Origin of the sequence: Micromonospora sp. NPDC005367, assembly GCF_040606825.1 — a bacterium.
Lineage (GTDB): Bacteria > Actinomycetota > Actinomycetes > Mycobacteriales > Micromonosporaceae > Micromonospora.
Window position 1 is genome coordinate 1 of record NZ_JBEXFP010000037.1, and the last position, 55,884, is coordinate 55,884.

The window sequence follows — 55,884 nt, forward strand, 5'->3', positions numbered from 1 at the left end:
GTCGTCGGCGAGGGCGATCTCCTCCAGCTGCATCGCGATGTCCAGCAGCGGGTCCGGCTTGGCCATCCGGCCGAGCACGTCCTGGGCGGCCTTCTATGCAGGGGCGGGCCGTAGCCGGGTTTGCTGCGCGTCGGGTAGACGGGCGAGATGGTCACGTAGTCCTCGGTGGTGAGCCGGAGCAGCTCCGCCTCGTCGTGACAGGAGCGGCCGGCCAGCCCGACGCGCGGCGGTGGGTACGGGCCTGCGGCGGGCAGATGCACGGCGTCCCCGTCGAGCGGGTCGGGGCCGGCCACGACGAGCCTGCCGTGGACGTCGGCCAGGATGGCCCGCAGCTCGCAGGCGAGGGCGGCGCGTTCGACGCGGGGCAGGTCCTTCTCCCGCAGCACCACCCAGCGCACTCCCCCGGCGACCGCCGCCGCGACCACCTCGGCGAGCGGTCGGCGCGCCACCATCCGATCGGTGAGCACCACGACTCCGGAGGGCAGGCCCGACCCACCGTCGGCCGGGACGCCCGGCGACGAGCCGGTCACAGGTCCGGCCGTCCCTCGTCCGGGGTGGAGGCGAGGGCGTGGTGGCGGCGCGGGATCCGGCCGGCACCGGCGGCGAGCCGGCCGGCCTGCACCGCGTACCGCATCGCGGTGGCCATCGCCACCGGGTCGGCGGCCCGGGTCACCGCGCTGGCCAGCAACACGGCATCGCAGCCGAGCTCCATCGCCAGCGCCGCCTCGGAGGCGGTGCCGATGCCGGCGTCCAGGATCACCGGCACGTCCACGGCCTGCCGGATCAGCCGGATGTGGTGCGGGTTGCTGATGCCCAGCCCGGACCCGATCGGCGCGCCCGCCGGCATCACCGCGGCGCAGCCCACGTCCGCGAGCCGCCGGGCGAGCACCGGGTCGTCACTCGTGTAGGGCAGCACGGTGAACCCGTCGGCGACCAGTTCCTCGGCGGCGCGCAGCAGCTCCACCCCGTCCGGGAGCAGCGTGCGCTCGTCGCCGATCACCTCCAGCTTGATCCAGTCGGTGTCGAACGCGTCCCGGGCCAGCCGGGCCACCTTCACCGCCTCAACCGCCGTGTAGCAGCCCGCGGTGTTCGGCAGCAGCCGCACGCCGCACCGGTCCAGCAGCTCCAGCAGCCCCCCACCCATGCCGGGGGCGGTGTCCACCCGACGCAGGGCGAGCGTGACCAGCTCGGTCCCGGACGCGCGGATGGCCTCCTCCAGCACGTGCAGGTTCGCCGCGCCGCCGGTGCCGAGGATGAGCCGCGAGGTGAACTCCACCCCGTCGAGTCGGAACGTCACCGCACTCACCCGCCCTGGGCGGCGCTGAGCACCTCGACCCGGTCACCGTCGCGCAGCGGGGTCTCCGGCCAGCCCGTCCGGGGCACCACCTCGCCGTTGACCGCGACCGCCACTCCGCGCTGTTGCGGTGCGACCTCGCGTACCAGGTCTGCCACCGTCACACCGCGGGGCACCGTCCGCCCGGCGCCGTTCACCGTCAGTTCCACGGGTCCTCCTCACTCGTCCGGGCAGGTTCGCCCCGGTCTGCGGCCACCGAGCCGGACGGGCCGGTGAACCGGTCCGGCCGGAAGGGGGCGAGCAACGGATCGGGCACCCCGGTGGTCACGAGGTCGGCGATCAGGTCGGCGGTCACCGGGGTGAGCACGATGCCGTGCCGGTGGTGCCCGGTGGCCGCCAGCACGTCCGGTCGACCCGGCAACGGGCCGAGGATCGGCGCGTTGTCCGGGGTGCCGGGGCGCAGTCCGGCAGCCGTCTCGATCAGGTCGTACTCGGCCAGCTCCGGCACCAGGTCCACGGCGGCGCGGAGCAGGCGGAGCACCGCTCCGGCGGACACGTCGGTGTCGCGGCGCTCCTCGACGGTGGCGCCCACCACCACCTCGCCGCCGGTCCGCGGCACCAGGTAGACGTGCTCACCGTCGGCGTACCCGCGGATGACGTGCCGGAAGCCCGGCGGGGCGCCACCGGGCGCGCGGAGCCGGAGCACCTGCCCCTTGACCGGGCGGACCGGCAGCCCGGTGAGCGCGGCGGCACCGCAACCGGCCGCCACCACGGTGACGGCGGCGTCCAGCTCGGACAGCGCACGCACCGGTCCGGGCACGAGCACGGCTCCGGCCCGCTCGGCGGCGGTGCGCAGCGCGGGCACCAGCAGCCGTGGGTCCACCTGGTGGTCGGTCGCCGCGAGCGCGCCGCCGCGCACCCGGGGGGCGAGCGCCGGCTCGCGGTCGCGCAGTTCCGAGGGGCGCAGCGGGGTCACCGGCAGGTCGAGTTCCCGCTGGTACGCCCAGAGCCGCCGCGCCTCGGCCAGGTCGTCGGCGGTCAACCCGACCAGCAGGGTGCCGTCGGTGCGGTAGCCGAGGTCGACACCGGTCGCCTCGGTCAGCTCGGCCGCGAACGCCGGCCAGCGGGCGGCCGACTCCACCAGCAGCCCGGTGAGGTCCCGTTCGCCGAAGTACGCCTCGGCGATCGGGGCGAGCATGCCGGCGGCGACCGCCGAGGCCCCCGAGCCGGGGGCGGGATCGTGCACGGTCACGCGTAGCCCACGTGCGGCGCAGCGCCAGGCGACGGCGAGACCGATCGGTCCCGCACCCACCACCGCCACGTCCGCCCGGGCCACGTCGCCGGCAGGGGTCGACGTGGACCGGGCGCTCAGCATGTCAGCGCCTCGATCAGCTCGGTCGTGGCGCGGGCCGGGTCGGCCGCCCCGGAGAGCGCGCCGACGACCGCCACTCCGTACGCCCCGACTGCCCGTAGTGCCGGCACGGCGGACGCGGTCACACCGCCGATCGCGATCACTGGGACGTCGACCGCCCCGGCCACCGCCCGTACGCCTGCCACGCCGATCGGTGGAGGCAGCCCCTCCTTGGTGCGGGTGGGCCGGCAGGGGCCGACCCCGAGGTAGCCGGCGCCGGCGGTGACCGCCTCGGCGGCGGTGCCCGGTTCCCGCGCGGTGGCGCCGAGCACGGCGGCCGGGCCGAGCACGTGTCGGGCCGCCGCGACGGGCAGGTCGTCCGCGCCGACGTGCCCGCCGGCCGCGCCGACCGCCAGCGCCACGTGGAGCCGGTCGTTGACCAGGCAGGTCGCCCCGTACGGCGCGCAGAGCGCGACGACCCGGCGGGCCAGGTCGTACGTCTCGCGGTCGGTTGCAGAGTCCTCGACCCGGACCTGCACCACCAGGTCGGCGCGGGCCACGGTCAGGGCGGCCCGGACCACGGTGAGCGGATCACGCCCGGGTCGGGTGTCGGTGATGAGATGCAGTCGTCCCAGGGACGGCACGGCAACACTCCTCCCTGCGCCGGCATTACCCGGATCAGGTTCGACGGTCGGGGGCTGACAGCCCCCCTCTCAGCCCGGTCCACCGGGCTCCCGTGGGTCACTTGCTCCGCCACCGTACGACAGACCCGGCGGCGCTGCCAAGGGTGAGGCCGGCTACAGCGGTGGCGGGTCTTCCCAGGGGTGCTTCATGCGGTCCTGTTCGGAATGTCGCCTGCTGTTGCAAAACCGTTACCGTCCGGCATCTTGCCCGACACGCATCAACGGGAATTAATTTGTTCAGCGATTCGACAAAATGTGGTGCGGACGCCATGGCCCGGTGCCCGCACCACCCCACCCCCCGGGACGGTCTTCGGCGAGCCGGCCCCCGCGATCCCCTGTCCACCGCGACATAGGAGGCGGCGTGTCCCGCACTCGTCGTGCCCGCTCACCCATCACAGCCATCCTGCTCTCCCTCGCTCTCACCTCGACAGCCCTGTTCGGCACGTCGGCCGCGCAGGCCGCACCGACCGCCGGCGCGACCACCACACGAGCCGCTCAGACCGCCACGGCCGCGCCGGTGACCCAGGCGCTGCCCAAGGCCGCCGCCGACGAGCCCTTCTCCGTGCTGGTCTTCTCGAAGACGGCCGCGTTCCGGCACGATTCGATCCCCACCGGGATCGCCGCCATCCAGCAGCTCGGCGCGGAGCACGGCTTCGCCGTCGACACCACAGAGGACGGCGGCGCGTTCACCGACGCGAACCTCGCGAAGTACCAGGCCGTCATCTGGCTCTCCACGACCGGCGACGTCCTCAACGCCGACCAGCAGGCGGCCTTCGAGCGCTACATCCAGGCCGGCGGCGGATACGTCGGCATCCACGCCGCATCGGACACCGAGTACAGCTGGGGCTGGTACGGCGACCTGGTCGGCGCGTACTTCGCCAACCACCCGTCGAACCAGCAGGCCACGGTCAAGGTGGAGGATCCCGCCCACCCGTCCACCAGTGAACTGCCGGATCGCTGGTCCCGGTTCGACGAGTGGTACAACTTCCAGACCAACCCCCGGCCGGACGTGCACGTGCTGGCCAGCCTGGACGAGAAGAGCTACACCCCGGGCGCCGGCGCGATGGGTGCCGACCACCCGACGGCATGGTGCCAGGACTTCGACGGTGGCCGCTCCTGGTACACCGGCGGCGGGCACACCCGTGAGTCGTACGCCGAGCCCGAGTTCCTCAAGCACCTGCTCGGCGGTATCCAGACGGCGGCCGGCGTGGTCGACGCCGACTGCGGCGCCTCGAAGACCGCCAGCTTCGAGAAGGTCACGCTGGACAGCAACACCAGCAACCCGATGGAGCTGGACGTCGCCCCCGACGGGCGGGTCTTCTACGTCGAGCGCGACGGCCGGGTGCAGATCGTCAAGCCGGACACCGGCAACACGGTCACCGCCGTCGAGCTGGACGTCTTCACCGGCAACGAGGACGGCTTGATCGGCATCCGCCTCGACCCGGACTTCGCCACCAACAACTGGGTCTACCTCTACTACGCGCCGAACGACGGGATCACGCGCAACCTGCTGTCCCGGTTCACGGTCACCGGCGACACCATCGACCCGGCGAGTGAGAAGCAGGTGCTGCGGGTCGACACCCAGCGCAACACCTGCTGCCACGCCGGCGGGAGCATGACCTTCGACAGTGCCGGCAACCTCTACCTGGCCACCGGCGACAACACGAACCCGTTCGAGTCGAGCGCGTACACGCCCATCGACGAGCGGCCGGGCCGCCAGGACTACGACGCGCAGCGCACCGCGGGCAACACCAACGACCTGCGCGGCAAGGTGATCCGCATCCACCCGGAGGACGACGGGACGTACACCATCCCGGACGGCAACCTCTTCGCTCCGGGCACCGAGAAGACCCGTCCCGAGATCTACGCGATGGGCTTCCGCAACCCGTTCCGGATCGGCACAGACCCGAAGACCGGCACGCTGTACGTCGCCGACTACGGGCCGGACGCCAACGCCGACAACCCGAACCGGGGCCCCCGGGGCCTGGTCGAGTGGAACATCGTCACCCCCGGCAACTACGGCTGGCCGTACTGCACGGGCACGAACGAGGCGTACAACGACTACACCTTCCCGTCCGGCCCGAGCGGGGCGAAGTTCGACTGCTCCGCGCCGGTGAACGACTCGCCGAACAACACCGGCCTGACCAACCTTCCGCCGGTCGTGCCGGCCACCGTCGACTACGGGTACGCCGGTGACGCGCGCTACCCGGAGATCGGCGGCGGTGGCGCCCCGATGGGTGGCCCGGTCTACCGGTACGACGCGGACCTCGACTCGGACCGCAAGTGGCCGGCCTACTACGACGGCAAGGCGCTGCTCGGCGAGTGGAACCAGTCGAAGATGTACACGATGCAGCTGACCGCCGACGGCAAGTCGCTGGTGGACATCAACCAGCTGCTCACCGGCATGAGCCTGATCCGGCCGATGGACTTCGAGTTCGGCCCCGACGGCGCGCTCTACCTGATCGAGTGGGGCAGCGGCTTCGGCGGCAACAACGACAACTCCGGCGTCTACCGGATCGACTACATCGCCGGTGACCGCGCACCGATCGCGGTGGCGAACGCCACCCCGACCTCCGGTGCGGCGCCGCTGACGGTGAACTTCTCCAGCGAGGGCTCGCGGGACCCGGACGGCGGCGCGCTCACCTACGCCTGGACGTTCGGCGACGGGCAGACCTCCACCGAGGCCAACCCGACGCACACCTACGCCACGGCCGGCAACTTCACCGCCCAGCTCACCGTCACCAACCCGAAGGGCCGTACGGCGGTGGCGAACGTCCCGGTCACCGTGGGCAACACCGCCCCGACGGTGACCATCGAGTTCCCGCCGGACGGCGGCTTCTTCGACTGGGGTGACCAGGTCCGCTACACGATCAAGGTGACCGACCCGGAGGACGGGGAGATCGACTGCGACCGGGTCCAGCTCCAGGTACTGCTCGGCCACGACGAACACGCCCACCCGCTGGAGCAGCACACCGGCTGCACCGGGATGGTTCAGACGCAGCTGGCCTCCGGGCACGGCGCCGAGGCGAACGTCTTCAGCGTCTTCGAGGCGACGTACACCGACCTCGGTGGCGCCGAGGGCGCCGGACCGCTCACCGGCCGGGCCATAGAGCAGCTGCAGCCGAAGCGGAAGCAGGCCGAGTACTTCACCGCCACCGGCCGTGCGCCGGGCAGCACCGGCGGCGGAGACCCGGGTGTGCAGCTCGAGACCACCGGCGACACCGCCGGCGGCGGCCAGAACATCGGGTTCATCGAGGACGGCGACTGGTGGTCGGTCTCCCCGGCGGACCTGACGAACATCACCGACATCCGGTTCCGGGCGGCCTCCGCCACCACCGGCGGCCGGATCGAGGTCCGGGCCGGAGCGGTCGACGGGCCACTGGTCGCCACGGCGACCGTGCCGGGCACGGGCGACTGGCAGACGTACGCGGACGTGACGGCACCGGTCACCGGCGCCGCCAGCGGCTCGCTCTACTTCGTCGCCAAGGACCCGAACGGCGGCGCCGGCTCGCTGCTCAACGTCAACTGGATGGACTTCCTCGGCCGGGGCGTCACCGAGAACGCGCCGCCCGTGGTCACCGCCACCGCGACCCCGACCACCGGCACCGCGCCGCTCGCCGTCGCCTTCGACGGCACGGCCACCGACGCCGAGGGGGACACCCCGCTGACGTACGCCTGGGACTTCGGTGACGGGGGCACGGCGGACACGTTGGATGCCACCCACACGTACACCAGCCCGGGCACCTTCACCGCCACCCTGACGGTGACGGACAGCAAGGGCGCCAAGTCGTACGCCGCGGTTCCGGTGCGGGTGGACGCGCCGAACACGTCCTGCTTCGGGACGCGCTCGGACGACTTCACCGGCACCAGCCTCGACAAGGCACGCTGGAACGTGGTCCGGGAGAACCAGCTCTACTCGGTCTCCGACGGGGCCCTGCGGCTGCCGACCTCGGTGGGTGACCTCTACGGTGCCCGCAACGACGCCACCAACCTGGTGCTCCAGCCGGCGCCGGCCGGGGCCTGGCAGGCGACCACCCGGGTCACCCTGCCGGTGACGGCCAACTACCAGCAGGCCGGTCTGCTGATCTACGGCGACGACGAGAACTACGCCAAGCTGGACCTGCTGTACAACGGCAGCCGCCGGGTGGAGTTCATCCGGGAGACGGCCGGCACGCCACGCAACGAGGGTGCCGACAGCGCCGCCGCACCGGCGGGTGACACCGTGCACCTGCGGCTGATCAGTGACGGGACGAACCTGACCGCGGCCGTGTCGGCCGACGGGCAGACCTTCACCCCGGTCGGCCGGTCGGCCGCGCTCGCCGGCATCACCAACCCGCGGATCGGGGTCTTCGCCCTCAACGGCGGCACGGACGCGCCGGTCGTCGACGCGACCTTCGACTGGTTCCAGGTCTCCCCGGACGAGCCGGCGGGCCCGGTCGACCCGTCGGACGAGTTCACCGGCGACACGCTGGACAAGTGCCGGTGGGACGCGATCCTGCGGGAGAACGCGGCCGGTTACCGGGTCAGCGACGGCGCGTTGCGGATCGACGTGCCGAACGGTGACATCTATGGCACCGACAACACCGGGCCGGCGAACTTCATCCTCCAATCCGCGCCGTCGGGCGACTGGACCCTGGAGACGAAGGTCGACGGCAGCCTGCTGAACGAGCAGTACCAGCAGGCCGGTCTGATCGTGCACGCTGACGACGACAACTACCTGAAGTTCGACTACATCGTGGACAACCAGCCCGGCCAGGCGGTGACGCGGCGGATCGAGTTCCGCAGCGAGATCGGCGGGACGGTGCAGGACCCGCAGCCGGAGGCGGCGAACCTGACCGGTTCGGTGTGGTACCTGCGGCTGGCCCGCAGCGGTGACACCTTCACCGCGTCGTACTCGGCGGACGGGACGACCTGGACGGCGCTCACAGCGCTGACCAGCAGCGCGGTCGGCGCCACCCCGAAGGTGGGTCTGTTCACCCTCGGGGCCAACCAGACCGCGTCGAAGACCGCCGTGTTCGACTACTTCCGCCTCACCCCCGGGGTCGCCGACGAGACGGCTCCGGTGACCGAGGCCACCGTCACGGGTACCCCCGTCGAGGGTTGGCACACCGGGCCGGTGACGGTCACCCTGGCCGCCACCGACGAGGACGGCGGCAGCGGCCTGGCCGGCACCGAGTACCAGCTGGACGGGGCGCAGACCTGGACGGCGTACACCGGGCCGGTCCCGGTGAGCGGCGACGGCGAGCACGAACTGCGATTCCGCTCGACCGACCAGGCGGGCAACGCGGAGTCGACGAAGACCGTCACCGTGAAGATCGACGCCACGGCGCCGGTGACCTCGGCGACGTTCGCCCCGGCCAACGACGAGGGTTGGCACGACGGGACCGTCCCGGTCGTGCTGACCTCGACCGACGCCGGATCCGGTGTGAAGACTGTCGAGTGGTCGCTCGACGGTGGCGCGTGGACGCCGTACTCGGAGCCGGTCCAGGTGACCGGTGACGGCCAGCACGAGCTGCTGTTCCGGTCGACCGACCAGGCGGGCAACGCCGAGACGCTCAAGTCGGCGGTGCTGCGCATCGACGGCACCAAGCCGACGCTGCTGGTCTCCGGGCTCGCCGACGGCCAGCTCTACGGCGACAGCCAGGACGTCCGGGTGTCCTGGCAGGCGGTCGACCCGACCTCGGGCGTCGCGAGCCTGACCGGCGAGCTGGACGGCCGGCCGTACGCGAGCGGCACGCTGCAGGCGATGTACGAGCTGCCGCTCGGCCTGCACGAGCTGACCGTCACCGCGACCGACAAGGCGGGGAACGAGACCACCTCCGCGGTCCGGTTCTTCGTCACCACCTCGTTCCGGGACATGCAGAACCTGCTGGACCGGTTCAAGGCGACCGGTCGGCTCTCGGCCAAGGCGCACAAGCAGCTGACGGCGAAGCTCGACGCCGCCCGCAAGGCCGAGGCGGCCGGCAACGACAACAAGGCGATCAAGCAGCTGACCGCCTTCCGCGAGCTCGCCGCCGACGCCACGCTGGTGGCCGAGGCCGAGATCCGGGACGTGCTGGTCCGGGACGCCGACGCCATGGTCGTCCGGCTCGGTGGTACGGCCAGCAAGGCCGGGGTGAAGGCCAACGACGGTGAATCCGTCGCCGGCGCCGGCCGGTTGGGCGGCGACGTCACCCGGCTCGCTCCGGGCCGCCGGCTCTGATCCGATGGCGGCCCCTCTCCGGCGCACCCGCGTCGGGGAGGGGTCGCCCCCGTATCCGCAGTGAGGAGACGTCCGTGACGCGTACCTGGAAGGCGTTCGCCGCCCTGTTCGCCGGACTGGCCCTGATCCTCCTGACCGCGGCACCGGCCGCGGCCCACACCGGGAAGCTCAAACTGACCGTGGCCGGCGACGGGGCCGACGGGGTCACCGTGCAGGCCCTGTACGCCGACGGCCACCGGCTGGACCAGTTGGTGCGACTGACGCTGACCGCCGTCGGGCCGGACGGGCAGCGCGTCGGGCCGCTGCAACTGGAACCGGAGCCCGAGGGCCAGGGTTTCTACGCCAGCGGCCCGCTGCTCTCCCCCGGCCGCTGGCGGGTGACGGTCGCCGCCCCGGCTCCGAACGGGAGCGAGGCCAGCGCCCAGGTGCAGGCCCGCCCCGCCCAGTCGCCGGCGCCGGCGGCGCCGGTTGCGGCCACCGCACCGGCGGCCGGCGCCCGGACCGACCCGGGTGCGGCGAGTGCCTGGTGGTGGCCGATCGGGCTGGCCGTCGTGGTGATCGCCGCCCTGGCGGTAGCCGTGCCGATGCTGCTCACCCGCCGCCGCACGGACGGATGAGCAGCTCGGACAAGTGAGCCGCACGGCGCGAGGTCGCCAAGGGCTGCTCCGGCGACCCGTGCAAACGCCGGTGAGCCTGATACCCCAGCGGCATCAATATGCCTCTGAGGTATCAGGCCTCTCCGGAACACAGTCGAGCAGCACTTGTGCGCCTCGGCCCGAGCCAGCCGGCAGCGGCAGCGGCAGCGGCAGCGGCAGCGGCAGCGGCAGCGGTCAGAGGATCTCGCGCAGGGCGTCCAGGTCCTCGTCGGTCGGCTGCCAAACCCCGGCGGCCGCGTTGGCGAGCACCTGCTCGGGGGTGGTCACCCCGGCGATCACCGAGGTCACCGCCGGCTGGGCGGCGAGCCCGCCGATGGCCACCTGGAGCATGGTGAGCCCGCGCTCGTCCGCGTACCGTTCGATCGCCTCGATGAGGTCCCACTTCGCCGCGGCGAGCCGGGCGGCGTACCGGCCACCGCCGGCGAGCCGGCTGCCGGCGGGCGGCGCCTCGCCCCGCTTGTACTTGCCGGTGAGCAGCCCGTTGGCCAGCGGGAAGAACGGCAGCAGCCCCAGCCCGAAGCGCTCACACGCCGGGACCACCTCGGTCTCGACAGCGCGCTCCACCAGGCTGTACTGGTTCTGCGCGCTGATGAACCGGGACCGGCCGTTGGACGAGGCCACCCAGTCGGCGTCCGCGATCTGCCAGCCGGCGAAGTTGGAGTTGCCCAGGTAGCGCACCTTCCCGGCACGGACCAGGTCGTCCAGGGCGGCGAGGGTCTCGTCGATCGGGGTGGCCGGATCGGGCTCGTGCACCTGATACAGATCGATGTAATCGGTGCCGAGTCGGCGCAGCGACGCCTCGACGGCCCGGGCGATGTACCGCCGGGATCCCCGCGCGCCGTAGTCGGGGCCGTTCAGCCCGTTCATGTCCATGCCGAACTTGGTGGCCACCACCACGTCGTCCCGGCGGCCCTTCAGGGCCTGCCCGAGCAGCTCCTCCGAGCTGCCCTGCGGCTCGCCGTAGATGTCCGCCGTGTCGAAGAAGTTGATCCCGGCGTCCAGGGCTGCGTCCACGACCGCGCGGGTGCCCTCGAGGTCGATCTTGCGGCCGAAGTTGTTGCAGCCGATGCCGACCACGGACACCACGAGCCCGGAGTCGCCCAACCGGCGGAAGGTCATCTCAGTCACGAGATGGACTCTATGCCTGCCGTCCGGGGCGTGGCGGCGTCACCCGGCCATCCGGGGTCGTTCCCCGACTCAGCCGAGCACCTCGGCCCGGAGCCGCTCGGCGGCGGCCAGCGTGGCGGCCAGTTCCGTCGGGGAGCGCCCGACGCAGGCAAGCAGCGCCTGCGCCCGGGACGCGAAGTCCGGCGGCGCGCCAGGTAACCGACCGGCCGAGGCGATCATGCCTTTCTCGTTCACCAGCCACCGCCCGACACGGGCGTGCAGCACGTGCACGAGTACTCCGAGCACGCGGAACAGGCAGCCGGCCACGTAGCCGCTGTCGCCGGCCGCTACGACCTTCGCGGCGGCGGCGAGCAGGAACTCGGCCTCCCAACCGGCCCGCTCCAAGGCCTCGGCCAGCGCTGGCGGGTACGCCGCGCTCTCCTCCTTCAGCGCCGTGAGCTCGCCGGTCGAGTCCGCGAGCACCCGGCACAGCGCCACCTCGCCCGCGTATCCGTGGGAATAGAAGCCGAGCGGATGCCCGGCCTGTACGCCGACCTCGTACCGGCCGCTCCGGCAGTCCGCCCAGACCCGGCGGACCCGGTCCAGGTCGCGGTAGATCCAGTCGACGGCCGACCCGTCCACTCGCAGCCAGCCGCCGCCGTCCACCCACGGTCCCCAACCGCCCGGCGCCGTCAGCTCGACCGCCCCGTCGGCGATCGACGCGGCGACCGCTTCCAGCGTCGGTACGTCCAGCTCCCCCCGGTAGTACAGGCCAAGGTCCCAGTCGGAGTCCGGCCGGTGCTCGCCACGGGCCCGGCTGCCGCCCAACGCGACGGCGACCACGCCCCGGACGATGCAGAGCCGACCGGCCAGTTCCGCCACGTTCACGCCACGTCCCACACCGGTTCGGGTGTCTCCACCACCTCGCCGTCACCCCGGAAGAGCACGAACCGGTCGAAGGTACGGGTGAACCAGCGGTCGTGGGTCACCGCGACCACCGTCCCCTCGAAGGCGGTCAGACCAGCCTCCAGCGCCTCCGCGCTGGCCAGGTCGAGGTTGTCGGTCGGTTCGTCGAGCAGCAGCAGCGTCGCCCCGGACAGCTCCAGCAACAGCACCAGGAAACGCGCCTGCTGGCCGCCGGAGAGCGTGCCGAACCGCTGGTCGCCCTGCCCGGCCAGCTCGTACCGGGACAGCGCCGCCATGGCCGCGTGCCGATCCATCCCGGCCCGGTGCTCGTCGCCGCGCCAGAGGATCTCGACGAGGGTCTTCGCCATCAGCTCCGGCCGGTCGTGCGTCTGGGAGAAGTGCCCCGGCCGGACGCGCGCGCCGAGCCGGGCCACGCCGTCGTGCGCCACCGGCGCGAGCGTGAGCCCGGCGTCCACCGGGCCGTTCGCCGGATCCGGGTCGGTGCCGCCGCGGGCCAGCAACCGCAGGAAGTGCGACTTCCCGGTGCCGTTCGCGCCGAGCACCGCGACCCGGTCGCCGTACCAGATCTCCAGGTCGAACGGGTAGCTGAGTCCGTCGAGCTCCAGTTGCTCGCAGACGATCGCGCGTTTGCCGGTGCGCCCGCCGGTCAGCCGCATCCGGATGTCCTGGTCCTTCGGCGGTACGGGCGGCGGCCCGGCCTCCTCGAACTTGCGAAGCCGGGTCTGTGCCGCCTGGTAGCGCGAGGCCAACCCGTCGTTGTACGCGGCCTTCTGCTTGTACATCAGCATCAGCTCGCGCAGTTTCTGATGTTCCTCGTCCCAGCGCCGGCGCAGCTCGTCCAGGCGGGCGTGCCGGGCCACCCGTGCCTCGTGCCAGCTGGCGAAGCCGCCGGGGTGCACCCACGCGCTGCCCCCCTCGACGGCGACCACCCGGTCGGCCGTACGGGCGAGCAGCTCGCGGTCGTGCGACACGTAGAGCACCGACTTCGCCGACTCGCGCAGGCGGCCCTCCAGCCATCGCTTGCCGGGCACGTCGAGGAAGTTGTCCGGCTCGTCCAGGAGCAGCACCTCGTCCGGGCCGCGGAGCAGCAGTTCCAGGGCGAAGCGTTTCTGCTGTCCCCCGGAGAGGGTCCGGACCGGACGGTCCCGGGCAGCCTCCCACGGCAGGTCGAGCACGATGGTGGCGACGGTGTCGAAGAGCACTTCGGCGTCGTACCCGCCGACCTCGCCCCAGGCGGCGAGCGCGTCCGCGTACGCCAGCTGCGCCTTGCCCGCGGCGGTGCTGTACTTGCCGCGCACCTCGGCCTCCCGCATGGCCGCCTCGGTTTCGGCGAGCCGGCGCCCGGCCGCGCGCAGTGCGGGCGGGGCGAGCGAGAGCGCCATGGCGGCGAGCGTGGAATCGTCGCCGATCATGCCGATGAACTGCCGCATCACGCCGAGACCGCCGGTACGCGCGATCGCGCCGGTCGTCACGGGCAGGTCGCCGGCGACCATCCGGAGCAACGTGGTCTTGCCCGCGCCGTTCGGGCCGACGAGCGCCACCTTCGCGCTCTCACCGACCCGGAAGGACACGTCGTTGAAGAGCTCCCGACCGTCCGGCAGGGTGTGCCCCACCGCTGCCACGTCCACGTAACCCACGCCGGGATCCTGCCCTAGCCTCCCGGGCCGGGTACATCCAATTACCGGCCGACGCGCAGCACCCGGAAGCCCTTCTGGCTGGCGTACCGCTCCACCTGCCAGCCCTGTTCGACGAGCCAGCGGTGCAGCGAGTCGCCACCGAGGTGGCGGGCGACGACCAGCCAGGCGACACCCTCCGGGGCGAGCCGGGGCAGCCAGCGCCGCAGCAGCTCGTGCAGTTCGTCCTTGCCGATCCGGATCGGCGGATTGGACCAGAGCTGGGTGAAGCGAACCTCGGCCGGTACGTCGTCGGGGGCGCGTACCCGCACCCGGTCGGCGGCACCGATCCGCTCGGCGTTGGCGGTGGCCAGTGCCCGCGCCCGCTCGTTGACGTCGACGGCCCACACGGTCGCCGCCGGGGCGTTGTCGGCCAGTACGCAGCTGATCGGGCCGAATCCGCAGCCGAGATCGAGCAGGTCGCCGGTGGTGTCGGCGGCGGGTAGTTCGGCCTTGCGGAGCAGCACGGCGGTACCGGGATCGAGCCGGTCGGCGGAGAAGACCCCGGCCGCCGACACGAGTGTGTAGTCGCGGTCGGCGACGTTGAACTCGACCTCACGCGGGCGTGCGGCGGTCGTCGGTTCAGCGGTGAAGTAGTGGTCGCCGGTCACGCCGGCAATTCTCGCACCGGCGCTGATCCGGCCCAGCGACGCCCCGAGGGCTGCTCCGCCCGGGCGGGACTCGATCCGTTACGAACCGTGCCCGCGCGCGTTGTGCAGGTGACCCGACACCCGCCGACCACAGTTTTGCGTAATTACCACCTAAAGGGACGATAACTCCTACTCTTGGCGACATGGTGTATCGGTACGAGTTCGATGAGGACGCTTTCGTGGACGACTCGGAGCCCGGGTCCGACTCCATGCTCGGCGCCGGTCCGCCACCTCCGGCCGGGCCCTCTCCGTCCCGCTTCCCCACTCCGGCGCTGCCCCGCGCGACCCGAATGGCACCGTCCGCGCCGGAACCACAGCCGGCGCCTGCCGAGCCGCCCACACCGGCGGCGGCCCCCACCGCGCCGCCGGTACGGGCCGAGGCCCCCGCCCCGCCGCCTTCGTCCGTGGCCTACGTCTCGGCCGACCCGACGCCGGAGCCATCCGCGACCACCCCAGTCCCCCGGACCGGCGGCGGCCGGCTCTGGCAGGTGCTCGTCGGTGGCGCGGCCGTCCTGGTGCTACTCGCGCTCTGCGGGCTCGGCGCGGCCGCCCTGCTCGCCGACCGGACGCCGACGCCGGAGATCACGCCGAGTTACCAGGCCGGAGCCGATCCGTCCGCCGACCCGGCCGAGGAGGAGAACCTCGACTCGCGGGACGTCGACCAGGCGCCGCTGACCGCGAAGGAGGTCTTCGCCGGCAAGGAACTCGTCCTCGCCGACGGCCAGCCGGCCTACAAGGTGCTGAAGACGCAGGCCAGCGCCAAATGCTCGGTCGCCGCCACCGACGAGATCGCCGACCTGCTGGTCCGCCTGGGTTGCAACCAGGTCGTGCGGGGCACACTCCGCACCCCGGACGGCGATCATCTCGTCACCGCCGGCCTGTTCAACCTCACCGACCGGGCCAGCGCCGAACGGGTCCGCGACCGGATCCGCCAACTGCTCGACGAGCGGCAGGGACGATTCCGCGGCATGGCCGCCGGTGAGGACACCGAGGCCATCGCGAGCGCACCGGCCCGCGTCGGCTGGCAGGTCCGCGGCCACTACCTGGCGTACGCGGTGGTCACGCGCAGCGACGGCGAGGCGATCAAGTCCGGCGACGAAAAGGTCCGCGAGGTTCTGTTCGACATGATCGAGCTGCACCTCGACCGCAGTGTGCTCCAACGGCGAGCCGACGGCGGCAGCGCGACGCAGCCCACGGTCGGCCCGTCCGCGACCACCGGCGCGCAGGACGGTGTGGACGAGTCGCCGACGGACGACGGCTCCCCGGACGACGACGAGTCAACGGAGAACTGAGCTAGGCCTCCGCGGGCACCCGCAGGCGACGGGTGACCTCGGCGCGCCGGGCGTACTCGGCGGGATCGTCCGGGTAGCCGACGGCCACCAGGGTCAGCCCGTGCGCGGGCGCGACGGTCACGTGGCTGGAGCGCTCACGGTGGGAGAGCAGGCTCGCCGGCCACTGCACCGGCCGGCGGCCGTCCCCGGCGACGAGCATGGCGCCGACCAGGCTGCGGACCATCGCCTGGCAGAACGCGTCCGCCTGCACCGTGGCGATCAGCAGACCATCCGGCTCCCGCCGCCAGTCCAGCCGGGTCACCTCGCGCAGCGTGGTGGCGTTCTCCTTGCGTCGGCAGTACGCAGCGAAGTCGTGTTCCCCCACCAGACCGGCCGCGGCGGCGTTCAGCGCGTCCAGGTCCAGCGGTCGCGGCCAGGCCAGGGTCAGGTGACGGCGGAGCGGCTCGGCGCCGTACGGGGCATCGGTCACCCGGTACTCGTAGCGCCGGAACGTGGCCGAGAAACGAGCGTCGAACTCGGCCGACACCTCGGTGACCGCCCGAACCCGAACGTCGACGGGGAGCAGCCGGGCCAGCCGGCGCAGCAGCGTGGACTTCCGCTCCTGCCAGACGTCTCCGGGCAGGTCCACATGGCACACCTGCCCGGTCGCGTGCACGCCGGCGTCGGTGCGCCCGGCGACGGTCAGCCCGGTCGCGGTGCCCGCACCGAGCAGGAGATCGAGCGCCTCGCCGAGTACGCCCGCGACCGTACGCCGGTCCGGCTGCACGGCCCATCCGGAGAAGTCGGTCCCGTCGTACGACACGTCCAGCCGTAGCCGGGTGCGCCCGTCCAACCTCATACCTCCCGTGACGATTCGGGCCCGACACCCACCAGGGGTGCCGGGCCCGACCAAAGCCTTCGATCAGGCCTTGTTCTCGTTGTTCTCCTCGATGGCGAGGTCGCTGTCCTCGCGCGCCTCGGCGGTGTCGCCGGACGCCGAGACCGGCGCCTCGGAGTCCTGGTCGGCCGACTCGGACCGCGGGGTCTCCTGCTCGGGGGCGAGCGCCTCGACCTTGTCCTGCTGGGCGGCCTTGCGGGCGGCGGTCTTCTTGTTCGCCTTCGGCTCGGCGACCTGCAGCTCCTCGACCAGCTCGATGATCGCCATCGGCGCGGCGTCACCCTTGCGCGGCCCGGTCTTCACGATCCGGGTGTAGCCACCGTTGCGGTTGGCGTACCGAGGCGCGATCTGGTCGAACAGGGCGTAGACCACGTCCTTGTCCTTGACGACGGCGAGCACCCGACGCCGGGAGGCCAGATCACCGCGCTTGGCCTTGGTGATCAGCTGCTCCGCGAGCGGACGCAGCCGCCGGGCCTTGGTCTCGGTGGTCTGGATCTTGCCGTGCTGGAACAGCGACATGGCCAGGTTGGCCAGCATCAACCGCTCGTGCGCGGGGCTGCCGCCGAGGCGGGGACCCTTGGTGGGCGTGGGCATTCTCGGTGCTCCTCAGATGTGGCGGCAGCGCGATCTAGAGCTGCTCGGTCTCGCGGTAGTCGTCGGTGTCGTAGTCGGCCTCGCCGAAGGTGTCCACGACATGCGCCGGGTCGAAGTTCGGAGCCGAGTCCTTCAGCCCCAGACCCATCCCGGCGAGCTTCATCTTGACCTCGTCGATCGACTTCTGGCCGAAGTTACGGATGTCGAGGAGGTCGGCCTCGGTACGCCCGATGAGCTCACCAACGGTGTTGATGCCCTCGCGCTTGAGGCAGTTGTAGGAGCGGACGGTGAGGTCCAGCTCCTCGATCGGCAGCGCCAGGTCCGCCGCCAGCTGGGCGTCCTGCGGCGACGGGCCGATGTCGATGCCCTCGGCGGTCTCGTCCAGCTCCCGAGCCAGCCCGAACAGCTCCACCAGCGTGGACCCGGCGGAGGCAAGCGCGGTGCGCGGGCCCATCGACGGCTTGGTCTCGACGTCGATGATCAGCCTGTCGAAGTCGGTCCGCTGCTCGACGCGGGTCGCCTCGACGCGGTAGGTGACCTTCAGAACCGGCGAGTAGATCGAGTCGACCGGGATCCGGCCGATCTCGGCGCCCGCCTGCTTGTTCTGCGCCGCCGTGACGTAGCCCCGACCCCGCTCGACGGTCAGCTCCATGTCGAGCCGGCCCTTGCCGTTCAGGGTGGCGAGCTTCAGGTCCGGGTTGTGCACCGATACACCGGCCGGGGGCTGGATGTCCCCTGCCGTCACGTCGCCCGGGCCCTGCTTACGCAGGTACATGCTGACCGGCTCGTCGTGCTCGGAGCTGACGTTCAGCTCCTTGATGTTCATGACGAGCTCGACCACGTCCTCCTTGACACCGGGGATCGTGGTGAACTCGTGCAGCACACCGTCGATCTTGATCGAGGTCACGGCCGCGCCGGGGATCGACGACAGCAGCGTACGCCGCAGCGAGTTGCCGAGGGTGTAGCCGAAGCCCGGCTCCAGCGGCTCGATGGTGAACCGGGACCGGGTCTCGTTGATCGACTCCTCGGAGAGGGTCGGTCGCTGGCTGATGAGCATGTCTTCTCTTCTCTTCCGGGACGCCCGCTATTTGACGCCCACGACACAAACTGTTCCGGTGGTCCGCCCCCGCAGGGGCGGACCACCGCAACGAGCCCTTACTTGGAGTAGAGCTCGACGATCAGCTGCTCCTGCACCTGGGTGTCGATCACCTGGCGGCTCGGGAGCGAGTGCACGAGGATCTTCATCTGGCTGGGGATCGCCTCCAGCCACGCCGGCACCGACTTCGAGCCGGCCTCGGCCTGCGCCACGATGAACGGGGTGAGCTCCTTGCTCTTGCCCCGAACCTCGATGATGTCGTGCTCCTTGACGCGGGCCGACGGGATGTCGACCTTCTTGCCGTTCACCGTGAAGTGGCCGTGCTTGACCAGCTGGCGGGCCATGTCACGAGACTTGGCGTAGCCGGCCCGGTAGACCACGTTGTCCAGCCGCGACTCGAGGATCTGCAGGAGGACCTCACCGGTCTTGGCCTGCTTGCCGACGGCTTCCTCGTAGTAACCGCGGAACTGCTTCTCCAGCACGCCGTAGACGCGGCGGGCCTTCTGCTTCTCGCGGAGCTGGAGCAGGTACTCCGTCTCCTTGGTGCGGCCGCGGCCGTGCTGCCCGGGCGGGAACGGCCGGGACTCGAACGGGCACTTCGGACCATCGCACTTGCTGCCCTTGAGGAACAGCTTCATCTTCTCCCGCCGGCAACGGCGGCAGTCAGCACCGGTGTAACGAGCCATCTCTCTCTACCTCTCAGACCCGACGACGCTTCGGCGGACGGCATCCGTTGTGCGGCTGCGGGGTGACGTCGGAGATCTGCCCGACCTCCAGCCCGACGGCCTGCAGCGAACGGATAGCGGTCTCCCGGCCGGAGCCGGGGCCCTTGACGAACACGTCGACCTTGCGCATGCCGTGGTCCATCGCACGACGCGCGGCGGCCTCGGCGGCCAGCTGCGCGGCGAACGGGGTCGACTTGCGGGAGCCCTTGAAGCCAACCTGGCCGGCGGAGGCCCAGGAGATGACCGCACCAGTCGGGTCCGTGATGGAGACGATGGTGTTGTTGAAGGTGCTCTTGATGTGCGCCTGCCCGTGGGCGACGTTCTTGCGTTCCTTGCGCCGGACCTTCTTGACGGCGGCTCCGGCACGAGCCTTCGGTGGCATAAGTCTGTGCGCTCCTGAATGGGTTCTGGCTTGTCGCCCCGTTGATTACGTAGACACCGGTTCCGGTTGGAGCCCGGCCTACCTCGGCGGAGAACGACCAGAATTCCGGTTAAAGAATTACTTCTTGCCGGGCTTCTTCTTGCCGGCGACAGTCCGCTTCGGGCCCTTCCGGGTCCGCGCGTTGGTCTTGGTCCGCTGGCCGCGCACGGGCAGGCCCCGGCGATGCCGGATACCCGCGTACGAGCCGATCTCGACCTTGCGGCGGATGTCAGCGGCGACCTCGCGGCGCAGGTCGCCTTCAACCTTGTAGTTGCCCTCGATGTGGTTGCGGAGCTCGACCAGCTCCTCATCCGTGAGGTCCCGGGCGCGCTTGTCCGGCGAGATGCCGGTGGCGGCGAGCGTCTCCAGAGCGCGGGTACGGCCCACGCCGAAGATGTAGGTGAGCGCGATCTCCATCCGCTTCTCGCGGGGGAGGTCGACGCCGACTAGACGTGCCATGTGCGGGCGTGCTCCTCGTGATGTGTGACGGAGGTCTGCACCCGTCCCGTCCCGCTCACGACTGGCTCCTGCCTCCGACGCTGTGTGCGCCGGCGACCGGGAGTCGGTCGCTGCCCGAGCGGGCCCCGGCCTCCGACCGGGGGTCGGCCACGAGGGAGTACGCCTGACGCGTACCGCTCGCGGCTGGAACGAGCATTTGCTGTGTGTTCGGGACCTGCCGCCCGGGCCGTCCTCACCGGTCGACGTGACCGGCGGAGGGGCTCAGCCCTGGCGCTGCTTGTGGCGCGGGTCGCTGCAGATGATCATGACCCGGCCGTGCCGGCGGATCACCCGGCACTTGTTGCAGATCCGCTTGACGCTCGGCTTGACCTTCACGGTTGCCTTACTTCCCATCAGGCCCGGTGACGCGCCACGCGCGACCACGGACATCGAAGACGGACAGGGAACGACCCGGCCGTCGTCAGGACTACTTGTAGCGGTAGACGATGCGCCCGCGGGTCAGGTCGTACGGCGAGAGTTCGACCACGACCCGATCCTCCGGCAGGATGCGGATGTAGTGCTGCCGCATCTTGCCACTGATGTGAGCCAGCACCTTGTGGCCGTTCGCGAGCTCTACGCGGAACATGGCGTTCGGCAGGGGCTCGATGACCCGACCTTCGATCTCGATGGCTCCGTCTTTTTTCGGCATGTCCTCCGCTGTCCTGACGTCGGTTGCTCCGGACGGCTCACAACGTCTTACACGGGTGACTGATCAAGATCAGGCAGCCCGCGCCAGCCGCGGCTCCAGCACCCATCGAAGCGCTGATGGGCATGCCGGAGTGGACGCTGTGCGCCGATCCAACAGTGTACGCCCGTCTACGTCCGGCCGCCAAACCGACCACCAGCGGATTCCGCGTACGGATGAGAACCGGTGCCCGGCCGCCCGGCCGGGACCGCCCGGCTACCGTCTCCGGTCCCGCTTCGCCCGCTTGCGCTGACGCCGGCGCTCCCGCTTCTCGGTCCACCGCTGCGGCTCCCCGCCGGCCAGACCACCCACCGTGCGGATCAGCAGGAGCGCGCCCCACGGACCGGCCACCCAGCCGGGCCAGAAGTAGAGCAGGTCGCCGGCGACCGCCGACGCGATCGCCCAGACCGCCAGCACGATCGGCACCACCTGGAGGTACGGCAGCCAGACCTGAAGCAGCCAGCGAGAGGTCGCCGGGCGGCCGGCCGGCAGCGTCCCCGGCACCACCGGCTGCCCCTCGGGCACCGCCAGTCGGGCGGCCGCCGGGGGCGTGACACCGGGAAGGTCGGTCAGCAGCGCGTCCAGCTCCCCGTACGTCCGGGCGCCGTAGGCCCGCCGCAGGCGCTCGTCGTACTCGTGCAGGTCCAGCCGGCCCTCGTCCAACGCCACTCGCAGCTGCTCGGCCACCACCTGACGGTCGGCGTCCGCGGCCCGCATCTCGTTCCGCCGCTCCACGTCCGAGAGCATGCCACCTCCACGCCAGCCGCACGAGGCCGGAAAAGCCCCGCGGCGGCCGAACACCGGCTCGGGCAGCAGGATGCATCCGGACCGGCGGAACCGCCACATACCACCGTCGGGTACGCAACCCGGCAGCCGACCGGTGCGGGTGGCCCGCAGCCGGCGTCGGCTCGGTTCAGGCGGCAGGGGCAGGCTGCCGGGCCGTGACGAGGTCTCCCAGGCGGGCACGGCCGCCGTCCTCAGCGGTCAGCACCCACACCCCGTCGGGCAGCAGCGCCATCGTGTGCTCGACGTGCGCCGCCATCGACCCGTCCCGGGTCACGACAGTCCAGCCGTCCGACAATTCGGCGGTACGGGGCGAGCCAATGGTGATCATCGGTTCGATCGCCAGTGCCATCCCGGTCACCAGGCGCGGGCCCTTGCCCGGTCGCCCGTGGTTGAGCACGTGCGGGTCCTGGTGCATCTCGGTGCCAATGCCGTGGCCGCCGTACCCGTCGACGATGCCGTACCGGCCGCCCCGGCGGATCGCGTCCTCCACGGCGTGCGAGATGTCGGTGAGCCGCCCACGGCCACTGGCCGCGCCGCGGGCGGCGGCGGCGATCCCGGCCCACATCGCGTCCTCGGCCACCGCGGCCATCTTGAGCAGCGCCGGGTCGACGTCCCCGACCCCGACGGTGATCGCAGAGTCGCCGTGCCAGCCGTCGAGCACGGCACCGCAGTCGATGGAGATGAGATCGCCCTCGCGGAGCACCTGAGCGGGCGCCGGGATGGCGTGCACCACCTGTTCGTTGACGGAGGAGCAGATCGAGGCCGGGAAACCGTGGTAGCCCTTGAACGACGGGACGGCACCCGCCCCGCGGATCGTTGACTCGGCGATGGCATCCAGGTCGGCCGTACTGACCCCGGGAGCCACCGCCTCCCGCACCCGACGCAGCGCTTCGGCGACCACCAGACCGGCGGCCCGCATCTTCTCGATCTGCTCGGTGGTCTTCAGCTGGATGTCCAGCTGGGGACGGCGCATGGAGCAATTACCTTTCGTTGCCGAAACAGCGGGGCACGCCGGACGTACCCCGCTGTTCGCACTCTATCCACCGGCGATCCGGCGGAACCTCAGCCGCCGTACGACCGCAACGCGTCGATGGCGCGGACGGTGACGTCTTCCACCGGTCCAGTGGCGTCGATTCCGACCAGCTTGCCCTGGGCGCCGTAGTAGTCGACCAACGGCGCGGTCTTCTCGGCGTACTCCCGGAGCCGGGTGGCTATGGTCTCCGGCTTGTCGTCGTCACGCTGGAAGAGCTCGCCACCACACCGGTCGCAGATGCCCTCGCGGCTGGTGGCGTCGAACTCGACGTGCCAGATCTTGCCGCAGCCCCGGCAGGTCCGGCGGCCGGAGAGCCGCCGGATCACCTCGTCGTCGTCGACGACCAGTTCGAGCACCACGTCCAGGGCGGTACCCAGGTCCGCGAGAAGCTTGTCCAGCGCGGCGGCCTGCGGGGTCGTACGGGGAAAGCCGTCGAGCAGGAAGCCCTCGCTCGCGTCCGGTTCAGCCAGCCGGTCCCGGACCATGTTGATGGTCACTTCGTCCGGAACCAGCTCACCGGCGTCCATGTACCGCTTCGCCTCGATGCCCAACGGGGTGCCCTGGGACACATTCGACCGGAAGATGTCGCCGGTCGAGATCTTCGGCACCGCGAGATGGGCGGCGATGAACTCGGCCTGCGTGCCCTTACCCGCTCCCGGCGGGCCAACCAAGACGAGTCTCATCTACCGCAGGAACCCTTCGTAGTTCCGCTGCATCAGTTGGCTCTCGATCTGCTTCACGGTCTCCAGGCCGACGCCGACCATGATCAGCACAGCCGTACCACCGAACGGGAAGTTCTGGTACTGCTGGTTGTCGAGCCAGATGAAGAAGAAGTTCGGCAGGATCGAGACGATGCCCAGGTACAGCGCGCCCGGAAGGGTGATCCGGCTCAGGATGAAGTCCAGGTAGTCGGCCGTCGGCTTACCGGGGCGGATGCCCGGCACGAACCCGCCGTACTTCTTCATGTTGTCCGCGACCTCGGTCGGGTTGAACGTGATCGAGACGTAGAAGTACGTGAAGAAGATGATCAGCAGGAAGTACACCGAGATGTAGATCGGGCTGTCCGGCGCCACCAGGTTGTTCTGGATCCAGGCCTGGGTCTTGCCTGGGTTCGTCTGGTCGAAGAACTGCAGCGCCAGCTGCGGGAGGTAGAGCAGCGACGAACCGAAGATGACGGGGATGACACCCGCCTGGTTGACCTTCAGCGGGATGTAGGTCGAGGTTCCGCCGTACATCCGCCGGCCGATCATCCGCTTGGCGTACTGCACCGGGATCCGGCGCTGCGCCTGCTCGATGAAGGTGACCGCGGTGATGACGACCAGGACCAGAGCGATGACGAGGAAGAACTTCCACCAGCCCTGGGAGGTCTTGATCTGCCAACCCTCGCTGGGGAGGCGGGCCGCGATCGAGGTGAAGATCAGGACGGACATGCCGTTGCCGACGCCCCGGTCGGTGATCAGCTCACCGAGCCACATGACCACACCGGTGCCGGCGGTCATCGTCATGACCAGGACGCTCAGCGTCAGCCAGTCCGGGATGCCGACACCGCCGGGGATGATCGGGAACTGGTCGCACTGGTTGTTGAACAGCTGACCGGAGCGGGCCAGCGCCACGAACGCCGAGGCCTGCAGGACGCCGAGGCCGAGGGTCAGGTAGCGGGTGTACTGGGTGATCTTCGCCTGGCCGGCCTGGCCCTCCTTACGGAGCTGCTCCAGCCGCGGGATCACCACGGTCAGCAACTGCAGGATGATGGACGCCGTGATGTAGGGCATGATGCCCAGCGCGAAGACTGACAGCTGCAGCAGCGCCCCGCCCGAGAACAGGTTGAGCAGGTTCAGCACGCCGGTGGTGCCACCCTGGATGGTGTCAAGGCACTTCTGCACGTTGCCGTAAGAAACGCCTGGGCTGGGCAGGGTGGCGCCGAGCCGGTAGATCGCGATGATGCCGACTGTGAACAGCAGCTTCTTGCGCAGGTCAGGCGTTCGGAACGCACTGAGAAAGGCGGACAGCAACTTCTTCCTCCTGCGCGAGGCGGGCCGCCGGTTGTCCCTGGCGGTTCGGGGTGGGTGCCGGGCGAGTGCCCGATATCCATGGCTGGGAAGGGACTCTAACAGCCCGATCCCGGTCCGGGCAGACGTGCCCGGCTACATAAACCGAATCCGATATTACTTGGCGTAAACGTCCCAGGTAGACCATGGCGCCCGCCAGTTGGTCACAACTGGACGGGCGCCATGGGTCATACGCCTTACAGCTCGGTGACCGAGCCACCGGCGGCGGCGATCTTCTCCTTGGCCGACGCGCTGAACGCGTGCGCCGACACCTGGAGGTTCACCCCACCGAGTTCCCCGGTACCGAGGACCTTCACCGGCTGGCCCTTGCGGACCGCACCGGCGTCGACCATCTCCTGCGGGCCGACCTGGCCGCCGTTCGGGAAGAGCTCGGCGAGCCGGTCCAGGTTGACCACCTGGAACGTCACCTTGAACTTGTTCTTGAAGCCCTTCAGCTTCGGCAGGCGCATGTGGATGGGCATCTGCCCACCCTCGAACGCCGCCGAGATGTTCTTCCGGGCCTTGGAACCCTTGGTACCGCGGCCGGCGGTCTTGCCCTTGGAACCCTCACCGCGACCCACGCGGGTCTTCGCGGTCTTGGACCCCGGCGCCGGGCGCAGGTGGTGGACCTTGATCGTCATTACTCGACCTCCTCGACCTTCACGAGGTGGCTCACAGTGAAGATCATGCCGCGGATCTCGGGCCGGTCCTCCTTGACCACCACGTCGTTGATCCGCTTGAGACCGAGCGAACGCAGCGAATCACGCTGGTTCCGCTTGGTCCCGATCTCGGACCGGACCTGGGTGACCTTCAGACGCGCCATCAGGAAGCCACCCCCGCCCGCGACGCCAGCATGGCGGCCGGCGCGACGTCCTCCACCGGCAGACCACGACGGGCGGCCACGGCCTCCGGCGACTCCAGCGACTTCAGAGCCGCCACGGTGGCGTGCACGATGTTGATCGGGTTCGACGAACCGAGGCTCTTGGAGAGCACGTCGTGGATACCCGCGCACTCCAGCACGGCACGCACCGGTCCACCGGCGATGACACCGGTACCGGCCGAGGCCGGCTTGAGCAGCACGACGCCAGCGGCGTCCTCGCCCTGAACCGGGTGCGGGATCGACTGACCGATCCGCGGCACCTTGAAGAAGTGCTTCTTGGCCTCCTCGACGCCCTTGGCGATCGCCGCGGGCACCTCCTTGGCCTTTCCGTAGCCCACGCCGACCGTGCCGTCGCCGTCGCCCACGATCACCAGGGCGGTGAAGCTGAAGCGACGACCACCCTTCACGACCTTGGCGACGCGGTTGATCGCGACGACCCGCTCAAGGTGCGGGGTCTTCTCGACGGGCGCGTTTCCGCGGCCGCCCTCACGGCGGTTGTCGCGGCGACCACCCTCGTTGCCACCGGACCCGCCGCCACGGCGCTGTTGACCTGGCATCAGCAGCCTTCCTTCTCTCTCGTGACGGGGTTACTAGAACTCGAGCCCGGCTTCGCGGGCGGCATCGGCAAGCGCGGCGACCCGCCCCGCGTACCGGTTGCCACCGCGGTCGAAGACGACCTTGGAGACGCCGGCGGCCTTGGCCCGCTCGGCGAGCAGAGCGCCCACCTTGCCGGCGAGGGCGCTCTTGTCGCCCTCGGCACCGCGCAGCGAGGCGTCCATGGTCGACGCCGACGCCACGGTGTGACCCTTGGTGTCGTCGACGACCTGGGCGACGATGTGCCGCAGCGAACGGGTGACGACCAGGCGCGGACGCTCGGTGGTGCCACTGACGTTCTTGCGGACCCGGAAGTGCCGACGCGCACGCCCGACGGCGCGCTTGGCGGCGACGCCGCGGCGGCGCTTGAGCAGCGTGGCGCTCACTTCTTACCTGCCTTTCCGGCCTTGCGGCGGATGACCTCGCCCTGGTACTTGATGCCCTTGCCCTTGTAGGGCTCCGGCGGGCGGATCTTCCGGATGTTGGCGGCGATCTCGCCGACCTGCTGCTTGTCGATGCCGGCGATGTGGAACAGCGTCGGACGCTCCACCGTGAAGGTGATGCCATCCGGCGCGGCCACGGTGACCGGGTGCGAGAAGCCGAGCGCGAACTCCAGGTCCTTGCCCTTGGCGGTGACCCGGTAACCGGTGCCCGCGATCTCCAGGCTCTTCCGGTAGCCCTCGGTGACGCCGACGATCATGTTGGCGACCAGGGTCCGGCTGAGGCCGTGCAGTTCCTTCGACTTGCGCTCGTCGTCCGGGCGGTTGACGGACAGCTGGCCGTCCTCGCTCCGCTCGATGCTGATCGGCTCGACAAGGGTGTGCGACAGCTCGCCCTTGGGGCCCTTGACCTTGACGGTCCGGCCGTCGATCGTGATGTCGACGCCGGATGGCACCGGGATCGACTTACGTCCAATACGCGACATTTCTACCTGTCTCCCGTTACCAGACGAAGGCGAGGACTTCCCCGCCAACGCTCCGCTTGCGGGCCTGCCGGTCGGTGAGCAGCCCCTGGGACGTCGAAATGATCGCCACGCCCAGCCCACCGAGCACCCGGGGGAGCCCGTCCGACTTGGCGTACACCCGGAGACCGGGCTTGGACACGCGCTTGACGCCGGCCAGGCTCCGCTCCCGGTTCTGGCCGTACTTCAGCTCGACGACCAGTCGCTTGCCGACGGTGCCCTCCTCGGGCTCCTCGACCGACCAGGTGGCGATGTAACCCTCGGCCTTCAAGACCTCGGCGATGTTCGCCTTGATCTTGGAGTAGGGCATCGTCACCCGGTCGTGGTACGCCTGGTTGGCGTTACGCAGACGCGTGAGCATGTCTGCGATCGGGTCGGTCATCGTCATGGATTTCGTCAACCTTTCTCGCCGGGGTTCCCGCGTTCGCCCGCAGGCCTACGGCGAAGAGACAGTGCAGCTGACGCGCGGAGCGCGCCGGGCTATTACCAGGAAGCCTTGGACACGCCGGGCAGCTCACCGCGATGGGCCATCTCCCGGATGCACACCCGGCAGAGACCGAACTTGCGGTAGACCGCCTTCGGACGCCCGCACCGCTGGCAGCGCGTGTACGCGCGAACCGAGAACTTCGGCTTCGCGGCCGCCTTCAGAATCAGCGCCTTCTTGGCCATCTCAGTTCTCCTTGAACGGGAAGCCCAGGAGCTTGAGCAGCGCCCGGCCCTCGTCGTCGGTCGTGGCGGTGGTAACCACCGTGATGTCCATGCCCCGCTGGCGATCGATCTTGTCCTGGTCGATCTCGTGGAACACCGACTGCTCGGTCAGGCCGAACGTGTAGTTGCCGTGCCCGTCGAGCTTGCGGCCGTCGAGCCCGCGAAAGTCGCGGATACGCGGCAACGCGATGGACAGCAGCCGGTCCAGGAACTCCCACATCCGGTCGCCGCGCAGAGTCACCTTCGCGCCGATCGGCATGCCCTCACGGAGCTTGAACTGGGCGATGGACTTGGTCGCCCGCCGCACCTGCGGCTTCTGGCCGGTGATCGTGGCCAGGTCGCGGACGGCGCCGTCGATCAGCTTGGCGTCACGGGCGGCCTCGCCGACACCCATGTTGACGACGATCTTGACCATCCGCGGCACCTGCATCGGGTTGCCGTAGTCGTACTGCTCGCGCAGCTTGGCCACGATCTCGTTGCGGTACCGCTCCTTGAGGCGCGGCGTGGTCTTGGTTTCGGTAGCCGTGGTCATCACAGGTCCTTACCGGTGCTACGCGCGATGCGGACCTTCTGGCCGTTGTCGTCGATCCGGTAACCGACGCGAGTCGGCTTGCCGTCGGAGTCCAGGACCATCACATTCGAGATGTGGATCGGGGCCTCCTGAGTGACGATGCCACCGGTCTTGGCGCCGCGCTGGGTGGTGCTGATGCGGGTGTGCTTCTTGACCCGGTTCACGCCCTCGACCAGGATCTTGTCCTGCCGCGGGTAGGCCGCGATGACCTTGCCCTTGGCACCCTTGTCCTTGCCGGCGATGACGACGACCGTGTCGCCCTTCTTGACCTTCACGGTCACAACACCTCCGGCGCGAGGGAAATGATCTTCATGAACCGCTTGTCCCGCAGCTCTCGACCGACCGGGCCGAAGATACGGGTACCGCGCGGGTCGCCACCGTCCTTGATGATGACGGCGGCGTTCTCGTCGAAGCGGATGTACGACCCGTCCGGACGCCGCTTCTCCTTGGCGGTGCGAACGACGACGGCCTTGACGACGTCGCCCTTCTTCACACCGGCACCCGGGATCGCGTCCTTGACGGTGGCCACGATGACGTCGCCGATGCTCGCGTAGCGCCGACCGGAGCCACCGAGAACCCGGATGCACAGGATCTCCCGGGCACCCGTGTTGTCGGCGACGCGCAGTCGCGACTCCTGCTGAATCACGTCTATCTCCTATGTCTGCCGGTTCTCCGGCCGCCGTAGCGGCCGGAGCCTGGCGGAACCTGCGCCCGACTCGACGCCGGGCGAGCTCGAAGCCTTCGCTACTTGGCCTTTTCCAGGATCTCCACGATCCGCCAGCGCTTGGTGGCGGAGAGCGGCCGGGTCTCCATGATCAGGACCCGGTCGCCGATGCCGGCGCTGTTCTGCTCGTCGTGCACCTTGAGCTTGCTGGTACGGCGCATGATCTTGCCGTACAGCGCGTGCTTGACCCGGTCCTCGACCTCGACGACGACGGTCTTGTCCATCTTGTCGCTGACCACCAGGCCCTCACGGACCTTGCGGCGGCCACGCGTGGTGGTGGCGGTCGTGGTGTTCTCGCTCATCCTGCAGTCACCTCAGTCGGCGCGGCCGAGAGCCCCAGCTCGCGCTCGCGCATGATCGTGTAGATCCGGGCGATCTCCCGACGGATGACCTGCAGCCGCCGGTTGTTGTCCAGCTGACCGGTTGCGGCCTGCACGCGGAGGTTGAACAGCTCCGCCTTGGCCTCCCGCAGCTTCGTGACCAGCTCCTCCTCGGAGAGCTCACGCAGCTCGGAGGCCTTAACGCCCGCTGCCATCAGGACTCACCCACTTCGCGCGTCACAATGCGGCACTTCATCGGGAGCTTGTGGATCGCGCGACGCATCGCCTCTCGCGCGATCTGCTCGTTCGGGAAGGACATCTCGAAGAGAATCCGTCCCGGCTTGACGTTGGAGACCCACCACTCGGGCGAGCCCTTACCGGAACCCATCCGGGTTTCCGCCGGCTTCTTGGTGAGGGCCTGGTCCGGGAAGATCGTGATCCAGACCTTGCCGCCACGCTTGATGTGACGGGTCATCGCGATACGCGCCGACTCGATCTGCCGGTTGGTCACGTACGCCGACTCGAGAGCCTGGATCCCGAACTCGCCGAACACCACCCGGTTGCCGCCCTTGGACGCGCCGTGACGGTCCGGGTGGTGCGGCTTGCGGAAGCCCTTCGGGGGCTTGCGCGGCATCAGCATCTGTCAGCCCTCCTGCTGCGTTTCTGCCGCGGCGGCGACGGCGGCGGGATCCACCGCGTCACCACTCGGCGTCTCGGCCTGCTGCGCGAGCGTGGTCGCGGCAGCCCGGCCGGCCTCGGTACCGCCGGCGGTCGTGCCGGACGAACCCGACCGACCACGGCGCGGCCGCTCGGGCCGGTCGCCACGGTCACGGCGGGGGCGGGACGGACCGGTCTCGGCCGGAGCCTCCCGGCCCGGGACCGCGTCGCCCTTGTAGATCCAGACCTTCACACCGATCCGGCCGAAGGTGGTACGGGCCTCGAAGAAGCCGTACTCGATGTTGGCCCGCAGCGTGTGCAGCGGAACCCGGCCCTCGCGGTAGAACTCCGTCCGGCTCATCTCGGCGCCGCCGAGGCGACCCGAGACCTGAACCCGGATGCCCTTGGCGACCGGGTTCTTCATGGCCGACTGCATCGCCTTGCGCATCGCCCGGCGGAAGCTGACCCGGCTGGACAGCTGCTCGGCCACGCCCTGCGCGACGAGCTGCGCGTCCGACTCGGGGTTCTTCACCTCGATGATGTTGAGCTGGACCTGCTTGCCGGTCAGCTTCTCGAGCTTGCCGCGGATCTTGTCGGCCTCCGCACCCTTACGGCCGATGACGATGCCCGGCCGGGCGGTGTGGATGTCGACGCGGACCCGGTCGCGGGTGCGCTCGATGTCGACCTTGGAGATCCCGGCGCGCTCGAGGCCCTGGGACATCATCCGGCGGATCTTGACGTCCTCGCCGATGTAGTCCTTGTAGAGCTTGTCCGCGAACCAGCGGGACTTCCAGTCGGTCGAGATACCGAGCCGGAACCCGTGCGGGTGAACCTTCTGACCCATTACTCCGCGCCCTCCGTGTTGCTCTGCGCCTCGGCCGGCGCGGCCTTCTTCGCCGGAGCCGTCTTCTTCGCGGCCTTACGCGGTGCGGCCGGCGCGACGGCCTCGACCGCCACCGTGATGTGGCAGGTGCGCTTGCGGATCCGGTACGCCCGGCCCTGCGCCCGCGGCTGGAACCGCTTCATCGTCGGGCCCTCGTCCACGAACGCCTCGCTGACGAGCAGCGCGTCGGGGTCCAGCCGCTCGTTGTTCTCCGCGTTGGCGATCGCGCTCGCGAGCACCTTGTACACCTGCTCGCTCGCAGCCTGCGGCGCGAACTGCAGCACCGTGAGCGCCTCCTTCGCGGGCAGGCCGCGGACGAGGTTGACCACCCGGCGCGCCTTCATCGGCGAGATGCGCACGTGCCGCGCAACCGCCCGCGCGCCCGGAAGCACCGGAGCGTCGCCCTTTCCTGGCATCGCTGTAACCCCTTGATCCTCTATCCGTATGCCCGCGGCGTCAGCGCCGACGGCTCTTCCGGTCGTCCTTCTCGTGACCCTTGAACGTACGGGTCAAAGCGAACTCGCCGAGCTTGTGCCCGACCATCGCCTCGGTAACGAACACCGGGACGTGCTTGCGCCCGTCGTGCACGGCGATCGTGTGCCCGAGCATCTCCGGGATGATCATCGAGCGCCGCGACCAGGTCTTGATGACGTTCTTGGTGCCCTTGTCGTTCTGCGTCTCCACCTTCTTCATCAGGTGGTCGTCTACGAACGGGCCCTTCTTCAGGCTGCGAGGCATAAGTCAGCTCTCCTGTTAGCCGCGCTTGCGGGTGGCGTAGCGGCGGCGGACGATCAGCCGGTCACTCGGCTGGCCCTTACGACGGGTGCGGCCCTCGGGCTTACCCTGCGGGTTGACCGGGTGGCGACCACCGGAGGTCTTACCCTCACCACCACCATGCGGGTGGTCGACGGGGTTCATGGCGACACCACGGACGGTCGGGCGCTTGCCCTTCCACCGCATACGGCCGGCCTTACCCCAGTTGATGTTCGACTGGTCGGCGTTGCCGATCTCGCCCACGCTCGCGCGGCAGCGCACGTCGACCCGCCGGATCTCACCGGACGGCATGCGCAGGGTCGCGTACGCGCCCTCCCGGCCGAGCAGCTGGATGCCGACGCCGGCCGAGCGGGCCAGCTTGGCGCCGCCACCCGGACGCAGCTCCACGTTGTGCACGGTGGTACCGACCGGGATGTTGCGCAGCGGCAGGTTGTTGCCCGGCTTGATGTCGGCGCTCGGACCCGACTCCACGGTGTCGCCCTGCTTCAGATCCTTCGGCGCGATGATGTAACGCTTCTCGCCGTCGGCGTAGTGCAGCAGCGCGATACGCGCGGTGCGGTTCGGGTCGTACTCGATGTGGGCGACCTTCGCCGGCACGCCGTCCTTGTCGACCCGCTTGAAGTCGATCAGACGGTACTGGCGCTTGTGCCCACCACCGTGGTGACGCGTGGTGATCCGGCCGTGGGCGTTGCGTCCGCCCTTCTTCGGCAGCGGAGCCAGGAGCGACTTCTCGGGCGTCGATCGGGTGATCTCGGCGAAGTCGGCGACGCTGGAGCCGCGCCGGCCCGGCGTCGTCGGCTTGTACTTACGGATAGCCATTGTCTACACCCCTCAGCTGACCGGGCCGCCGAAGGCCTCGATACGGTCACCGTCAGCCAGCTTCACCATCGCCCGCTTGGTGTCCTTGCGCTTACCGAACCCGGTACGGGTGCGCTTGCGCTTGCCCTCGCGGTTGAGCGTGTTGACCGTCAGGACACGGACGTTGAAGATCTGCTGGATAGCGATCTTGATCTCGGTCTTGTTCGCGTCCGGGTGCACCATGAAGGTGTACCAGTTGCGGTTCAGCTCGCTGTAGCTCTTCTCCGAGACGACCGGCGCCACGATGATGTCGCGCGGGTCGGCGATCGTGCTCACTTGCCACCCTCCTCGGTGGTCTCGGCGGGAACGCCCAGGAACTCGTCCAGCGCGTCCTTGGTGAAGACCACGTCGTCGGCCACCAGCACGTCGTACGTGTTCAGCTGGCCGGCCTCGATCAGGTGCACCCGCGGCTCGTTGCGCAGCGACACCCAGTTCAGCTCGTCGATGCTGCTCAGCACGACCAGGACCCGGCGGGCCTCGGTCAGCTTCGCCAGGGTGGCCAGGGCCGCCTTGGTCGACGGCTTCTCGCCCGAGACGAACGCCTCGACGACGTGCACCTGCCCGGCGCGCGCCCGGTCGGAGAGGGCGCCACGCAGCGCGGCGGCCTTCATCTTCTTCGGGGTCCGCTGGCTGTAGTCGCGCGGCACGGGACCGTGCACGACGCCACCGCCGGCGAACTGCGGCGCGCGGATCGAGCCCTGGCGGGCACGACCGGTGCCCTTCTGCTTGTAGGGCTTCTTGCCGCCACCGGCGACCTCGCCGCGGGTCTTGGCCTTGTGCGTGCCCTGCCGGGCCGCCGCCAGCTGCGCCACCACGACCTGGTGCATCAGCGCGACGTTGGCCTGCACGTCGAAGATGTCGGCCGGCAGCTCGACCGAGCCGCTCTTCGCCCCTTCGACGTTGAGAACGTCAACGGTGCTCACTTGGCCACACCGCCCTTCTTCGCCTTGGTCTTGGCCGCCGTGCGGACCAGAACCACCGCGCCCTTGGGACCGGGGATGGCGCCACGGACGAGCAGCAGGTTGTTCTCGGTGTCGACCGCCTGGACGGTCAGGTTCTGGACGGTGTAGCGCACGCCACCCATCCGGCCGGCCATCCGGGTGCCCTTGAAGACACGACCCGGGGTGGCGCAGGCGCCGATCGAGCCGGGCGAGCGGTGCTTGCGCTCGACACCGTGGCTGGCGCGCAGACCGTGGAAGCCGTGCCGCTTCATCGGGCCGGCGTAGCCCTTGCCCTTGGTCCGGCCGGTCACGTCGATCGACATGCCCGCCGGGAACTCCTCGACCGTGACCTCCTGGCCGAGCGAGTAGTCGGCGGCGTCGCCGGTGCGCAGCTCCACGATGTGCCGGCGCGGCGCGATGTCCGCCTTGGCGTAGTGCCCGCTGATCGGCTTCTTCACCTTGCGCGGGTCGATCGTGCCGTACGCCAGCTGGACCGCCGAGTAACCGTCCTTGCCGGCGTCACGAATCTGGCTGATGACGCACGGGCCGGCCTCCACCACGGTCACGGGCACAACACGGTTGTTGTCCCAGACCTGGGTCATGCCGAGCTTTGCGCCCAGGATCCCCTTAACTTGCCTGTCCATTTGTCCGGTCCCTACAGCTTGATCTCGATGTCGACGCCAGCCGGCAGGTCGAGGCGCATGAGCGAGTCGACCGTCTTGGGGGTCGGGTCGATGATGTCGATCAGCCGCTTGTGCGTACGCATCTCGAAGTGCTCGCGCGAGTCCTTGTACTTGTGCGGCGAGCGGATGACGCAGTAACGGTTGATCTCAGTTGGCAGCGGCACCGGGCCAGCGACCTGCGCCCCGGTACGCGTCACCGTCTCGACGATCTTCCGAGCCGAGGAGTCGACGACCTCGTGGTCATAGGCCTTGAGCCGGATGCGGATCTTCTGTCCCGCCATGGTGGCTTCTGTTCCTTCTCTCGATGCCGCTGTGTTGCGGGCACCTGTACCGGCTGGTACAGGTCCACTTCGCCGACCCCCGCGGTCGGGCGTGTCGCGCCCTCGGGCCAGGCTCCGCCTCGGGTTCCGGGGCGTTCCGACCATGCGGTGGGTCAAGGCGCCGATCGCGCTATCGCGACCTGAACGCCGTGCGAGGGTGGTTGGCGGTCTGGCCGCCAACCACCCCGCGCTCGACTGTCTCACCGTCCGGAGGTTCAGCTCAGCCGAACACGGACGGCCAACTGCCGTTACGCAACCTGACTAGTATGCCGCACGACCAGCGGGCGGTCTAATCGGGGTTACCTAGTTCACTTGACGATCTTGGTGACGAACCCGGCGCCGACGGTGCGGCCACCCTCGCGGATCGCGAACTTGAGGTTCTCCTCCATGGCGATGGGCTGGATCAGCTTCACCGCCATGGTGGTGTTGTCACCCGGCATGACCATCTCGGTGCCCTCGGGGAGCGTAACGACACCGGTGACGTCCGTGGTCCGGAAGTAGAACTGCGGACGGTAGTTCTGGAAGAACGGGGTGTGCCGGCCACCCTCCTCCTTGGAGAGGATGTAGACGGTCGCCTCGAACTCCGTGTGCGGGGTCGTCGTGCCCGGCTTGATGACCACCATGCCGCGCTCGACGTCCTCGCGCTTGATGCCACGCAGCAGCAGACCGACGTTCTCACCCGCGCGGGCCTCGTCGAGCAGCTTGCGGAACATCTCGATGCCGGTGACGACCGTCTTCGTCGACTTCTCGCGAATACCGACGATCTCCACCTCCTCGTTCGGCTTGAGCACGCCACGCTCGGCGCGGCCGGTGACGACGGTGCCACGACCGGTGATCGTGAAGACGTCCTCGATCGGCATCAGGAACGGCTTCTCGGTCTCGCGCTCCGGCTGCGGGATCGCGGTGTCGACCGCGGTCATCAGGTCCAGCAGCTTCTGGGTCCACTCGGGGTCGCCCTCGAGGGCCTTCAGCGCCGAGACCCGGACGACCGGCAGGTCGTCACCCGGGTACTCCTGCGAGGAGAGCAGCTCGCGAACCTCGAGCTCGACGAGCTCCAGGAGCTCCTCGTCGTCGACCATGTCGCTCTTGTTGAGCGCCACGACGATGTAGGGCACGCCGACCTGGCGGGCCAGCAGCACGTGCTCGCGGGTCTGCGGCATCGGGCCGTCGGTCGCCGCGACCACCAGGATCGCGCCGTCCATCTGCGCGGCACCGGTGATCATGTTCTTGATGTAGTCGGCGTGACCGGGGCAGTCGACGTGCGCGTAGTGCCGCGCCTCGGTCTGGTACTCGACGTGCGCGATCGAGATCGTGATGCCGCGGGCCTTCTCCTCCGGCGCCTTGTCGATCTCGTCGAACGGCGTGTACGGGTTCAGGTCCGGGTACTGGTCGTGCAGGACCTTGGTGATGGCCGCCGTCAGCGTCGTCTTACCGTGGTCGATGTGACCAATGGTGCCGATGTTGACGTGCGGCTTAGTCCGCTCGAACTTCGCCTTCGCCACTGGTGTCCTCCTGTGGACTGTTTGGTTCGTACGCCCGGCGCGCCGTTCGGCGCTTAGGACTCTGTCGACAGCCTTTCCGGCCTTCCGGCCGGAGAGCTTTTCGTGGGTTCTGCGGCGATGAAGCCTACAGGCCCGGTCTCACGCAACTCGACGTGGTGGTCGCGGGCGGGGAGAACCCTCCCGCGACCACTCACGGTCATCAGCTCAGGTGAGCGTCACTCACCCGTCGCCTTGGCGATGATCTCCTTGGCCACGTTGGTCGGAACCTCGGCGTAGGAGTCGAACTGCATGCTGTAGCTAGCCCGGCCCTGGGTCTTCGACCGCAGGTCGCCGACGTAGCCGAACATCTCCGACAACGGCACCAGGGCGCGGACGACGCGGGCACCGCCGCGCTCCTCCATCGCCTGGATGATGCCGCGGCGGGAGTTGAGGTCGCCGATGACGTCACCCATGTTCTCCTCAGGAGTGGTGACTTCAACGGCCATCATCGGCTCGAGCAGCGCCGGGTCGGCCTTGCGAGCCGCCTCCTTCAGCGCCATCGAACCAGCGATCTTGAACGCCATCTCGGACGAGTCGACCTCGTGGTACTGACCGTCCACCAGGGTCAGCTTGACACCCACCAGCGGGAAGCCGGCGAGAATGCCGTACTGCATCGCGTCCTGGGCACCCGCGTCCACCGAGGGGATGAACTCCCGGGGGACGCGGCCACCGGTGACGGCGTTCGCGAACTCGTAGGTCGGCGAGTCGTTGTCCAGCGGCAGCGGCTCCAGGCTGATGATGACCCGAGCGTACTGGCCGGAGCCACCGGTCTGCTTCTTGTGGGTGTACTCGACCTTCTCCACCGTACGGCGGATGGTCTCGCGGTACGCCACCTGCGGCTTACCGATGTTGGCCTCGACGTTGAACTCGCGGCGCATCCGGTCGACCAGGATGTCCAGGTGCAGCTCACCCATGCCGGAGATGACCGTCTGACCGGTCTCCTCGTCCAGCTTGACGCGGAAGGTCGGGTCCTCCTCGGCCAGCCGCTGGATGGCGGTGCTGAGCTTCTCCTGGTCGGCCTTGGTCTTCGGCTCGATGGCGACCTCGATGACCGGCTCCGGGAAGGTCATCGACTCGAGGATGACCGGGTTCGCCGGCTCGGAAAGGGTGTCACCGGTGGTGGTCTGCTTCAGACCCTGGACCGCGATGATGTCGCCAGCCTTGGCGGAGCTGCGCTCCTCCCGCTTGTTGGCGTGCATCTGGTAGATCTTGCCGATCCGCTCCTTGCGGTCCTTCGTGGAGTTGATCACCTGAGCGCCCGACTCGACCACACCGGAGTAGACCCGGACGTAGGTCAGCTTGCCGAGGTGCTTGTCGGTCTGGATCTTGAACGCCAGCGCGGAGAACGGCTCCGAGGTGGAGGGCTTCCGCTGCAGCGGGGTCTCACCGTCGGTCGCGGTGCCCTCGATCGCCGGAACGTCCAGCGGCGACGGCAGGTAGTCGACCACGGCGTCCAGCATCGGCTGGATGCCCTTGTTCTTGAACGCCGAGCCGCAGAGCACCGGGTTGGCCTTGCCGGCGATGGTGGCCCGCCGGATGGCGGCCTTGATCGCCTCGACGGAGATCTCCTCGCCCTCCAGGTACCGCTCCATCACCGCGTCGTCGACGTCGGCCAGGGTCTCCATCAGCTTCTCGCGCCACTCGGCCGCGGCGTCGGCCAGCTCGGCCGGGATCTCCTCGACCGCGTAGTCCTCGCCCTTCTTGGTCTCCCCGCGCCAGGTGAGGGCGCGCATGCCGATCAGGTCGACGACGCCGATGTGCTCGGCCTCGGTACCGATCGGGATCTGGAGCACCAGCGGGGTCGCGTTCAGCCGGTCGATCATCATCTGCACGCAGCGGAAGAAGTCGGCACCGGTCCGGTCGAGCTTGTTGACGAAGCACATCCGCGGGACGTTGTACTTGTCCGCCTGACGCCAGACGTTCTCCGTCTGCGGCTCCACGCCGGCGACGCCGTCGTACACGGCGACCGCACCGTCCAGCACCCGCAGCGACCGCTCCACCTCGACCGTGAAGTCGACGTGGCCGGGCGTGTCGATGATCTGGATCGTGTGGCCCTTCCACTCCGCCTTGGTGGCGGCGGAAGTGATGGTGATACCGCGCTCCTGCTCCTGCTCCATCCAGTCCATGACGGCAGCGCCCTCGTGGACCTCACCGATCTTGTACGTGATACCGGTGTAGAACAGGATTCGCTCGGTGGTAGTGGTCTTACCGGCATCGATGTGCGCCATGATGCCGATGTTGCGTACGTTGGCGAGCGCGTCTGCGGCGGCCACTTCAATCCCTACTTATCGTCGTCTCGACTCAACTGGTGGCGGTTCCGGCGCCTGGTGGGCGCCGGAACCTCAGGTGTTACCAGCGGTAGTGCGCGAAGGCCTTGTTGGACTCGGCCATCTTGTGCGTGTCCTCACGCCGCTTGACGGCGGCACCGAGGCCGTTGCTCGCGTCCAGCAGCTCGTTCATCAGCCGCTCGACCATGGTCTTCTCACGACGGGCGCGCGAGTAGGTCACCAGCCAGCGCAGACCGAGGGTGGTCGCACGGGCGGGCCGGACCTCGACCGGAACCTGGTAGGTCGCGCCACCGACACGGCGGCTGCGGACCTCGAGGGTCGGCTTCACGTTGTCCATTGCCCGCTTGAGCGTCACGACGGGGTCGGTGCCGGACTTCTCGCGGCAGCCCTCGAGGGCCGCGTACACGATGCTCTCGGCGAGCTGACGCTTGCCGCGCAGCAGAATCTTGTTCACCAGCTGGGTGACCAGCGGCGAGTTGTACACCGGGTCAGCGACCAGCGGCCGCCGCGGAGCGGGTCCCTTACGCGGCATGTCAGCTCTTCTCCTTCTTCGCGCCGTAACGGCTACGCGCCTGCTTACGGTTACGAACGCCCTGGGTGTCCAGCGAGCCGCGGACGATCTTGTAACGCACGCCGGGGAGGTCCTTCACACGACCGCCACGGACGAGCACGATCGAGTGCTCCTGGAGGTTGTGCCCGACGCCCGGGATGTAGGCGGTCACCTCGATCTGGCTGCTGAGCTTGACACGAGCGACCTTGCGCAGCGCCGAGTTCGGCTTCTTCGGGGTGGTGGTGTACACGCGGGTGCACACGCCGCGCCGCTGGGGGGACCCCTTCAGCGCAGGGGTCTTCGTCTTGGTCGTCTTGGCCTGGCGGCCCTTTCGGACCAACTGCTGAATGGTGGGCACCGGGTTTCTCCGCTCCCTTCGGCCGCTGCGAGGCGACCGCGCCGTCTGCTCGTTAGCCGGCCTGATGGACGGCTCTCCTACCTTCCAACCGGGGCCACCTGACGGGGTCCCAGCACCCGCGGTCGGGCGTGTCGCCCGGGTCGCGGTCCCGGCGTCCGGCGCTCGCGCGCTACCGGGTCTGTCCACCGGCACGCGATTCGCCCCGAGCCGGCTCTTTGGCTTGTTCCGTGCCATCGCTCGATCTCCGGAACACCGGCCCCAGCGCACGCACGAGTTGCCCGGGCTGGCCCGGGCACAAGAGGAAAGGGTACCTACCACAGTCGCCCAGGTCAAAACGGAGTGGTCCGCCGAACCACGCCACCGCGGCCGTCGGGGTCCGTCCCGCCTGCGCACCCCTGATGGGCACCTTAACGAACACAAGTGTACCGGCTCCCCAGGCGTACGGCCCGTCAGCCCCGTGAGCCCGCCACCACCCCACCGTCACCGGTCATCACGATCCGGACAGCCGCGCCGCGCCTGGCACGGCCGGAACATCCGGTCGGCTTCCCCCGCCGCTCACCCGGCGCCGACGCACCCCCGCCCGGATCGGCACGGCGCGAGCGGTGACACGGGTCACCCGCGGTACGGACGAGAAGTACGCCTCGGTCGGGTCCGGTTCCCCCGCCCTCACCGGTGCCGTTCCCGGCCCCGCCGGGCAGCCGACCTCCCGCCGGTGGTCAGCTCAGCGAGAGCAGCAGCGCCAGCCCCAGCCCGATCAGGGAGAGCACCAGTCCGGCCCCGCCACAGCTGACCCCGGACACGGCCAGCCCCCGGCCGGTGAACCGGACGGCCGGCGGCGGCAGCGGCCGGCGGATCTGCCGCAGCGCCAGCATCCCGGCGGCGATCGCACCGGCCCCGGTGAGTACGCCGAGCAGGGCGAACGCACCGGCCGCCCAGACGCCCGTCCAGCTGCCCCCGGTCGCGCCGAAGCAGATGACCAGGACCGACACGAGAATCGAGGCGATGCCCGCCACCAGCGCGCCGACCGCCAGCCCGGAGGTGACCGGCGGTACCTGCAGGTGCACCACCCCGAACGGGGTGCCGGCCACCGGCTCCACCCGCTTCGGCGCCAGCGGCTGGGCGTCGCTGGGCGGCGGCACACGCGGAACCGGTGGAGCACCCCAGCTCGGCGCTCCCGGCGCAGCCCCGCTCGGCCCTCCCGGCGCTCCCCACGGGCCGGGCCCGGCAGGTGTCGGCGCACCCCAAGCGGCGGGACCGGGCGGGACGCCCGGGCCAGGCGAAACCGGCGCGCCCCACTGGGGCAGCCCTTGACCGGGCGCAGGCGCACCCCATCCGGGCGGCCCGGACGGCCCACCCTGACCTGGCGAAGCAGGCGCACCCCAACCGGACGGCTCGCCCTGACCCGGCGCACCCCAGCCGGGTGGCGCGGGCTGACCCGGTGACGCGGGCGCACCCCAACCGGGCTGCGCGGCCGGCCGACCCGAGGCCCAGGGGGACGTGGCGGGAGTCTGCGGCGAGGCGGCCGACGGTGCCCCGGATCCAGCGTGCCCGGACGCATCGGCGTCCTCCGGGAGGTCGGACGGCCGCAGGTGGTCATCCGACGGGGGCCGCGCCGGTTCCGTCACGAGTGCCTCCTCCTTGACTTCGGCCGCCACCGACGCGACGGACAGGAGCCAGGCTACCGCCGGGGCTGGTGCCGACCGCGCCCGAGCGCGGACCCCTCCCCCGGATCAGTCGACGTTCGACGGGTAGTCGTGCCCGATCGGCGCGTGGGCCAGCCGGACCACCGCGATCACCACCAGTGCCACCAGGGCGACCGCTGCGAGCAGCAGCCCGGTCCAGGCCAACCGCTCCCCCCGCCGCAGCCACATGGCACCGGTGAGGAAACCACCCGAGGCGTACGCCTCACGGCGCGCCTGCCGGGAGAGTTGCAGCGCCACGGTGGCCGGCACGACCCCGCCGATGAAGAGGCCGGTCAGCGCGGCGATCAGTCCGAGCGCGAACACCGCCCGGGTCTTCGTGGCGCGGACCGGCTCAGGGTCGAGCGGATGGCGCGGCTCCTGCTGGGCGACGGGCGCCTGCCCCGGCGCGGTGGTCATGGTCCCCATCATGCCCCGGTTGGTCCGGCACCGTGACCTCAGCCGCCGGCCCGGTAGTTACGGCCCGGCCCGGACGCCGCTAGGTTCCCACCGGCGGGAGCCGCCGCGTACCCGGTCGAGCGCCGGGGACGACCGGGGCCAGTCCGGGTCCTCCGGCCGGGCGGGGGCGGACCAACCAGGCCGGGTCAGCCGCCGGGGCCGGGATCGGCCTCGTTCCCCACCGACCTCCTCCACGAAGCCGTAGCAGGCGAAGGTGGAAGGAACAGGTCGTCGAGCCCTCCCCGATCAGCTCGCCGGCCTGGGTGGCGGTCAGGGGCCCGGCGCCACCAGAAACGACGAGGCCCCCGGCGGATGCCGGGGGCCTCGTCGTGCGTGCTGTTTAGCGGTACGACCCGAAGTCGAAGTCGTCCAGCGGCACGGCCTGCCCGCTGGCCGGCCCGAATCCGTAGTCGGTCTCCGGGTAGCCGGTCATCGAGTAGACCTTGGCCTTCGCCTCCTCGGTCGGCTCGACCCGGACGTTGCGGTACTTGCTGATGCCCGTACCGGCCGGGATGAGCTTACCGATGATCACGTTCTCCTTGAGGCCGATCAGCGAGTCGCTGCGGGCGTGGATCGCCGCGTCCGTCAGCACCCGGGTGGTCTCCTGGAAGGAGGCCGCCGACAGCCAGGAGTCAGTGGCCAGCGAGGCCTTGGTGATACCCATCAGCACCGGACGACCCGCGGCGGGCTCGCCGCCCTCGGAGACGAGTCGGCGGTTCTCCGACTCGAAGAGCGCCCGGTCGACCAGCACACCCGGCAGGAACTCGGTCGAGCCGGAGTCGATGACCGTCACCCGCTTGAGCATCTGGCGGATGATGATCTCGATGTGCTTGTCGTGGATGAGCACACCCTGCGAGCGGTAGACCTCCTGGACCTCCTGGGTCAGGTGGACCTGGACCGCGCGCGGGCCGAGGATGCGCAGCAGCTCGTGCGGATCGATGGTGCCCTCGGTGAGCTTCTCGCCGACCTCGACGTGGTCACCGTCGTGGGCCCGCAGCTTCACCCGCTTCGAGATCTTGTCGTACACGATCTCGTCGCTGCCGTCGTCCGGGATCACGATGATCTTCCGCGACCGCTCGCCGTCCTCGATCCGGACCCGGCCCGGGGTGTCGGCGATGGGCGCCTTACCCTTCGGGACCCGAGCCTCGAAGATCTCCTGGACACGTGGCAGACCCTGGGTGATGTCCTCACCCGCGACACCACCGGTGTGGAAGGTACGCATCGTCAGCTGCGTACCCGGCTCACCGATGGACTGGGCGGCGATGATGCCGACCGCCTCACCGATGTCGACCGACTTGCCGGTCGGCAGCGAACGGCCGTAGCAGGCCGCGCACACGCCCAGCTTCGACTCACAGGTGAGCACGCTGCGCACCCGGACGGTCTCCACCCCGGCCGCGACGATCTTGTCGACGCCGATGGAGTTGATGTCCTGACCCCGCTCGGCGACGACGGTGCCGTCCGGCCCCTTGATGTCGTCGGCGAGGGTCCGGGCGTGCACGCTGGTCTCAGCGTGCGTGTGCACGACCAGCTTCCCGTCGATCCGCTCGCCGATCTGCATCGGGATGGCCCGGTCAGTGCCGCAGTCCTCCTCGCGGATGATGACGTCCTGCGACACGTCCACCAGACGACGGGTCAGGTAACCCGAGTCGGCGGTACGCAGCGCGGTGTCGGCGAGACCCTTACGGGCACCGTGCGTGGAGATGAAGTACTCCAGCACGGAGAGACCCTCCCGGTACGACGCCTTGATGGGCCGCGGGATGATCTCACCCTTCGGGTTGGCCACCAGACCACGGATCGCCGCGATCTGCCGGAGCTGGAGCAGGTTACCGCGAGCACCCGAGTTGATCATCTTCCACAGCGGGTTCTCCTGCGGCAGCGCGGTGTCCATCTCCTTGGCGACCTCGTTGGTCGCCTTGGTCCAGATCTCGATGAGCTCGCCGCGACGCTCCTCGGCGGTCATCAGACCACGCTGGTACTGCTTGTCGATCCGGTCGGCTTCCTTCTCGTACCGCTCCAGGATCTCCGCCTTGCGCGGCGGAGCGATGACGTCCTCCATGCCGATCGTCACGCCGGACCAGGTGGCCCAGTGGAAACCGGCCTCCTTGAGCCCGTCCAGGGTGGCCGCGAGGGCCACCTTCGGGAAGCGCTCGGCGAGGTCGTTGACGATCGCGGAGAGCTGACCCTTGCGGATCTCGTAGTTCACGAAGCGGTAGCCCGGGGGCAGCGTCTCGTTGAACAGGACCCGGCCGAGCGTGGTCTCCACGGTCACGGTCTCGCCCTCGGACCAGCCCTCGGGCGCCACCCACGGCTCGGCGCCGGCGCCGTTGTCGACCCCGACGATGCCCCGCAGCCGGATCTTCACCGGAGCCTGCAGGTGCAGCTCGCCGTTGTCGTACGCCATCCGCGCCTCGGCGTCCGAGCTGAACGCCCGGCCCGCACCCTTCTCATCGGTGGTGAGGTGGGTGAGGTGGTAGAGGCCGATGACCATGTCCTGGGTGGGCATGGTGACCGGCTTGCCGTCGGCCGGCTTGAGGATGTTGTTCGACGACAGCATGAGGATCCGCGCCTCGGCCTGGGCCTCGGCGGACAGCGGCACGTGGACCGCCATCTGGTCACCGTCGAAGTCGGCGTTGAACGCGGTGCAGACCAGCGGGTGGATCTGGATGGCCTTGCCCTCGACCAGCTGCGGCTCGAATGCCTGGATGCCCAGCCGGTGCAGGGTGGGCGCCCGGTTGAGCAGCACCGGGTGCTCGCCGATGACCTCTTCCAGCACGTCCCACACGACCGGGCGCTGGCGCTCGACCATCCGCTTGGCGGACTTGATGTTCTGCGCGTGGTTGAGGTCCACCAGCCGCTTCATCACGAACGGCTTGAACAGCTCCAGGGCCATCTGCTTGGGCAGACCGCACTGGTGCAGCTTGAGCTTCGGGCCGACCACGATGACCGAACGGCCGGAGTAGTCGACGCGCTTGCCCAGCAGGTTCTGGCGGAACCGGCCCTGCTTGCCCTTGAGCATGTCGGACAGCGACTTCAGCGGACGGTTACCCGGGCCGGTGACCGGCCGGCCGCGGCGGCCGTTGTCGAACAGCGCGTCGACGGCCTCCTGTAGCATCCGCTTCTCGTTGTTGACGATGATCTCGGGCGCGCCGAGGTCGATCAGCCGCTTGAGGCGGTTGTTCCGGTTGATCACCCGGCGGTACAGGTCGTTCAGGTCGGAGGTCGCGAAGCGGCCACCGTCCAGCTGCACCATCGGACGCAGGTCCGGCGGGATGACCGGAACGCAGTCCAGCACCATGCCGAGCGGCGAGTTGCGGGTGTTCAGGAACGCCGAAACGACCTTGAGCCGCTTGAGCGCCCGGATCTTCCGCTGGCCCTTGCCGGTACGGATGGTCTCGCGGAGGCTCTCCGCCTCGGCGTCGAGGTCCATGTTCTGCACCAGGGCCTTGATCGCCTCGGCGCCCATGGCACCCGTGAAGTACTCGCCGAACCGGTCCCGCAGCTCGCGGTAGAGCAGCTCGTCGGTGACCAGCTGCTTCGGCTCGAGCTTGCGGAAGGTGTCCAGCACCTCGTCGAGGCGGTCGATCTCGCGCTGGGCCCGGTCGCGGATCTGGCGCATCTCGCGCTCTCCGCCCTCCTTGACCTTGCGCCGGACGTCCGCCTTGGCACCCTCGGCCTCCAGCTCGGCCAGGTCGGCCTCGAGCTTGGCGGCCCGCTTCTCGATCTCCGAGTCACGGCTGTTCTCGGACTGCCGCTTCTCGGCCAGGATCTCGTTCTCGATCGTCGAGAGGTCGCGGTGACGCGACTCGGTGTCCACGCTCGTCACGACGTACGAGGCGAAGTAGATGATCTTCTCGAGGTCCTTGGGGGCGAGGTCCAGCAGGTAGCCCAGCCGGCTCGGCACGCCCTTGAAGTACCAGATGTGGGTGACCGGAGCGGCCAGCTCGATGTGGCCCATCCGCTCACGGCGGACCTTGGACCGGGTCACCTCGACGCCGCAGCGCTCGCAGATGATGCCCTTGAACCGGACCCGCTTGTACTTACCGCAGTAGCACTCCCAGTCCCGCTGCGGACCGAAGATCTTCTCGCAGAAGAGCCCGTCCTTCTCCGGCTTCAGGGTGCGGTAGTTGATCGTCTCCGGCTTCTTGACCTCGCCGTGCGACCACTGACGGATGTCGTCGGCGGTCGCCAGCCCAATTCGCAACTCGTCGAAAAAGTTGACGTCGAGCACGTTATATATCCCTCACACGTCGCTTGTTGCGCCAGCAGCTCACCGGGGTCGGGTCCCGGGGGCGGTCGCCCGCCCCCGGAACCTCGACGTCACACTTCCTCGACCGAGCTCGGCTCGCGCCGGGACAGGTCGATGCCCAGCTCCTCGGCGGCCCGGAACACCTCGTCGTCGGTCTCGCGCATCTCCAGGGCCACGCCGTCACTCGAGAGCACCTCAACGTTGAGGCAGAGCGACTGCAGCTCCTTGAGCAGCACCTTGAACGACTCCGGGATGCCCGGCTCCGGGATGTTCTCGCCCTTGACGATGGCCTCGTAGACCTTCACCCGGCCGAGAACGTCGTCGGACTTGATCGTCAGCAGCTCCTGCAGGGCGTACGCGGCACCGTAGGCCTGCATTGCCCAGCACTCCATCTCACCGAAGCGCTGGCCACCGAACTGCGCCTTACCACCCAGCGGCTGCTGCGTGATCATCGAGTACGGACCGGTCGACCGAGCGTGGATCTTGTCGTCGACCAGGTGGTTGAGCTTCAGGATGTAGACGTAGCCGACCGCGATCGCGTCCGGGATCGGCTCGCCGGAGCGACCGTCGAAGAGTCGCGCCTTGCCGCTGCGGCCGATCAGCTGCTGGCCGTCCCGGTTGGGCAGGGTCGACTCGAGCAGACCGGAGATCTCCGCCTCGCGGGCACCGTCGAAGACCGGGGTGGCCACGTTGGTGTCCGGCTCGGACTCGTCAGCGCCGATCGACTTGAGCTGCCGCTTCCACTCCTCGTCCTCGCCCTCGACCTTCCAGCCGGTCTTGGCCACCCAGCCGAGGTGCGTCTCCAGCACCTGGCCGATGTTCATCCGGCTCGGCACACCCAGCGGGTTGAGCACGATGTCGACCGGGGTGCCGTCCTCGAGGAACGGCATGTCCTCGATCGGGAGGATCTTGGAGATGACGCCCTTGTTGCCGTGACGGCCGGCGAGCTTGTCGCCGTCCTGGATCTTCCGCTTCTGGGCGACGTAGACCCGGACCAGCTCGTTGACGCCCGGGGGCAGCTCGTCGCCGTCCTCCCGGGAGAAGGTACGCACGCCGATGACCGTGCCGGTCTCACCGTGCGGCACCTTCAGCGAGGTGTCCCGAACCTCACGCGCCTTCTCACCGAAGATCGCGCGAAGCAGCCGCTCCTCCGGGGTCAGCTCGGTCTCACCCTTCGGAGTGACCTTGCCGACCAGGATGTCGCCGGGGACGACCTCGGCGCCGATCCGGATGATGCCGCGCTCGTCGAGGTCGGCGAGCATCTCCTCGCTGACGTTCGGGATGTCGCGGGTGATCTCCTCCGGGCCGAGCTTGGTGTCCCGAGCGTCGACCTCGTGCTCCTCGATGTGGATCGAGGTGAGCACGTCCTGCTGCACGAGGCGCTGCGACAGGATGATCGCGTCCTCGTAGTTGTGGCCCTCCCAGGTCATGAACGCCACGAGCAGGTTGCGCCCGAGCGCCATCTCGCCCTCGTCGGTGCACGGACCGTCGGCGATGACCTGGCCGGCCTCGACGCGGTCGCCCTCGTAGACCACCGGCTTCTGGTTGACGCAGGAGCCGGCGTTGGAACGGCGGAACTTGTGCAGCAGGTACGTCCGGCGGTGGCCGTCGTCCTGGTGGACGGTGATGTAGTCGGCGCAGAGGTCCTCGATCACGCCACCGACCTCGGCGACCACCACGTCACCGGCGTCGACGGCGGCCCGGTACTCCATGCCCGTACCGACCAGCGGCGACTCGGCCTTGACCAGCGGCACCGCCTGGCGCTGCATGTTCGCGCCCATGAGCGCGCGGTTGGCGTCGTCGTGCTCGAGGAACGGGATCATCGCCGTCGCGACCGAGACCATCTGCCGCGGCGAGACGTCCATGTAGTCCACGGCCCCGGGCGCGACGTCCTCGGTCTCGCCGCCCTTACGGCGGACCAGGACGCGGTCCTCGGCGAAGGAACCGTCGGCCTTCAGCGGCGCGTTGGCCTGCGCCTTGACGTACCGGTCCTCCTCGTCCGCGGTCAGGTAGTCGACCTGGTCGGTGACCCGACCGTCGACGACCTTCCGGTACGGCGTCTCGATGAAGCCGAACGGGTTGACCCGGGCGAAGGTGGCGAGCGCGCCGATCAGACCGATGTTCGGGCCTTCCGGCGTCTCGATCGGGCACATCCGGCCGTAGTGGGACGAGTGCACGTCACGGACCTCGAAGCCGGCCCGTTCCCGGGACAGACCACCCGGGCCGAGCGCGCTCAGCCGGCGCCGGTGGGTCAGGCCCGCCAGCGGGTTGGTCTGGTCCATGAACTGGGACAGCTGCGACGTACCGAAGAACTCCTTGATCGCCGCCACCACCGGGCGGATGTTGATCAGGGTCTGCGGCGTGATCGCCTCGACGTCCTGGGTGGTCATCCGCTCGCGGACGACCCGCTCCATGCGGGACAGGCCGACCCGAACCTGGTTCTGGATCAGCTCGCCGACCGTACGCAGCCGCCGGTTGCCGAAGTGGTCGATGTCGTCGGCCTCGTAGCCGTCCTCAGCGGCGTGCAGCCGGCAGAGGTACTCCACGGTGGCGACGATGTCGTCCTCGGTCAGCGTGCCGGTGGTGATCGGCACGTCGATCTCGAGCTTCTTGTTGAACTTGTACCGACCGACCTTGGCCAGGTCGTACCGCTTCGGGTTGAAGAAGAGGTTGTCGAGCAGCGTCTGCGCGTTCTCACGCGTCGGCGGCTCGCCAGGGCGGAGCTTGCGGTAGATGTCGAGCAGCGCCTCGTCCTGGCCGGCGATGTGGTCCTTCTCGAGCGTGGTCATCATCAGCTCGGACCAGCCGAACCGCTCACGGATCTGCTCGTTCGACCATCCGATGGCCTTGAGCAGGACCGTGACGGCCTGCCGGCGCTTACGGTCGATACGGACGCCGACCGTGTCGCGCTTGTCGATGTCGAACTCCAGCCAGGCACCCCGACTCGGGATGACCTTGACGCTGGAGAGGTCGCGGTCGGAGGTCTTGTCCGGCTGCTTGTCGAAGTACACGCCCGGGGACCGGACGAGCTGGCTCACCACGACACGCTCGGTGCCGTTGATGATGAAGGTGCCCTTCGGCGTCATCATCGGGAAGTCACCCATGAACACCGTCTGGCTCTTGATCTCGCCAGTGGTGTTGTTGGTGAACTCCGCCGTCACGAAGAGCGGGGCGCAGTAGGTGAGGTCCTTCTCCTTGCACTCCTCGATCGAGGCCTTGACCTCGTCGAACCGCGGAGCGGAGAAGGAGAGCGACATGGTGCCGGAGAAGTCCTCAATGGGACTGATCTCGTCGAGGATCTCCGCGAGACCCGAGCGTGCGTGCGGGTCGTCCGACGACCGGCCCTGCCAAGCCTCGTTGCCGACCAGCCAGTCGAAGGACTCGGTCTGGATGGCGAGGAGGTTGGGGACCTCGAGGTGTTCGGTGATCCTGCCGAACGAAACTCGGCGGGGAGCGAATGCGCTCGACGTACGACTGGTCTTCGCAGGGCGGGAAGCTGCCAAGATGCGTCCTTCCGAGGACCGGTGCTGCAGAACGGCTGATACGCGTGCACTCCAATGACCCCACCAGAAATATCCGCAAACGGACATTTCCGAGCAGGGGTCAAGTCGGAAGGCAGCGCAAACTAGCAGTGTAGCCGAGAGGCTAACCGCTGTCCAGCCCACTCCGGCAGGTCATTGCGGAACGTGCTCCGGGCCCCCGGAAAACCGGGTGAACCGGGCCGCTCGGAACGCAATGTCCCTGCCGAGCCGCTCGGGTGCCGCGGCCGATGAGGCTGCCGCTTCGTTACCCGACTGGTGGCCGTCGCAAGCGCGGAAGGTCTTGCTGGTGTCAGCGTGCCTGGCGGCCCGGGGCCACGTCAAGGGGCCGCCCTCCGGCTCGCCGTGTCTTTCCCGCCGGCCCACCGGGCAGCCCGCCACCACCAGCCCACGCCGTACGGATGGACGCCCTGCTCAACCCGCTGTTGGCGGGGCGACCAACGCGGCGGGCGGCGACCCGTTGTCGGATCGCCGCCCGCCGTGGCGCAACATGTGCCCCGGCTCACGTGAGCCGGCCGCGCGAGGTGGTGCTCAGGTCACTTGAGGGTGACCTTGGCGCCCTCACCCTCGAGCTTGGCCTTGGCCTTGTCGGCGGTCTCCTTGTTGACCTTCTCCAGGACCGGCTTCGGCGCGCCCTCGACCAGGTCCTTGGCCTCCTTGAGGCCCAGGCCGGTCAGCTCACGCACGACCTTGATGACCTGGATCTTCTTGCCACCGTCGGCGTCGAGGATGACGTCGAACTCGTCCTTCTCCGGCTCGGCCTCGGCGGCAGCGCCGCCCTGGGCCGGCCCACCCGCGGCCACCGCGACCGGAGCGGCGGCGGTGACCTCGAAGGTCTCCTCGAACTGCTTCACGAACTCGGAGAGCTCGATCAGCGTCATCTCCTTGAACGCGTCAAGCAGCTCGTCGGTGCTGAGCTTCGCCATGTCTGGCGTCCTTTCTGAAAGTGAAAACTAAGAACGTGGGTGCGCCGGGTGGCCTCAGGCCGCCTCGGCGCCTTCCTTCTCGCGCTTGTCCTGCAGGGCAGCGGCCAGACGCGCGGTCTGGGCGAGCGGGGCCTGGAACAGGGCCGCGGCCTTGCTCAAGTTGCCCTTCATCGCGCCAGCCAGCTTCGCCAGCAGCACCTCACGGGACTCCAGGTCGGCGAGCTTCGTGACCTCGGCCGCGGAAATGGCCTTGCCCTCGAAGACGCCGCCCTTGATGACGAGCTTCGGATTGGCCTTCGCGAAATCGCGAAGGCCCTTCGCCGCCTCGACGACGTCGCCCGAAACGAAAGTCAGCGCGGTAGGACCGGTGAACAGCTCATCGAGCCCGGAGATCCCCGCGTCGGCCGCGGCACGCTTGGCCAGCGTGTTCTTCGCGACCGTGTAGCTGGTCTCCTTGCCGAGCGAGCGCCGCAGCTGGGTGAGCTGGGAAACCGTCAGACCGCGGTACTCGGTCAGCACCGTGGCACCCGCGGCGCGGAAGCTCTCGGTCAGCTCGGCGACGGCCGTGGCCTTGTCGGCCCGGATCGGCTTGTCCGCCATGTCCCTCCTCTCTCGTTACTCGAGGCTGGTCGCCGTCGGGAGCAGGTGCTCACGACGGCGGCTCAGGAAACGCGACAACGAGAAAAGCCCCGGCGCAGGGCGCACGGGGCGAGGGCTGGCGAACGCTGGCACGGTCGGCGGGCCGTGCTGCACTGCCGGTTTTCGCTTGCCGCCCTACGCGGGTCGCCCGTCATCGCGGGACCTTCGACCGTGCCGAGGCACGGTGACCAGCGGTCTCTGGGTGGAACTTCGTCGCAAGGTTACGCGACACGTGGCGCGAGCAGCAAATCACCCGGCGCTTGTGTGCCAGGTCACGTCCGCGGCCGACGGCCGACGGCCGACGGGCGACGGGCGACGGGCGACGGGCGACCCGAACACGCCGACACCGTCCCGGCCGGCGCCCGCGCACCGCCCCGATTCAGGCCCGCGACCGGCGCCACCACAGGTAGCCGGCCAGAGCCACCGCGCTCCAGGCGGCCGCCCAGCAGGTGAGCAGCGCGACCGTCAGCGCCCCGACCGCACCGGTCGTGGCCCGGGCGGTGGCCATGATCGGCGGCATCAGCCAGGGCGCCGCCGAGCCGCTCAGGCCGAGCACGACCGCGCCGACCCCGCCGAGGGCCAGCACCGCGGCGCCGTACCCGGCGCTGCCCGTACAGGCCCGGCTGGCCAACGCGCCGAGCAGCACCGCCGGAGGCAGGGCCAGCAGATGCGCCCAGATCCCCAGGGCGACACCGAGACCCACGGACCGGCCGCCCGGCTCGACCACGGTGGTGACCCCGCCGACCAGCCACGGGAAGGCCAGGGCGACGACGACCGTGCCGAGCCCGGCCACGACGGCGGCGAGCAACCCGGCCAACCGCTCCCGCGGCATCCCGACCACCACCTGCGCGAGGCGACGCTGCCCGTCCGGCTCCACGTCCAGCAGCAGCTTGGTCTGCCACGCCAGCACCGGGAAAAGGACCACCGCCGAGACGCCGTACGCCTCCGCCGGCTGGGCCCGGCCGCCGCCGTAGAGGATGCCGAGGGCCACGAGACCGGCGAGCAGCGGCGCCACCGCTCGCCCGGTACGCAGGAAGCCGGCCAGCCGGAGCCGGATCAGCGCGGTCATCGGGCGACCTGCCCATCCGGGTCGGCCGACCCCGCGGGGGCGGCGATCGACTCTGGCTCGGCGGCGTCCGGCCGCCCCGGCCCGGACGACGACACGCCCTCGGTAATCCCGAACTGATCTGCCACCCCGGGCGGGTGCCCTGCGCCGGAACGAACGTCGGGACGTACGCCGCGCACCTGATGGCCCTCGGCACGCAGCCGGGCGACGGTGCCGGCGACCCGCGCGGCGGGCACCGCGATCTCGACCACCGCGTACGCCTGGTTCCCGGTCGGGGCCTGCTCGCTCACCACTGCGTCGGCGACCAACCATCGGCGTGCGCCGGGCAGCCGGACGGTCTCCCCGCGGTGGTCGCTGACCAGCACCGATCCCCCACCGGCCAGCACCTCGTCGATCAGCTCGGGGACCAGTTCGCGGGAGGCTGCGTCCAGCCCTTCCCAGGGCTCGTCGAGCACTAGCAGCCCCGGCCGGCGGAGCATGGCCTGAGCCAGGCCGACCTTCTGGGCCGTCCCCTTCGACAGTTCGGGCAGCCGGACGTGGCGGAACCGGGTGAGACCGAGACGCGCGATCCACTCGTCCACCGCGCGGCCCGCCTCGGCCTTCGTCAGGCCGGCCATGGCGCCCATCGCAGTCAGGTAGTGCTCGACGTGGAACGGCTGGTCGGCGGGGAAACGTTCCGGAACCCAGCCCACTCGGGCCGGACGCTCGACGACCCGCCCCCGTCCCGGACGCAGGACGCCGGCCGCCACCTGGAGGAGGGTCGACTTGCCGACCCCGTTGCGGCCCTGCACGACCGCCGCCTCCCCCGCACCGACGGCCACGTCCGCGCCCCGCAACACCCATGGCCCCCGCCGGTGGTACCGGAGCCAGACGTTCTCCAGTCGCATGTCGACGAGCCTGCCACATCGGGAACGCGAAGGGGCGCCGCCACATCCGTGGCGACGCCCCTTACGGTCGGCGGACTCAGGCCTCGGCCGAGCCCTCCTGGAGGTTCTTCACCACGTTCGGGTCGACCGGGACACCCGGGCCCATCGTGGTGGTGAGGACGACCTTCCTGAGGTACTTGCCCTTGGCCGCGGACGGCTTGGCCCGCAGCACCTCGTCCAGCACCGCCGCGTAGTTGTCGACCAGCTGCGTCTCGCTGAACGAGGCCTTGCCGATGATCAGGTGCAGGTTCGAGTGCTTGTCCACCCGGAAGGTGATCTTGCCGCCCTTGATGTCCTGGACCGCCTTGGTGACGTCCATCGTCACCGTGCCGGTCTTCGGGTTCGGCATGAGGCCGCGCGGGCCCAGGATCCGCGCGATCCGACCGATCTTGGCCATCTGGTCCGGCGTGGCGATCGCCGCGTCGAAGTCGAGCCAGCCCTCCTGAATGCGGGCGACCAGCTCGTCGGTGCCCACCTCGTCGGCACCCGCCGCGGCGGCCTCCTCGGCCTTCGCGCCGGCAGCGAAGACGATCACGCGGGCGGTCTTACCGGTGCCGTGCGGCAGGTTGACCGTGCCACGGACCATCTGGTCCGCCTTGCGGGGGTCGACGCCGAGGCGCATCGCGACCTCGACCGTGGCGTCGAACTTGACGTTGGTGGTGTCCTTGGCCAGCTTCACGGCCTCGGCGGGGGTGTAGAGCTTCGACCGGTCGATGACCTCGGCGGCCTTGCGGTAGCTCTTGCTGCGCTGCATGTTCTGGTTACTCCTGTGGTCTCTGGCGGGCCGCTTCCGCGCGCCCTCCCACGATCCGTACGGGTCGGTGCTGGCGAAATCAGTCGCCGACGGTGATGCCCATGGAGCGGGCGGTACCGGCGATGATCCGCTCGGCGTGGTCGAGGTCGTTCGCGTTGAGGTCGGCCATCTTCCGCTCGGCGATCTCACGCACCTGGGCGCGGCTGACCGACCCGACCTTCTGCGTGTGCGGGACGCCCGAGCCCTTCTGCACACCGGCGGCCTTGATCAGCAGCCGGGCGGCGGGCGGGGTCTTCAGCACGAAGGTGAAGGACCGGTCCTCGTACACGCTGATCTCGGCGGGGACGATGTCGCCCCGCTGCGACTCGGTCTGCGCGTTGTAGGACTTGCAGAACTCCATGATGTTCACGCCGTGCTGACCGAGCGCGGGGCCGACCGGCGGCGCCGGGGTGGCCTGGCCCGCCGGCAGCTGAAGCGTGAACGTCTTGACGAGCTTCTTCTTCGGAGGCATGTCTCTTCCTGGGGCTTGAACCGGATTGGTGCTCATCGGCACCGCCCTGCGGGCGCGCACGGTCAGCGCGGCGCGAGGCAGCGACGTTCAAGGGTAGCGCAGGCCCTGCTCCAGCTGTACGGCGAGGTCGAGCAGGAACGGCCGCACCGGCGGCGGGACGCTTCCCACCGCCGGCACCCGGACTCAGATCTTGGCGACCTGGTTGAAGTTCAGCTCGACCGGCGTCTCCCGGCCGAAGATCGAAACCAGCACCTTGAGCTTCTGCTGGTCGGCGTTGATCTCGCTGATCGTCGCCGGCAGCGACGCGAAGGCGCCGTCGGTGACGGTGACGGAGTCACCGACCTCGAAGTCGAGAACCTTGATCTCGGGCTTCGCCTTCTTCTGCTCGGTCTCGACCGCCGGAGCCAGCCACTTGAGCACCTCGTCGAGGGAGAGCGGCGCCGGCCGGTCGGCCCGGTCGGTGGCACCGACGAAACCGGTCACCCCGGGCGTGTTGCGCACGGTCGAGTACGACTCGGCAGTCAGCTCCATCCGAACCAGGATGTAGCCCGGGAAGACCTTCGCCTGGACCTGGGACCGCTTGCCGTTCTTGACCTCGACCTCTTCCCGGGTCGGCACCTCGACCTGGTAGATGAAGTCCTCCATGTCGAGGCTGGTGATCCGGGTCTCGAGGTTGGTCTTGACCTTGTTCTCGTAGCCGGCGTAGGAGTGCACCACGTACCAGTCGCCCGGCGCGTAACGCAGCTTCTGGCGCAGCTCGGCGACCGGGTCGAACTCCTCGTCCGACGGGGCCTCGGTGGTCGGGATTTCCGGCTCGCTGGCGGCCTCGACCGACTCGTCGTTCGCCGCCGTCGCCACCGTGGACTGCTCGTCCGCGGGGCCGGCGGTCTCGTCGTACTCAGGCACGCTCGCTCACTTCCGTCACTATCGGCTGGTACAGCCGGTCAGCTGGGGTTGCCGAAGACCCACAGCACGCCCTTGGCGAAGCCGTAGTCCAGGACCCCCACGATCGTCAACATCACCGCGACGAAGGTGACAACGACGGCCGTGTAGGTCAGCAACTCCTTGCGGGTCGGCCAGATGACCTTACGCAGTTCGGCCACGACCTCGCGGAAGAACCGGGCGATGCGGCCGAACAGGCCCACCCGGCCGGTCTCGGTCCGGGTCTTCGGTCGGCTGTCGGCCGACTCAGCCTTCGCGCGGGACCGCGTCGCGGTGCCGCCGCGGGAAACCGGCTCGTCCGCGTCGGTGGCGTCGTCGCCGGCAACGTCGTCGACGGTCTCGTCGTTCAGACGATCGTCGCCGGCATCCTCGCCGCGCCGCTTGCTCTCGGCCACTTCGCCCTCCGCGGGATCTCGGGTTCACACGCCGGGCGGCGTGCGCGACGCTGGTCACGCCGGCCGGGCCCAACCGTCCCGCGACGGGCCGCGGCCGGCGGATCGACCGCGGTGGCCCGAGCCTCCGAACCACCCCGCCGATGCCACCACCACGGGCCGGACGCCGCCTTCACACGGCGGCGCGACCCACTGGAACGGTCAGGCCTGAGGCGCAGGGGTGACAGGACTTGAACCTGCAGCCTGCGGTTTTGGAGACCGCTGCTCTGCCAATTGAGCTACACCCCTGTGCGGCAACGCTCACCCCACTCGGCCCAAGACGGGTCGAGCAGGGGTCACTTGCCCCACGGCGGACCAGTGTACGGGTAGGCGGCCCACTTTCCCAACCGGTCCACCCATCGCGCGTCCGCGCCCCAGGTCGGCGCTCTGCGAACGTCGGATCAGCGGGACATCCGGACGGTCGCCCGGGCCTGGGAGAGCACCTTGTCGCCGAGACAGGTGGCCGTGATGTCGAGCCGGGTGAGCCCGTCCTCGGTGACCTCGCGTACCACGGCCGTCACCTCGATCTCGGTGCCCTCGTCGTCGTCGGGCACCAC

62 protein-coding genes, 1 tRNA gene and 1 riboswitch (1 of these 64 only partly in view) are annotated in these 55,884 nt (G+C 69.8%); of the genes, 3 read left to right on the top strand and 60 right to left on the bottom strand.

Annotation, left to right across the window (positions count from 1 at the left end; genetic code table 11):
- From ABZS42_RS22835 to thiE, 5 genes are all read right to left on the bottom strand, one after another.
- On the bottom strand, positions 1-452 hold a 452-nt coding region (locus ABZS42_RS22835), incomplete at its 3' end, for a thiamine phosphate synthase (protein WP_355148487.1).
- 74 nt (positions 453-526) lie between these two features.
- Positions 527-1,306 carry a thiazole synthase gene (locus ABZS42_RS22840; RefSeq protein ID WP_355148373.1) on the bottom strand — a complete coding sequence of 260 codons (780 nt, stop codon included), beginning with the start codon at positions 1,304-1,306 and terminating at the stop codon, positions 527-529.
- Positions 1,303-1,503 (bottom strand): sulfur carrier protein ThiS, encoded by a 201-nt coding sequence (gene thiS, locus ABZS42_RS22845; protein ID WP_355148375.1) that lies wholly within the window; start codon positions 1,501-1,503, stop codon positions 1,303-1,305. The genes ABZS42_RS22840 and thiS overlap by 4 nt, the downstream gene beginning before the upstream one ends.
- Entirely contained in the window at positions 1,494-2,669 is a 1,176-nt protein-coding gene (thiO, locus tag ABZS42_RS22850) for a glycine oxidase ThiO (protein ID WP_355148377.1), read from the bottom strand. The genes thiS and thiO overlap by 10 nt, the downstream gene beginning before the upstream one ends.
- On the bottom strand, positions 2,663-3,289 hold the full coding sequence (thiE, locus tag ABZS42_RS22855) for a thiamine phosphate synthase (RefSeq protein ID WP_355148379.1): 627 nt from the start codon (positions 3,287-3,289) through the stop codon (positions 2,663-2,665). Before thiE ends, thiO begins: the two co-directional genes overlap by 7 nt.
- Positions 3,284-3,392: riboswitch (TPP riboswitch) on the bottom strand. (Overlaps the previous gene by 6 nt.)
- A 297-nt stretch (positions 3,393-3,689) precedes the next feature.
- Between thiE and ABZS42_RS22860 the strand changes: the two genes are divergently transcribed.
- The gene (locus ABZS42_RS22860) at positions 3,690-9,530 is read left to right on the top strand and encodes a ThuA domain-containing protein (RefSeq protein ID WP_355148381.1); all 5,841 of its coding nucleotides are present in this window, start codon (positions 3,690-3,692) and stop codon (positions 9,528-9,530) included.
- A gap of 74 nt (positions 9,531-9,604) precedes the next feature.
- Entirely contained in the window at positions 9,605-10,147 is a 543-nt protein-coding gene (locus ABZS42_RS22865; protein WP_355148383.1) for a hypothetical protein, read from the top strand.
- Between the two features lie 213 nt (positions 10,148-10,360).
- Here the strand turns inward: ABZS42_RS22865 and ABZS42_RS22870 are convergent, their stop codons facing one another.
- The 4 genes from ABZS42_RS22870 to ABZS42_RS22885 form a co-directional block, all read right to left on the bottom strand.
- Positions 10,361-11,305, bottom strand: a complete 945-nt coding sequence (locus tag ABZS42_RS22870; RefSeq protein WP_355148489.1) for an aldo/keto reductase — start codon at positions 11,303-11,305, stop codon at positions 10,361-10,363.
- A gap of 78 nt (positions 11,306-11,383) precedes the next feature.
- A complete protein-coding gene (locus ABZS42_RS22875; RefSeq protein ID WP_355148385.1) occupies positions 11,384-12,181 on the bottom strand; it encodes a nucleotidyltransferase domain-containing protein in 798 nt (265 codons plus the stop codon).
- Positions 12,178-13,857 (bottom strand): ATP-binding cassette domain-containing protein, encoded by a 1,680-nt coding sequence (locus ABZS42_RS22880; protein WP_355148387.1) that lies wholly within the window; start codon positions 13,855-13,857, stop codon positions 12,178-12,180. The genes ABZS42_RS22875 and ABZS42_RS22880 overlap by 4 nt, the downstream gene beginning before the upstream one ends.
- Positions 13,858-13,898: 41 nt before the next feature.
- Positions 13,899-14,504, bottom strand: a complete 606-nt coding sequence (locus tag ABZS42_RS22885; RefSeq protein WP_355148389.1) for a methyltransferase — start codon at positions 14,502-14,504, stop codon at positions 13,899-13,901.
- Positions 14,505-14,686: 182 nt separating this feature from the next.
- On the opposite strand from ABZS42_RS22885, the gene ABZS42_RS22890 reads away from it, so the two are divergent.
- The gene (locus tag ABZS42_RS22890; protein ID WP_355148391.1) at positions 14,687-15,835 is read left to right on the top strand and encodes a hypothetical protein; all 1,149 of its coding nucleotides are present in this window, start codon (positions 14,687-14,689) and stop codon (positions 15,833-15,835) included.
- Between the two features lies 1 nt (position 15,836).
- Here the strand turns inward: ABZS42_RS22890 and truA are convergent, their stop codons facing one another.
- The 51 genes from truA to ABZS42_RS23145 form a co-directional block, all read right to left on the bottom strand.
- The gene (truA, locus tag ABZS42_RS22895; protein WP_355148393.1) at positions 15,837-16,667 is read right to left on the bottom strand and encodes a tRNA pseudouridine(38-40) synthase TruA; all 831 of its coding nucleotides are present in this window, start codon (positions 16,665-16,667) and stop codon (positions 15,837-15,839) included.
- A 69-nt stretch (positions 16,668-16,736) separates the two neighbouring features.
- A complete protein-coding gene (gene rplQ, locus ABZS42_RS22900; RefSeq protein WP_355148395.1) occupies positions 16,737-17,306 on the bottom strand; it encodes a 50S ribosomal protein L17 in 570 nt (189 codons plus the stop codon).
- A gap of 34 nt (positions 17,307-17,340) precedes the next feature.
- Positions 17,341-18,363, bottom strand: coding sequence for a DNA-directed RNA polymerase subunit alpha (locus ABZS42_RS22905; protein WP_355148397.1), 1,023 nt, complete (start codon positions 18,361-18,363; stop codon positions 17,341-17,343).
- 98 nt (positions 18,364-18,461) lie between these two features.
- Positions 18,462-19,088 (bottom strand): 30S ribosomal protein S4, encoded by a 627-nt coding sequence (gene rpsD, locus ABZS42_RS22910; RefSeq protein ID WP_076466648.1) that lies wholly within the window; start codon positions 19,086-19,088, stop codon positions 18,462-18,464.
- Between the two features lie 13 nt (positions 19,089-19,101).
- Complete coding sequence (gene rpsK, locus ABZS42_RS22915) at positions 19,102-19,509, bottom strand: 30S ribosomal protein S11 (RefSeq protein WP_076466649.1); 408 nt, start codon at positions 19,507-19,509, stop codon at positions 19,102-19,104.
- Between the two features lie 117 nt (positions 19,510-19,626).
- Entirely contained in the window at positions 19,627-20,007 is a 381-nt protein-coding gene (rpsM, locus tag ABZS42_RS22920) for a 30S ribosomal protein S13 (RefSeq protein ID WP_355148400.1), read from the bottom strand.
- Between the two features lie 261 nt (positions 20,008-20,268).
- The gene (gene rpmJ, locus ABZS42_RS22925; RefSeq protein WP_088982067.1) at positions 20,269-20,382 is read right to left on the bottom strand and encodes a 50S ribosomal protein L36; all 114 of its coding nucleotides are present in this window, start codon (positions 20,380-20,382) and stop codon (positions 20,269-20,271) included.
- 91 nt (positions 20,383-20,473) lie between these two features.
- On the bottom strand, positions 20,474-20,695 hold the full coding sequence (gene infA / locus ABZS42_RS22930) for a translation initiation factor IF-1 (RefSeq protein ID WP_007073013.1): 222 nt from the start codon (positions 20,693-20,695) through the stop codon (positions 20,474-20,476).
- A 252-nt stretch (positions 20,696-20,947) separates the two neighbouring features.
- Positions 20,948-21,448 carry a DUF1707 domain-containing protein gene (locus tag ABZS42_RS22935; protein ID WP_355148491.1) on the bottom strand — a complete coding sequence of 167 codons (501 nt, stop codon included), beginning with the start codon at positions 21,446-21,448 and terminating at the stop codon, positions 20,948-20,950.
- Positions 21,449-21,644: 196 nt separating this feature from the next.
- Positions 21,645-22,490 (bottom strand): type I methionyl aminopeptidase, encoded by an 846-nt coding sequence (gene map, locus ABZS42_RS22940; RefSeq protein WP_355148402.1) that lies wholly within the window; start codon positions 22,488-22,490, stop codon positions 21,645-21,647.
- Positions 22,491-22,579: 89 nt separating this feature from the next.
- Complete coding sequence (locus ABZS42_RS22945) at positions 22,580-23,233, bottom strand: adenylate kinase (protein WP_355148404.1); 654 nt, start codon at positions 23,231-23,233, stop codon at positions 22,580-22,582.
- The gene (gene secY, locus ABZS42_RS22950) at positions 23,234-24,562 is read right to left on the bottom strand and encodes a preprotein translocase subunit SecY (protein WP_355148406.1); all 1,329 of its coding nucleotides are present in this window, start codon (positions 24,560-24,562) and stop codon (positions 23,234-23,236) included.
- Between the two features lie 233 nt (positions 24,563-24,795).
- The gene (rplO, locus tag ABZS42_RS22955) at positions 24,796-25,239 is read right to left on the bottom strand and encodes a 50S ribosomal protein L15 (RefSeq protein ID WP_355148408.1); all 444 of its coding nucleotides are present in this window, start codon (positions 25,237-25,239) and stop codon (positions 24,796-24,798) included.
- Positions 25,239-25,421, bottom strand: a complete 183-nt coding sequence (gene rpmD / locus ABZS42_RS22960) for a 50S ribosomal protein L30 (protein ID WP_091335633.1) — start codon at positions 25,419-25,421, stop codon at positions 25,239-25,241. The genes rplO and rpmD overlap by 1 nt, the downstream gene beginning before the upstream one ends.
- Complete coding sequence (rpsE, locus tag ABZS42_RS22965; RefSeq protein ID WP_355148410.1) at positions 25,421-26,035, bottom strand: 30S ribosomal protein S5; 615 nt, start codon at positions 26,033-26,035, stop codon at positions 25,421-25,423. The genes rpmD and rpsE overlap by 1 nt, the downstream gene beginning before the upstream one ends.
- A gap of 33 nt (positions 26,036-26,068) precedes the next feature.
- Positions 26,069-26,458, bottom strand: coding sequence for a 50S ribosomal protein L18 (gene rplR / locus ABZS42_RS22970; RefSeq protein ID WP_355148412.1), 390 nt, complete (start codon positions 26,456-26,458; stop codon positions 26,069-26,071).
- Complete coding sequence (gene rplF, locus ABZS42_RS22975; protein WP_355148414.1) at positions 26,455-26,997, bottom strand: 50S ribosomal protein L6; 543 nt, start codon at positions 26,995-26,997, stop codon at positions 26,455-26,457. Before rplF ends, rplR begins: the two co-directional genes overlap by 4 nt.
- Positions 26,998-27,013: 16 nt before the next feature.
- Positions 27,014-27,421, bottom strand: coding sequence for a 30S ribosomal protein S8 (gene rpsH / locus ABZS42_RS22980; RefSeq protein WP_355148416.1), 408 nt, complete (start codon positions 27,419-27,421; stop codon positions 27,014-27,016).
- A gap of 95 nt (positions 27,422-27,516) precedes the next feature.
- Positions 27,517-27,702, bottom strand: coding sequence for a type Z 30S ribosomal protein S14 (locus ABZS42_RS22985; RefSeq protein ID WP_007073023.1), 186 nt, complete (start codon positions 27,700-27,702; stop codon positions 27,517-27,519).
- A 1-nt stretch (position 27,703) separates the two neighbouring features.
- Complete coding sequence (rplE, locus tag ABZS42_RS22990) at positions 27,704-28,273, bottom strand: 50S ribosomal protein L5 (protein ID WP_355148418.1); 570 nt, start codon at positions 28,271-28,273, stop codon at positions 27,704-27,706.
- Positions 28,273-28,593 (bottom strand): 50S ribosomal protein L24, encoded by a 321-nt coding sequence (rplX, locus tag ABZS42_RS22995; RefSeq protein ID WP_355148420.1) that lies wholly within the window; start codon positions 28,591-28,593, stop codon positions 28,273-28,275. The genes rplE and rplX overlap by 1 nt, the downstream gene beginning before the upstream one ends.
- The gene (rplN, locus tag ABZS42_RS23000; protein WP_007073026.1) at positions 28,590-28,958 is read right to left on the bottom strand and encodes a 50S ribosomal protein L14; all 369 of its coding nucleotides are present in this window, start codon (positions 28,956-28,958) and stop codon (positions 28,590-28,592) included. The genes rplX and rplN overlap by 4 nt, the downstream gene beginning before the upstream one ends.
- A gap of 98 nt (positions 28,959-29,056) precedes the next feature.
- Positions 29,057-29,338: a 30S ribosomal protein S17 gene (rpsQ, locus tag ABZS42_RS23005; RefSeq protein ID WP_355148422.1), complete on the bottom strand. Its 282-nt coding sequence runs from the start codon at positions 29,336-29,338 to the stop codon at positions 29,057-29,059.
- Positions 29,335-29,571 carry a 50S ribosomal protein L29 gene (gene rpmC / locus ABZS42_RS23010; protein ID WP_076466662.1) on the bottom strand — a complete coding sequence of 79 codons (237 nt, stop codon included), beginning with the start codon at positions 29,569-29,571 and terminating at the stop codon, positions 29,335-29,337. The genes rpsQ and rpmC overlap by 4 nt, the downstream gene beginning before the upstream one ends.
- Positions 29,571-29,996 (bottom strand): 50S ribosomal protein L16, encoded by a 426-nt coding sequence (rplP, locus tag ABZS42_RS23015; protein ID WP_355148424.1) that lies wholly within the window; start codon positions 29,994-29,996, stop codon positions 29,571-29,573. Before rplP ends, rpmC begins: the two co-directional genes overlap by 1 nt.
- A gap of 3 nt (positions 29,997-29,999) precedes the next feature.
- Positions 30,000-30,857: a 30S ribosomal protein S3 gene (gene rpsC / locus ABZS42_RS23020; RefSeq protein ID WP_355148426.1), complete on the bottom strand. Its 858-nt coding sequence runs from the start codon at positions 30,855-30,857 to the stop codon at positions 30,000-30,002.
- On the bottom strand, positions 30,857-31,312 hold the full coding sequence (rplV, locus tag ABZS42_RS23025) for a 50S ribosomal protein L22 (protein ID WP_076466665.1): 456 nt from the start codon (positions 31,310-31,312) through the stop codon (positions 30,857-30,859). Before rplV ends, rpsC begins: the two co-directional genes overlap by 1 nt.
- Positions 31,313-31,352: 40 nt before the next feature.
- Positions 31,353-31,634: a 30S ribosomal protein S19 gene (rpsS, locus tag ABZS42_RS23030; protein WP_076466666.1), complete on the bottom strand. Its 282-nt coding sequence runs from the start codon at positions 31,632-31,634 to the stop codon at positions 31,353-31,355.
- A gap of 15 nt (positions 31,635-31,649) precedes the next feature.
- On the bottom strand, positions 31,650-32,489 hold the full coding sequence (gene rplB, locus ABZS42_RS23035) for a 50S ribosomal protein L2 (protein WP_076466667.1): 840 nt from the start codon (positions 32,487-32,489) through the stop codon (positions 31,650-31,652).
- Positions 32,490-32,501: 12 nt separating this feature from the next.
- Positions 32,502-32,804: a 50S ribosomal protein L23 gene (gene rplW / locus ABZS42_RS23040; protein ID WP_355148429.1), complete on the bottom strand. Its 303-nt coding sequence runs from the start codon at positions 32,802-32,804 to the stop codon at positions 32,502-32,504.
- A complete protein-coding gene (rplD, locus tag ABZS42_RS23045; protein ID WP_355148431.1) occupies positions 32,801-33,451 on the bottom strand; it encodes a 50S ribosomal protein L4 in 651 nt (216 codons plus the stop codon). Before rplD ends, rplW begins: the two co-directional genes overlap by 4 nt.
- Complete coding sequence (gene rplC, locus ABZS42_RS23050; protein WP_355148433.1) at positions 33,448-34,113, bottom strand: 50S ribosomal protein L3; 666 nt, start codon at positions 34,111-34,113, stop codon at positions 33,448-33,450. Before rplC ends, rplD begins: the two co-directional genes overlap by 4 nt.
- Before the next feature lie 11 nt (positions 34,114-34,124).
- Positions 34,125-34,433: a 30S ribosomal protein S10 gene (gene rpsJ, locus ABZS42_RS23055; protein ID WP_018347762.1), complete on the bottom strand. Its 309-nt coding sequence runs from the start codon at positions 34,431-34,433 to the stop codon at positions 34,125-34,127.
- 347 nt (positions 34,434-34,780) lie between these two features.
- On the bottom strand, positions 34,781-35,974 hold the full coding sequence (tuf, locus tag ABZS42_RS23060; RefSeq protein ID WP_355148435.1) for an elongation factor Tu: 1,194 nt from the start codon (positions 35,972-35,974) through the stop codon (positions 34,781-34,783).
- A gap of 215 nt (positions 35,975-36,189) precedes the next feature.
- Complete coding sequence (fusA, locus tag ABZS42_RS23065) at positions 36,190-38,286, bottom strand: elongation factor G (RefSeq protein WP_355148437.1); 2,097 nt, start codon at positions 38,284-38,286, stop codon at positions 36,190-36,192.
- Between the two features lie 76 nt (positions 38,287-38,362).
- Positions 38,363-38,833 carry a 30S ribosomal protein S7 gene (rpsG, locus tag ABZS42_RS23070; RefSeq protein ID WP_076466673.1) on the bottom strand — a complete coding sequence of 157 codons (471 nt, stop codon included), beginning with the start codon at positions 38,831-38,833 and terminating at the stop codon, positions 38,363-38,365.
- Between the two features lies 1 nt (position 38,834).
- Positions 38,835-39,209: a 30S ribosomal protein S12 gene (rpsL, locus tag ABZS42_RS23075; RefSeq protein WP_007465318.1), complete on the bottom strand. Its 375-nt coding sequence runs from the start codon at positions 39,207-39,209 to the stop codon at positions 38,835-38,837.
- A 716-nt stretch (positions 39,210-39,925) separates the two neighbouring features.
- Positions 39,926-40,306, bottom strand: a complete 381-nt coding sequence (locus ABZS42_RS23080; protein ID WP_355148493.1) for a hypothetical protein — start codon at positions 40,304-40,306, stop codon at positions 39,926-39,928.
- A 633-nt stretch (positions 40,307-40,939) separates the two neighbouring features.
- On the bottom strand, positions 40,940-41,308 hold the full coding sequence (locus ABZS42_RS23085; RefSeq protein WP_355148439.1) for a hypothetical protein: 369 nt from the start codon (positions 41,306-41,308) through the stop codon (positions 40,940-40,942).
- 379 nt (positions 41,309-41,687) lie between these two features.
- Positions 41,688-45,575 (bottom strand): DNA-directed RNA polymerase subunit beta', encoded by a 3,888-nt coding sequence (locus ABZS42_RS23090; RefSeq protein ID WP_355148441.1) that lies wholly within the window; start codon positions 45,573-45,575, stop codon positions 41,688-41,690.
- Positions 45,576-45,664: 89 nt separating this feature from the next.
- A complete protein-coding gene (locus ABZS42_RS23095) occupies positions 45,665-49,096 on the bottom strand; it encodes a DNA-directed RNA polymerase subunit beta (RefSeq protein WP_355148443.1) in 3,432 nt (1,143 codons plus the stop codon).
- 572 nt (positions 49,097-49,668) lie between these two features.
- The gene (gene rplL / locus ABZS42_RS23100; RefSeq protein WP_355148445.1) at positions 49,669-50,058 is read right to left on the bottom strand and encodes a 50S ribosomal protein L7/L12; all 390 of its coding nucleotides are present in this window, start codon (positions 50,056-50,058) and stop codon (positions 49,669-49,671) included.
- A gap of 54 nt (positions 50,059-50,112) precedes the next feature.
- The gene (rplJ, locus tag ABZS42_RS23105; protein ID WP_355148447.1) at positions 50,113-50,658 is read right to left on the bottom strand and encodes a 50S ribosomal protein L10; all 546 of its coding nucleotides are present in this window, start codon (positions 50,656-50,658) and stop codon (positions 50,113-50,115) included.
- A gap of 418 nt (positions 50,659-51,076) precedes the next feature.
- On the bottom strand, positions 51,077-51,766 hold the full coding sequence (locus ABZS42_RS23110) for a hypothetical protein (RefSeq protein WP_355148449.1): 690 nt from the start codon (positions 51,764-51,766) through the stop codon (positions 51,077-51,079).
- On the bottom strand, positions 51,763-52,650 hold the full coding sequence (locus ABZS42_RS23115; RefSeq protein ID WP_355148451.1) for an ATP-binding cassette domain-containing protein: 888 nt from the start codon (positions 52,648-52,650) through the stop codon (positions 51,763-51,765). Before ABZS42_RS23115 ends, ABZS42_RS23110 begins: the two co-directional genes overlap by 4 nt.
- Before the next feature lie 76 nt (positions 52,651-52,726).
- Entirely contained in the window at positions 52,727-53,443 is a 717-nt protein-coding gene (gene rplA, locus ABZS42_RS23120) for a 50S ribosomal protein L1 (RefSeq protein ID WP_355148453.1), read from the bottom strand.
- A gap of 79 nt (positions 53,444-53,522) precedes the next feature.
- Entirely contained in the window at positions 53,523-53,954 is a 432-nt protein-coding gene (rplK, locus tag ABZS42_RS23125; RefSeq protein WP_355148455.1) for a 50S ribosomal protein L11, read from the bottom strand.
- A gap of 183 nt (positions 53,955-54,137) precedes the next feature.
- Positions 54,138-54,860: a transcription termination/antitermination protein NusG gene (gene nusG, locus ABZS42_RS23130; protein WP_355148457.1), complete on the bottom strand. Its 723-nt coding sequence runs from the start codon at positions 54,858-54,860 to the stop codon at positions 54,138-54,140.
- Positions 54,861-54,898: 38 nt separating this feature from the next.
- Positions 54,899-55,291 carry a preprotein translocase subunit SecE gene (gene secE, locus ABZS42_RS23135; RefSeq protein WP_355148459.1) on the bottom strand — a complete coding sequence of 131 codons (393 nt, stop codon included), beginning with the start codon at positions 55,289-55,291 and terminating at the stop codon, positions 54,899-54,901.
- A gap of 212 nt (positions 55,292-55,503) precedes the next feature.
- Positions 55,504-55,576: transfer RNA gene (locus tag ABZS42_RS23140), tRNA-Trp, on the bottom strand.
- Positions 55,577-55,728: 152 nt separating this feature from the next.
- Positions 55,729-55,884, bottom strand: the final stretch of a protein-coding gene (locus ABZS42_RS23145) for a MaoC family dehydratase (RefSeq protein WP_355148461.1). It continues 237 nt past the right edge of the window; 156 of the gene's 393 nt are visible here — the last part of the coding sequence; its start codon lies off the right edge, out of view — the gene reads right to left on this strand; it ends in the stop codon at positions 55,729-55,731.

What these genes read in the sequence shown, in the direction of transcription:
- ABZS42_RS23110 (WP_355148449.1), bottom strand. Translation starts at nt 51,766, where the DNA reads ATGACCGCGCTGATCCGGCTCCGGCTGGCCGGCTTCCTGCGTACCGGG.
- rplE (WP_355148418.1), bottom strand. Translation starts at nt 28,273, where the DNA reads ATGACCACGGCTACCGAAACCAAGACCACGCCGCGCCTCAAGGAGCGG.
- rpsQ (WP_355148422.1), bottom strand. Translation starts at nt 29,338, where the DNA reads ATGAGCGAGAACACCACGACCGCCACCACCACGCGTGGCCGCCGCAAG.
- rplV (WP_076466665.1), bottom strand. Translation starts at nt 31,312, where the DNA reads ATGCCAGGAAAGGGCGACGCTCCGGTGCTTCCGGGCGCGCGGGCGGTT.
- rplQ (WP_355148395.1), bottom strand. Translation starts at nt 17,306, where the DNA reads ATGCCCACGCCCACCAAGGGTCCCCGCCTCGGCGGCAGCCCCGCGCAC.
- rplL (WP_355148445.1), bottom strand. Translation starts at nt 50,058, where the DNA reads ATGGCGAAGCTCAGCACCGACGAGCTGCTTGACGCGTTCAAGGAGATG.
- rplF (WP_355148414.1), bottom strand. Translation starts at nt 26,997, where the DNA reads ATGTCGCGTATTGGACGTAAGTCGATCCCGGTGCCATCCGGCGTCGAC.
- rpmD (WP_091335633.1), bottom strand. Translation starts at nt 25,421, where the DNA reads ATGGCGCGTCTGAAGGTCACCCAGGTCCGGTCCGAGATCGGGACCAAG.
- ABZS42_RS22935 (WP_355148491.1), bottom strand. Translation starts at nt 21,448, where the DNA reads ATGCGGGCCGCGGACGCCGACCGTCAGGTGGTGGCCGAGCAGCTGCGA.
- ABZS42_RS23115 (WP_355148451.1), bottom strand. Translation starts at nt 52,650, where the DNA reads ATGCGACTGGAGAACGTCTGGCTCCGGTACCACCGGCGGGGGCCATGG.
- rpsD (WP_076466648.1), bottom strand. Translation starts at nt 19,088, where the DNA reads ATGGCTCGTTACACCGGTGCTGACTGCCGCCGTTGCCGGCGGGAGAAG.
- rpsK (WP_076466649.1), bottom strand. Translation starts at nt 19,509, where the DNA reads ATGCCACCGAAGGCTCGTGCCGGAGCCGCCGTCAAGAAGGTCCGGCGC.
- rpsJ (WP_018347762.1), bottom strand. Translation starts at nt 34,433, where the DNA reads ATGGCGGGACAGAAGATCCGCATCCGGCTCAAGGCCTATGACCACGAG.
- ABZS42_RS22985 (WP_007073023.1), bottom strand. Translation starts at nt 27,702, where the DNA reads ATGGCCAAGAAGGCGCTGATTCTGAAGGCGGCCGCGAAGCCGAAGTTC.
- rplK (WP_355148455.1), bottom strand. Translation starts at nt 53,954, where the DNA reads ATGCCTCCGAAGAAGAAGCTCGTCAAGACGTTCACGCTTCAGCTGCCG.
- rpsC (WP_355148426.1), bottom strand. Translation starts at nt 30,857, where the DNA reads ATGGGTCAGAAGGTTCACCCGCACGGGTTCCGGCTCGGTATCTCGACC.
- rplB (WP_076466667.1), bottom strand. Translation starts at nt 32,489, where the DNA reads ATGGCTATCCGTAAGTACAAGCCGACGACGCCGGGCCGGCGCGGCTCC.
- ABZS42_RS22890 (WP_355148391.1), top strand. Translation starts at nt 14,687, where the DNA reads ATGGTGTATCGGTACGAGTTCGATGAGGACGCTTTCGTGGACGACTCG.
- ABZS42_RS23085 (WP_355148439.1), bottom strand. Translation starts at nt 41,308, where the DNA reads ATGACCACCGCGCCGGGGCAGGCGCCCGTCGCCCAGCAGGAGCCGCGC.
- rplA (WP_355148453.1), bottom strand. Translation starts at nt 53,443, where the DNA reads ATGCAGCGCAGCAAGAGCTACCGCAAGGCCGCCGAGGTCATCGACCGG.
- rpsM (WP_355148400.1), bottom strand. Translation starts at nt 20,007, where the DNA reads ATGGCACGTCTAGTCGGCGTCGACCTCCCCCGCGAGAAGCGGATGGAG.
- infA (WP_007073013.1), bottom strand. Translation starts at nt 20,695, where the DNA reads ATGCCGAAAAAAGACGGAGCCATCGAGATCGAAGGTCGGGTCATCGAG.
- rplJ (WP_355148447.1), bottom strand. Translation starts at nt 50,658, where the DNA reads ATGGCGGACAAGCCGATCCGGGCCGACAAGGCCACGGCCGTCGCCGAG.
- rplC (WP_355148433.1), bottom strand. Translation starts at nt 34,113, where the DNA reads ATGGACAGGCAAGTTAAGGGGATCCTGGGCGCAAAGCTCGGCATGACC.
- rpsS (WP_076466666.1), bottom strand. Translation starts at nt 31,634, where the DNA reads ATGCCTCGCAGCCTGAAGAAGGGCCCGTTCGTAGACGACCACCTGATG.
- ABZS42_RS22905 (WP_355148397.1), bottom strand. Translation starts at nt 18,363, where the DNA reads ATGCTCATCAGCCAGCGACCGACCCTCTCCGAGGAGTCGATCAACGAG.
- rpmC (WP_076466662.1), bottom strand. Translation starts at nt 29,571, where the DNA reads ATGGCAGCGGGCGTTAAGGCCTCCGAGCTGCGTGAGCTCTCCGAGGAG.
- ABZS42_RS22870 (WP_355148489.1), bottom strand. Translation starts at nt 11,305, where the DNA reads ATGACCTTCCGCCGGTTGGGCGACTCCGGGCTCGTGGTGTCCGTGGTC.
- rplO (WP_355148408.1), bottom strand. Translation starts at nt 25,239, where the DNA reads ATGACGATCAAGGTCCACCACCTGCGCCCGGCGCCGGGGTCCAAGACC.
- thiO (WP_355148377.1), bottom strand. Translation starts at nt 2,669, where the DNA reads ATGCTGAGCGCCCGGTCCACGTCGACCCCTGCCGGCGACGTGGCCCGG.
- rpsG (WP_076466673.1), bottom strand. Translation starts at nt 38,833, where the DNA reads ATGCCGCGTAAGGGACCCGCTCCGCGGCGGCCGCTGGTCGCTGACCCG.
- ABZS42_RS22945 (WP_355148404.1), bottom strand. Translation starts at nt 23,233, where the DNA reads ATGAGACTCGTCTTGGTTGGCCCGCCGGGAGCGGGTAAGGGCACGCAG.
- rplP (WP_355148424.1), bottom strand. Translation starts at nt 29,996, where the DNA reads ATGCTGATGCCGCGCAAGCCCCCGAAGGGCTTCCGCAAGCCGCACCAC.
- map (WP_355148402.1), bottom strand. Translation starts at nt 22,490, where the DNA reads ATGCGCCGTCCCCAGCTGGACATCCAGCTGAAGACCACCGAGCAGATC.
- rpsH (WP_355148416.1), bottom strand. Translation starts at nt 27,421, where the DNA reads ATGACGATGACCGACCCGATCGCAGACATGCTCACGCGTCTGCGTAAC.
- rpsE (WP_355148410.1), bottom strand. Translation starts at nt 26,035, where the DNA reads ATGCCAGGTCAACAGCGCCGTGGCGGCGGGTCCGGTGGCAACGAGGGT.